Raw genomic sequence first — 57671 nt, forward strand, 5'->3', positions numbered from 1 at the left:
CGACGTTCATCATGCGGGAATAGCTGAGAGTTGATATTGTTCAAGAATCAAGGTTTGATCCCGATTTTCCTACAAAACAAGTCATTATCAAGCGAGTGACTGAGGCATTTAAATAACGCTTCTTTTCCCAAGATACCCCACCACCTTCCGGGCACACTCATTTAATGATAGTTCGGAAGTATTAATCACCAATTCAGGGGCTTCCGGCTTTTCGTATGCGGAATCAATGCCAGTAAAGTGTTTAATGTCACCTTTTCTGGCTTTTTCATATAACCCCTTTGGATCACGCTGTTCACAGACATCCAGAGGTGCATCAATGAAAATCTCAATAAACCTGCCATCAGGCAACATATCCCGCACCATTCGCCGCTCTGAAGAAAAGGGAGAAATAAAAGCACTCAACACAATCAAACCTGCATCCACAAACAGGCTGGAAACCTCACCTATACGGCGAATATTCTCCACCCTGTCTTTATCACTGAAGCCAAGATCTTTATTCAACCGATGGCGAATATTATCCCCATCCAGAACATAAGTGTGATAACCGCTTTCAAATAACAACTCATCCACCGCATTAGCCACAGTAGACTTCCCTGAACCGCTCAATCCGGTAAACCATAACAGGCAGGGCTTCTGTTTCTTTTGGGAGGAACGCATTTCCTGCGTCACTTTATGTTGATGCCACACGATATTCATTAACAAAGCTCCGCTTTGTTGAATAGCTGTAAGTTATTAGCTGTAAGCTGTAAGTTAAGAGCAATCAATACTTACAGCTTAAAGCTTACGGCTTAAAGCTTTATTAAAAAGGAAAAAACAAAGGTATCAGCGCCAAAACAACAACACTGTAAACAACCGAAAGCGGCAATCCCACCCGTATAAAATCCTGCACACGGTAATTACCGGCACTGAAGACCATCAGGTTAGTCTGATAGCCAAACGGGGAAATAAAGCTGGCACTGGCACCAAAAATCAAGGCAATAATAAACGGTAATGGCTCTGCCTCCCAACGGTTAGCCATCTCCATGGCAATGGGAAAAACCAGTGCAGCTGCTGCATTATTATTAATCACCTCGGTAAATAACAGGGCCAAAAAATATACGCCAACCAGGGCACCATAAACTCCCCACTGACCAAAGACAGCGTTGACCCCACTGGCAGCAGACCCAGCCACACCCGTGGTAAGAAGCACCTGGGCAATACCAAGCGTAGCAGCCACAATAACAAGCATTTCAAAGGGAAACCGGCGGCGAATCTCAGCCAGTGTAAGAACCTTGGTAATAACCAGGCCACCTAATAAAAATGCCAAGCCTTCCATCAGTGGCAGCAGGCCAATAACCGACAGGCCAAGGGTTAGCAGGAAACTCGCCAGTACTAACACACTATGGATGGGAGACAAGGCAGGTTCCGCCTCTATCCCGTTAATAAGGTAAAAGTTTCGCTCCAGGTTAGTATGTCGGCTAAAGTCCTCACCCACCGCCAGCACCAGGCTGTCACCCGTGCGCAGGATAATATTGCTTAATGGTCCCTCCAACCGTTCACTGCCTCGACGAATGGCCACCACTGCCGCACCAAACTGGCTACGAAAATTAATATCCCGTACAGTCTTACCCACCAGTACTGACTGCTGGCTGATATAGGCTTCCGCCAGATTATTAAGCAGAGGACTACTTTCTGCATCATGGGTACCACGGAACAGCTTCAAACCGGGGAACTTCTGCAAAAGGGAAACCGCACTTGCATCACCAGAGAACAGCAGTGCATCACCGGCCAGAAGTTTCTCACCAGGAGCCACCGGACTGATCAGCTTACCATTACGAACAACCTCAACAAGAAACAACCTCCCCAGGTGGCGCAGGCCATTTTCCTCAATGCTTTTGCCAATCAGGGGAGAGTCCTCCCCTACCCGGGCTTCAACAAAATAGTTTTGCTGAACCCTGGTCTCTATCTGTCTTTTTGGTAAGAACCGATAGCCCAGCAGCACAGTCATTAAACAACCCACACCAGCCATCACCAACCCCAATGGCGTAATGGTAAAAAAGCCCAGCGCCCCATAACCTCCCTGAATAGCCAGGGAATTGACAATCATATTGGTACTGGAGCCGATCAGGGTTAGGCCACCACCAAAAATAGAAGCATAGGAAAGCGGCAGCAACACCCGCGAGGCCAAAAACTGACGGTTACGGCTTACAGTACTGATCAACGAAGCAACCACCGCCGTATTGTTCACCACCGCCGAAGCCGTACAGACCACCCCAAACAGCTGACACACCCCTCGACTATAACCACCTCGCAACAGGCGATTCCCAAGCCCTGAAACCAGGGGTGTTTTCTGCAAAGCCAGAGAAACCAGAATCAATAACACCAACGTCACCAGCGAGGGATTAACCACATTAGCCAGCGCACTTTCCAGTTCAATCAAATCAAGGGCAACAAACACCCCCAGCGCCCCCGTAAATGCCAGCACCGGCCGCACTCGCCCGGACACCAGCGCCCCGATTAACAGAGCGAGCGTAGCGAAAACGATAATTTTCATTCTTTGAAAAAAACTATAAGTTAAAAGCTGTAAGCTTTAAGTTATAAGTTTTTTACTTACAGCTTAAAGCTTACAACTTACAGCTCCTTAACCCCCCAATGGGGAAAGTATTCCCTGATCAAGGCATTCATCTTCAGCTCAAATTCCTGCATCCGCTCCGGCGTCATCTCGCTTCCAGCTTCCAGCTTCCAACTTCCAGCTTCAGCTTTACCCACCACCATCCCGGCACCCACGGTAATATTGGTCATCCGGTCGATGACAATAAAACTGCCACAGGCTGGTATCTTGTCATAAGGCTCAAAAACAATAGGCTGACTGGTACAGAGTTGGCAGACACCAATTTCATTCAGAGCCAGCTGGTGTGCCTCTTCTTTTTCCAGTGTATTGACATTGATCCGATGACAGATGTTTTCCACGCGGCCATAGACGTTTTTAGTGGCAAACTTCAAGGCATATTCACGGCCAGGCACCAACGCCTGTTCACCCATCCAGGCCATGTTAACATCCAGCACATCGCCTGTTTCCGGGAGCTGATCACTACGCACCAGCATATCACCACGGGAAATATCAATTTCATCATCCAGTGTCAGGGTGATGGCCTGACCAACAAAGGCTCTACTCTCTTCACCATCGGGAGTATAAATACCTTCTACCGTGCTCTGTTTACCCGCTGGCAATACGGTGACTGCATCACCTTTATATATTTCACCAGAGGCAATGGTTCCGCAAAATCCACGGAAGTCCGGATTAGGCCGGTTGACATACTGTACAGGGAAGCGAAAAAAATCGTAATTTTTGTCATCGGTTACAGTCACGGTTTCCAACAGTTTCATCATTGTGGCGCCGGGATACCAGGACATTTGTTCACTGCCCTCAACCACATTATCCCCACGCAGAGCAGAGATCGGCACAAAGCGGATATCATCAATATTCAATTGATCCGCAAATGCCTTATAATCGGCCTTGATCTCCCGGAACCGCTCCTGAGAATAGTCCACCAGATCCATCTTATTTACCGCCACAATCACATGGCGTATCCCCAACAGGCTGACAATAAAACTGTGACGTTTAGTCTGGGTCTGCACTCCATGACGGGCATCAATCAGAATAATAGCCAGGTCACAGTTAGAAGCCCCGGTTGCCATATTCCGCGTATACTGCTCATGCCCGGGACAGTCGGCAATGATAAACTTGCGCCTGTCGGTGGAAAAATAACGGTAGGCCACATCAATGGTAATACCCTGTTCCCGCTCCGACTGAAGACCATCAACCAGCAATGCCAGGTCAAAGGCTTCATCGGTGGTATTAAACTTTTTCGAATCCTGCTTGATCGCCCCCAGCTGATCTTCAAAAATCATTTTGGAATCATGCAGCAACCGCCCAATCAGGGTGGATTTCCCGTCGTCCACATTACCGCAGGTCAAAAACCGCAGCATATCTTTCGATTCGTGCTGTTTCAGGTAGGTGAGGATGTCTTTTTCAATAAGTTCTGACTGATTCATTTTTTTTCAGCGAAGCTGGAAAAAAGCTGTAAGTTTGAAGCTGTAAGCTGTAAGTTTTTTTTTGCTTTAACTTACAGCCTATGGCTTACCGCTTAAAACTTTCCCCGCTTATCGATTTGGATAAACTGAACAGCATGGAGGATATTTCGCGGGTATCTTGCAGCCAGCTTTTACCTGTCTGGCTTTCGATATAACCAATCTCCATGCCAATGTATATTTGGGTTCGCAGCTCTGCACAGGAACCATTGGCTATTGAAAGGAAGTGAACTTTTTCTTTACTACTGTTGCGTGCCATTCCTTCAGCGATATTACTGGGTACGGATAGCCCAGAACGGGTTATCTGGTCTCGAAACCCATAATCCCGAAGGCGTTTCAATTCTTTATACAATTGGGCTGAGAGCCGTGCAGAACGTTTCCAAACCTCTAACTTCTCAAAATTCATAAGTTGCTCTTTTTTTATCATCAAAAGAGCATAAAGATAGCAGAGGTTTTTAGAGCTATAAGTTCTAAGCTGTAAGCTGTAAGCTGTAAGCTGTAAATCTTTTTCTTACAGCTCAAGGTAATAACTTACAGCTTAAGGCTAATAACTTATAGCTTAAAGCTAATAACTTATAGCTTAAAGCTAATAACTTACAGCTTAAAGCTAATAACTTACAGCTTAAAGCTAATAACTTACAGCTTAAAGCTAATAACTTACAGCTTAAAGCTAATAACTTACAGCTTAAAGCTAATAACTTACAGCTTAAAGCTAATAACTTACAGCTTAAAGCTAATAACTTACAGCTTAAAGCTAATAACTTACAGCTTAAAGCTAATAACTTACAGCTTAAAGCTAATAACTTACAGCTTTCTAAAACGCCTCCGGCGTTTTAGAAATATCCTTCAACTTTCTTTTTCTCCATCGCCCCCGCCGAGTCATGGTCGATCACCCTGCCCTGCCGTTCAGATGTTTTAGTTAACAACATCTCCTGAATAATCTCCGGCAAAGTCGTGGCTTTGGATTCCACCGCACCGGTCAGCGGGTAACAGCCCAGGGTACGGAAACGAACCCATTTCATTTCGGGTGTTTCTCCTTCGTGCAGCGGCATACGGTCGTCGTCTACCATAATCAGGGTGCCATCACGATTCACCACCGGGCGTTCTGCTGCGTAATACAGCGGAACAATCTCGATATTTTCCTGATAGATATATTGCCAGATATCCAGCTCTGTCCAGTTAGAAAGGGGGAATACCCGAATGCTTTCATTTTTTTCTACCTTGCTATTATAAATATTCCACAACTCTGGCCGCTGCTGCTTTGGATCCCAGCGATGATTTTTATCCCGGAAAGAATAAACCCGTTCTTTGGCACGGGATTTTTCCTCATCCCGGCGAGCCCCACCAAAGGCCGCATCAAACTGGTAATTATCCAGCGCCTGTTTTAACGCCGCCGTTTTCATAATATCCGTATACCTGGCACTACCATGGTCAAAGGGGTTAATATTCTCTGCCTTACCTTCCAGATTGGTATGAACGAGTAATTCCATACCGTATTTTTCTGCTGTCCGGTTACGAAACTGAATCATCGCCTGAAATTTCCAGGTGGTATCAACATGTAATAATGGAAAAGGGGGGCGTCCCGGTGCAAATGCCTTAAGGGCCAGATGCAACATCACCGCTGAATCCTTACCAATGGAATAAAGCATTACCGGGTTTCCAAACTCGGCCACCACTTCACGGATAATATGAATACTTTCCGCCTCAAGCTGTTTGAGGTGGGTGAGGTGTTTTTTTTTGTTCATGGGGGGGCTAGGGCTAGTGATTTGTTATTAGAAATATAAACTGGGGCTGTAAGTCGTAAGCTGTAAGCTGTAAGCTGTAAGCTGTAAGTAAGTTTGTTTGCATTCAACTTAAAGCTTACCGCTTATAGCTTATAGCTTATAGCTTATAGCTTATAGCTTATAGCTTACAGCTTATAGCTTACAGCTTAAAGCTTATAGCTCAGTAGGCTTCCGCCAAACCGCCAGTGTATTAAATCCAAGTCGGCGCTTTACCATGGCTACAGCTAGCAGGTTCTGGCTGGCCAGGGCTATAGCAGTGGCTGTTGCTGCACCGGTAACCCCATATAAAGGGGTTAATACCAATGCCAGGATAATGGCCATGGGGCCACTGATAAAGACCACATTACGCAGGTCACGTTCATGGCCGCTCATGGAGAGCAAGTAGCCTACGGAACCGGTCATTACGTTGATGAACTGGCCAACAGCAAGAATACGTAGCAGGTTGGCATCACTTTTGTATTGTTCGCCGAATAGCATCATTAGCCCTTCGGGAAAGATCAGCATAAAGCCCACAATGGGCAGGGCAAACAGCACCATCAGTTTGGTGGCTTTCAGGGCGATGCGCTCCAGTTGTTCGCTTTTGCCCTGTTTATAGAGGGCCGCGAATTTGGGAGCAACCACCAGGTTGACCGCCATTAGTACAAAGCTGGTAAGCATGGCGGTGCGCTGGGCAACGGCCAGAATGGCCAGTTCTTCCGGTGGAACATAGGCAGCGGAAACCAGTTGGCCTGCCCATTGTACGCCCAGGCCCATTAGTGCTACCCACCAAAGGGGCAGGCAGCTTTGCCATAGGGTGACTGCTGGAAACTGCTCAATACCACGCCAGTGAATACCCGGTTTGCGCAGCCACCAAGTCAGGGAAATCATCATGGTGACCAGACAGGCCAAAGAGTAGAAGGCGGCTGTTGTCCGGGCTGTGGAGGCCAACCCCGTTAAAAGGGCGGCAGCCAGTAATAATGGCACCAGAATATTCAAGGTGCTGACGGATTTTATAACATCGCCTATAGCCTGCAAGGCATGAGCATTCAGGGTTAATAGAGCGAACAGGATGACCGATGGAGCCATGGCTTGCAAGGTTGAGGTTGCCCCCGGTTTTTCCAGTATATGCTCTGCCAGCCAGGGGCTGGTGAAGTAGAGCAATACACCCAGGCTACCAGCAAACAGGAAGGTCCAGAGGGTGCCGGTTTTATGGGCGGCGCTGGCTTCCTTCCAGTTTTGTTCGGCTTTGTTGCTGGCGATGAAGCGGAGTAGGCTGGTTTGAAGGCCGAGTAGGCCGGTTGTAGCCAGAACCTGGATTACGGTAAATGCCAGAAAGTAGTAACCTGCCTGTTGGGGGGGCAGGGTTCGGGCGATGATCAGGTTCAGGAGGAAGCCGCTTGCAGCTCCTAAGATCCGAATAGTGAAGGCCAGGGCGGATTGGAATAGCAATCCACCTTTTCTTCTCTGAAAAGCCCCATGGAGTTTTGAAATTACCGGGGTCATAAAGCCCACGGCAAATGTTTATGGTTCAAAGGCATCAAAGTTATGCAGCCCATTCCAATAAGCCGATTACCTTTTCCTCTTCATTAAGGGCGATTAGCCACTTAATGTGTTTATCCTTCATCAGGTTTTCTGCCTTAACCAGCAAGGCATTTTCATTAATACATACCGGATTCTCACTCATCAGGTCTTTGGCAAAAACGCCTTCCAGGGTTTTATGGCTAAGCAAATAACGTCTTAAATCACCGTCGGTAATCACACCCCGCAGCAAACCACCTTCAGTCACCAGAGCCACCCCGGTTCGGCTTTCCGTCATTGCCACAATCACTGAACTCATGGATGACTCAGGTTGAACAAAGGGAAGGTTATCGGAAACCATCATATCCCTGACTTTTGTTAATAAACGCCTACCCAGGCTACCTCCGGGATGATAATTAGCAAACTCTTCTGGCTGGAAATCACGCAGCTTCATCAGGGCTACCGCCAGAGCATCACCAATCACCAGTGCCGCCGTTGTAGAAGTCGTTGGAGCCAGGTTATGAGGACAGATTTCACTGTCCACAGACGCATCCAGCACTATATTGGCATTTCTGGCAAGGGTTGAGTCCAAACCGCCGGTAATAGCGACAATCCTGTTACCAAATCGTTTCAACGGTGGAATAAGTTTCAGCACCTCATCAGTTTCGCCACTGTAAGAGATAAGCACCACCAAGTCAGCCATATCATCATAGCGCACCATTCCCAAGTCGCCGTGATAGGCTTCCGCAGGGTGCATAAAGAAACTGCGTGTGCCTGTAGAGGCCAGGGTAGCAGCAATCTTTTTACCGATCAGGCCGGATTTTCCCATGCCTGAAATAATCACCCTACCCTTGCAGGCGTACATAAGTTCGGCAGCATGGACAAACTCGTCGCTAACCTGCTCGCTAAGGTTAGAGAGAGCATTAGCCTGTTCTGTTATGGCGGCCTTAATGGTGTTATGCAATGTCATGGTTTCCATAAGTAGCTTCTTGCTTAAGCGCTTCTGAAATTAGAGGGGGGTGGTTTGGCTAGTACATCATTTCAATGCGTTAGACTCGTTCCCAGGCTCCAGAGGGTGTCGCGAAAGTCTGAATTTTATCCGTCGTTATCCTATACAATCCCTGTACAGGATAACGGCGCTGGGTATATTTCAGGGTTTCGACACCCTCTGGACGCTGGGAACGAGAGGAAAATCCACTGTATCAGGAAAGAAAGGCTCCATGATTCTCCATTGATCATCAGTTAAGTCTGAGGGGTACATAACTTACCCTCCATGAAGCAGATATCTCTATGGACTATAGAACATTTGGATTTATTACCGATCTTGAGTTAGTACAGCTATTCCCGTGACATCAATTAAATCACTGCAACAGCAAGGCTTACAGTAAATTCCAAATGGAGTGATTTCGCACAAAATAACGTCTACTTTTGATAGGGATACTTTATCAATGGCTGTCTCTCATGGCTTATCCATTCCAAAAAAGTCGTAAGCATCTTTGTGCAAACAGTTTAATTACTACGATTTCTGAAAGTTATGAGCAAATTCCAGATGTCCGACCAAACAAGGATTCCAGAAAAATAACAATACATGATGCCTCCATGTCCGCTTTTGCCATGATGCATCTCAAGTACCCATCGCTCCTCTCGTTTGAGCGTGATAAAACAGAGCAAGAAGTAAGGCATAACCTTGAGCACCTGTATCAGATAAAAAAACGTGCTCCCTGTGATACCAGTATGCGGGAAATCCTGGATCCAATAGATCCCGTAGAGTTCAAAAAGCCTTTTAAGACATTGCTGTCTAACGTCCAAAGGGGCGGATTACTGAAGGCATTCGAATTTCACTGCGGGAACTTGAAAAATCACTACTTGCTCCCGATCGATGGAACTGGGCTATTTTACTCCTGCAATAATAAAAAACCTTGTCAGGAGTGCTGTACTAAAAATAAGGGAAAGGCCAACGAAGCTCACTACCACCAGTTAATGGCAGCATGCATTGCTCACCCGGATCAAAAAACAGTCTTGCCATTGGCACCGGAAGCCATAGTTTGCCAGGACGGTTCGACCAAAAATGACTGTGAAAAAAATGCCATTAAACGGTTGTTTGCCACCATACGAGAGCATCACCCACGTCTAAAGTTCGTTATTCTTCTGGACAGTCTTTATGCTGACAACCCCACTGTCCAACTGATTAAGAGTTATGGCTGGCATTACATCATTGTCGCGAAAGATGGCAACCATGCCTCGCTGGTTGAAGCGATGGATGAGCTGGATAAAGAAGGAAAAGTTCACCGTGCTGAAAAAGTTAATGAAGAGACTGGAATTAAGTGGTGGTTTCGCTATGCCAATGACGTCAGGCTGAACAAGGCAAAATATGCAGAACAGGTTAATGTGCTTGATTTTGTCGAAACCGATAAAAAAGGTAAACAGCATATCTGGTGCTGGGTGACTGATATTCCGCTTAACGAAGAAACCATAGAACCCGTCATGAAAGGAGGGCGCTGCCGATGGCATATTGAGAACCAGACGTTTAACACCCTGAAAAATCAAGGCTACGATCTCGAACATAACTACGGTCACGGTGAGAAGCACTTAGCCACAAATCTGGCCTATCTGACGATGCTTGCTTTTCTCGTAGATCAAATACAGGAACTGTGCTGTCCCCAGTTTCAGGAAGCTTTAAGAACCCGCTCAAAAGGAGTCCGTATAGCATTATGGAAATGGATACAGGGCTATTTTTTGCATTGGCTGATAAAAACGTGGGAGGGGCTTTTTTACACAGTAACTCATGGTATTGAAGAGAAAAGGGTGATTCCATTCGATACATCATAACCGGCCATATCGTAGCTACGTTCAGGGGTGACATTTTTTCTTTAAAGCTCCGCTTTGTTAATTGGCGGCTCAGTTTTGATCGGCTTCATTATTTTTGCTGCCTTATTGTCAATACCAACGATCATCGACGTTCATCATGCGGGAATAGCTGGAGTTAGTAGCCTAACACTTTTAAAACAGCCCCTAAATATTCCTTATTATTTTAGTTTTTTCCTAATAGTTTCTCGTATATCTTTGAAGAATACTTTAAGTATATACAAATCATCAACAAGATACCTTTTAAATAATCTTTTAGGGTTTTGAATGAGCCTATACAACCACTCTAAAGATAATTCCTGAATCCATATTGGCGCTCTTTTTTCTTCTCCAGATAAAAATAGAAGAGATGCTCCAACACAGAAGCAGTAGCCTTTTATATTTAATCTTCTCTTAATAGTAAATGCTAATATCTCTTGTTGAGGTGAGCCAACACAAATAAAAAGATAGTCAGAAATATTTTTTTTAACAAAGTCTAAACACCTATCCACTTCATAATCATCTTTAATAAAACCCATTGGTGGATTATAATGATACAGTTTTCTTATTTGGTATTTCTCTTGAACTTTTTTAATAATCTTTTCATTACATCCCAATACTGTAACTGTATCACTTTGCTTTAAATTACGTATTATTTTTTTCGTCAAATCACTTCCAGAAATCAAGTCAATATCGATTCTGCGTGCTAACCTGATATAAGATCTTAGTATTCTACTATCACAAACAGTAATATCAGCTGTCTTGTAAATTGACAAAAAATGGTGATCTCTGTAGCACCTAACTATATGATCTACATTTGGGGTTACCACTATTTGTAAAGAACAGATATTTCTATTAACGATCTTTTTATATAAATCTTCGAATAAGATTACATCAAAAAACAAATTAAAAATATTAAGCTTTTTCATACTCAAAATCAATTGATCATTTTAAAAACAGACAATAAATTTTTGCAGTATATTTGAAAGTTATTTTTCGCAGATTTACACAAAGCATTTTCGGAATAAAATTTCAAGTCTTTCGCTATTTTATCCACTTTTTCTTCAACCAAGGCATAACTATAATAGGGCAATAACTCGCCATCTTTTCCAGTAGTAATAATTTCTGGTATCCCCTGAATTTCTAATGAGACAATGGGTAAGGCATTACTAAAAGCCTCTCTAAAAACTGTAGGGTAAGCATCCTTGTTAGGAAAGTGTATCAATATATCATTTTCATAGTACAATTTTAATATATCTTCATTTTCCATCCAGCCATGGTATGTCACATTTTTATTTTTAACACATAACAACTGAATTTGATCTCTAAAATCACCATCACCTATAATAGATATGCAATAGTTTTTATTTTTGCTTCTTTTTATAAAATCAATAAGATTTAAAACCCCTTTTTCTTCAGACAACCTGCCAACATACAATAATCTTATTATTGAATTTGATCTAAAAGATGCTTTTCTCAGAGGTAATATATTTATAGCATCAGGATATGGAGTGTTTATAACAAAAGATTTATTACAACTTTTAAATTTTTCTTTTAAGTAATTTGTTTCTGAAATGAAGTATATATTTTTTCTTTGTGAAAGAAACTTATTAATACATACTACCACTACTCCTTTTATTTTATTCTTAAAACCCTTTGGATAGTTATTATCTATAGAGTCAATAATATAAATGATTTTTTTAGCTTGGAATATAGTTGAAACATAAACACACAAACATAAAAAAGCTTGATTAACTATGAATCTATTTCCAGAGAATAAAACAATAGAAATAATTAGCTTTATATAACTGGTCATACTTTTATAATTTTCAAAAATCACTTGATACTTCAAATTGGATAACTCCATGACAGATTTTATGTTATAAAAGTTTTTTCTCCCTCCGTCAGGCTGTTTATCAATCCTAATAAGCAAATAGCTATGAGATAAGTTGTTTTTTGTAACCACCACTTATACTCTCCATAGAAAAAATCAAAATTACAACCAAAAGAACCAAGGATGTTGATTTAAAAAAGTTATCAAAAAAACATGCCGTCAAGTAACACAACAACAATCCTTTTGAAGGAATACTTAGATTTTTAGATACATATAATAAAAAGCAAAGAATAAAGGTCAAACCTAACAACCCACATTCAAATAATACTTTTAACCATTCATTATGAGGAGCCAAAACTGTAAATAATGTATTATGAGCCTGTCTGAAAAATATATCTGAGTAACCCACTCCCTCTCCTATGACATAGTTATTAATGTTTCTTAAATAATAAGACCAATTCAAAAAACGCCATTGCACTGAATTTTCAGCATAGCCTACGTTTGCAACCAAATCAGTTTCTAAAATAAATTCCATTCTATTTCTAAATACGTCACTGATCAGATAGAGTAAATAAATAATAATTAATGAGACTAAAACACCAAAAATCATCTTCAATAGTCTAGACCTCTGATTATCGTACACATAAACAAAACCAAAAAAAACAAAACCTGCAATAATAGAAGAAAAATTTAATATTCTTAAAAATACAACTAACCCCAACAAAAAAAACAATACAAACTTTAGTTTTGATATAGCATTGTATTTATATAATATAAAAAATGCACACAAAGTAAGAATTACATGCATACCATACGGGTTAGGATGTGAATATGTACCATTCAATCTAGGAACACCTTCTATTATCCGATAATTACCAAAAATTATATTAAATAAGCCAATCAGAACAATTATAAAGTTGATCAAATATAAAACATTTGTAGTAGCTTCAAAAAACCCCCTGTTTGCTAGCAACGACAACATACCTACTAACACGATCAAGAATAATATTCTTAATAGCTCTTTTACTTCCAAAGTATTACCTATGCTGATTTGAAAAACCAGCAAGATCGCCATCATTAATAAAAAAACAAACGAAGACTTAATCTCTTTTTTGTATATTGGCTTGTTATATGAGTATACAGCGTATATTGTGATACCAAGTAGAATAAAGTTTACAATAACATTTATTCCTGATACATTAATTGAATCAGTAGTGAACCTTAGAAAAACAATAATGAAAATCAGAAGTGTTAAAACGGGATTTATTTTATTTGCTTGGTGCAAATAAGAATACCTAAGCATAATTATATAAAACATCTCCAATAAGTTTAATCAATCTATCAAGACGTTCTTTTTCGCCTTTCTTAATAATAACAGTAACCTTTTTGCTATTATAAAAAATTTTCTTTACCAGAATGATAGATGATATGCCTGCCATAATTTCTTTATCTTTAATAATAAATTCATATGGAATATCTAGCCTACCGGTTGATTTATGGCTTCTTGGATGAAATATTAAATCCGCATCCATATTGGCTGCTGTATTTTCACCCGATTTTAATGACTGCTCATAAGATAAAAAAAATAACTTTTCTTTGGTTGATGAATAATTCGAGCTTATTTTGTGTATATACTTTTCAGCCTCATCGAAATCAACATACTCCCTTAATCCAACAACTGTAATATTTGGATATTTACATTTATACTTATTCAACAGCGTTATAAATGTTGCATTGATATTTTTTGGGATTTTTAAATTATTACCATGACCAGTATTCAGGCCATATATTCTAAATAAAGAAAGTATACCATTGATAATAGACTTGAGCCAATTTGAAATTTTTTTCTCTTTCTCCGACTGCAAGCCATAGTTAACTAACCCATCATCCATTATATACAGACTTACATACTTATATTTATTATAAATTATTGAGGCTATGGAATGATTTTGATTTCCTATGTAAAGACTAACCTCCTTTTTATTTCTTTTTACTAGCAACAGGTCAATTAAAAATTGATAATATCTATCTCTGAAATTAACAAATAAAAGTTTCCCTTGTAATATTTTTTTAAAATCAATGCTTTTTTTTAAACGAAAATCAATAATAAAAATATTATTGCTACGATTAATCGAAATTAGACTTACTTGAAATGCATGCAATGAAGTTGATATTATATATATGTTATTTTTATTTATCATCAAACTTATATCCAAGTAACTCAACATCACGCCCATACAACTTTGCGATTTTATCTTTAGTTGTTTTTGAATAATAGTCTTTATAAGCTTTGCGTTTACTTTTATTAATATTTTCCAAGCTTCTATACCCCCCCAGTTTCTCTGATAATATCTTAAAGTCGCAATTCAGTGTTTCAAATCTACCTAGAAAATCAACTTTTAGGTTATCATTTGTATCAAAGATGAAGTTAGATTGGGGTACAAAATGATTCCATGTAAGTATATTTTCTTCTGTTAGCCAGCTATTTATAAATGATTCAAATGATGTGTATTTTGCTAGATTTTTTTCAGACCAAGCTTTATCACTCTCATTTCTACCTCCTGATTTTAAATATTCATATGCTGAAACTACTCTATCCCATGGATTTCTTACAAAAGCGAATTTATAATACTTAGAAAATTTTTTTTTATCGTATGCCTCATATTCATCCCATCGCAAATGACCTGTATGAGTGAAATTAAACAATGTTTTTTGCAAGCTTGTTCCTGCTGTTTTTGGTATATGTACAAAAATACACTCCAGTTTATCATTGTAATCATGGAATACAACTTGACCTCTTAGCTTTTCATTTACTCTCACCTTGATAAATGTTGGAACATATGTTCGGTATATCTTTTTTAAAAAAATCATTATAAATTTTCTATAAACATGAGTAATTAACAGAATTAACAGCAGCAAAACTGGGGTCACAAAACTGAAAACTGGGGTCATATATAGTCCGCCCCGCAGCAAAACTGGGGTCAAGTCTTGAAACTTGAATTTATTGAAGACACAAGGCTGCTCTTAAAATGTGTTTTTCTCACCAGCCTTTTCCATAGCTTTATCAATCAAGGCAGGGTGATACCAGTACCCGTGTTGCTTTAATATTTTCAAAGAGGGCCGGTATCCATACTTTTTGTGCCATCGCTACCAGTTCTGGTATGAGTTCCACTAACGCAAGCGCAATTAATGGGCTGCTGTCTGCAATGATAATGGGTTCCCTAAATCTGCCCATTTCACTCACCAAGATTATCCAGCTCCTGATCCAAATCTTCTGGTTGGTAATCGACTAACGGTATACCGAGATGACCCAGTTTTTCTATGAAGGTTTCCAGGGGCAACTGGGCAAGCCTTGCAGCCTTACCAGACGTTATGATTCCCTGGCTGAAAAGATGTACAGCCATGCAAAGGTTTATGTTTTCGTTAATCAGAGTCTCATTGAAAGGCACTCCAACCATGAGCGGGCGATCCCGCTTGGTCAGCAAAGCCAATTGCCCCGCTTCTGCAAGGCGGGTGAGTTCTCCGGAACGTTCACGCAAGTCACGTATGCCAAATGTTTCCATATTATGCCTCCTGCCATTGATTTAAAAAACGTGTATACAGAAGATAGCACATAAAAGAGATTCGAGGGCAAGTCTTGAATCTTGACAACCAACCCCACCTTTAACTCACATTTTACGCAATCTGATTAACTGACTTGTTTCAACTGTTCTGATAATTGAGGCACTTTACGAGTAATAACATCCCATAAAATATCAGGGTCAACCTTGAAGTAGGCGTGAAGACCGGGGTCGCGTGAAGACCGGGGTCGGGTCTTGAATTTTGACAACAAACCCCTCCTTGGAAAAACGGGGCAAGCTTCTCATCGTTCATCATTGCCTAGTCGCCATCAAGCAAACACCCCATCACCAAGATTAATAATGGCATCAAAGTAGCCTTCTTCCATAACGCTGTCAGCGACGGTGTTTGCATGTATTAGTACAGGGTGGAAAGAAACGCCTTTTGCCTTGGGTAGCCGGGCTATTCTAGTGTCAACTTCCTCAATGACTGATCTGCCAATCTCACCGGCATGTAGCTTGCATTCACACACATAAACCCTGTTTCTGACGTGTATCAACAGGTCAACCTGACATCCCTTTCGCCTTGTTGTTTGTGTCTGGATATAGGGGCCAGCAAAAGCCACATCTCTTGTTTCAATGTTTAACCTGGCCAGTATGAAGGCAAGATTGTTGTGAACCAGGTTTTCAAACTGCAAGCCCAGCACAGATGTCAGATTCCGCGCAGGATGCGGGGTCAAGTCTTGAATCTTGACAACCAACCCCACCTTTAACTCACATTTTACCCAATCTGATTAACTGACTTGTTTCAACTGTTCTGATAATTGAGGCACTTTACGGGTAATAACATCCCATAAAATATCAGGGTCAACCTTGAAGTAGGCATGGGTGACAAAATTACGAAACTCCCTTATGCCTCTCCAATCAATGTCCGGGTGCTTGTTTTTTACATCAACAGGGAGGTGCTTCACCGCTTCCCCAAGGATTTCAAGGTTGCGAAGCGTAGCATCATATCTCAGTCGATTGCACAGAAATGTTTTCTGATCAAGCCCTGCTGTATACTCCATAACCCTCTGCGCACTTTCTTGCATATCTTCCAGATACAGCTTCCAGTTACGCAACATGAATCAGATCCTCTTCGATATATGACCGAATTCTATCATCCAAGGCGGCTTCTGTTACCAGATCAATTTTTGTTTGAAACACATCCTCAAGGTAAAACTTCAAATTCATATAGCTATCATAGGTGGGCTTACCGGTAAAGCTAACGAGTATATCAATATCGCTTCCGGTAGCCGCTTCATTTCTAGCTACCGATCCAAAAACCCCCAACGCTTGAACCTGATACTCTTGCTTTAATTCAGAGAGAATGCTCCGGAGTTTGCAAATAACCTCATCTCGCATCATTAGGCTTACCCGGCATACTTTTTTAGTGTTGAGTCACCCTAGCACAGGTGAGAAGCAAAGCGAAGCAAGGCCAGAACCAAGTCTTTCATCGTGCATAAAATTGCCAGAAAACCAGAGGCTTATTTTTCATTTAAATTCATCATTATCGTTACAATTGCACCGACCCAAACATTAGTTACACCATTTGAACAGACGGGTAGTGCATAATAAATTCTTCAGGTGTTACCACAGGGAGTTCAGCCTTGGTAAAATCCTTCGTATTTCGGGTAATGATGACTTCAGCGTTTACAGAACGGGCGGCTGTATATTGGACACTGTCCTCATAGTCACGAAAACCCATAGTCTGTGCCTGCATCAGTACAGTCTGGTTGACAGCTGCTATCTCGTACAGTTGCAATAATGTTTTGATAACTTCTTCCCCAGCTTGCTTTCCACAGGCTTTGCTAATCAGATAATGGATGGTGGTAATAGATGTGGCACATAAAACCCCCGTTATTTTGCTGAGTTCAACTTGCGCCATGATAACGGCAGATGCCTCTGAAAGCCTGGGCCGATCGAGCAATACATCCATAACCACATTGATATCCAGAAGCGCTTTCACAGGTATTTATCCTCAAGATGCTGCTTATAATCCTGTTCGCAGTCAGAGGCGTCCTTGAGTAACCCCCTCAGTTTTCTGGTCAAAGGAGGCAGGCTCCCGGAATGATAGGCTTCCTTCGTTAATGCCTCAAAGTAATCGGCTACCAGTTGCGATAGTGATTTGCCATGGTGGGCTGCGTACTGCTTGGCATGGTCAATCAGCTCAGGCTGCATTCTTAAGGTCAATTTTTGCATGGAACGATACCGTGACGTACTTTATTAACTAAATATACGTCATGCTTATCTGACGTCAAGAGAGAAACATAAAGAAGACCGTAAAGAAGACCGGGGTCGGGTCTTGAATTTTGACAACAAACCCCTCCTTGGAAAAACGGGGCAAGCTTCTCATCGTTCATCATTGCCTGGTCGCCATCAAGCAAACACCCCATCACCAAGATTAATAATGGCATCAAAGTAGTCTTCTTCCATAACGCTGTCAGCGACGGTGTTTGCATGTATTAGTACAGGGTGGAAAGAAACGCCTTTTGCCTTGGGTAGCCGGGCTATTCTAGTGTCAACTTCCTCAATGACTGATCTGCCAATCTCACCGGCATGTAGCTTGCATTCACACACATAAACCCTGTTTCTGACGTGTATCAACAGGTCAACCTGACATCCCTTTCGCCTTGTTGTTTGTGTCTGGATATAGGGGCCAGCAAAAGCCACATCTCTTGTTTCAATGTTTAACCTGGCCAGTATGAAGGCAAGATTGTTGTGAACCAGGTTTTCAAACTGCAAGCCCAGCACAGATGTCAGATTCCGGGGAGGGGCAGGCTGGACAAGGCCTTTGCCTCTGGTTTTTGCGATGGCCCTGAAATAGAAAGCCGTGTAGTTGTCGCTAAGCCTGAGAACATATTTCTTTCCCACCTTTCGCGACGAGATATCCCAGGTATGCTGTCGCCTGAGGAAGCCTACCTCTTCAAGCACCTCTATCGCTTGAGTGTAACGGCCTGAATAGGTCAGACCCATCTTTGCCGACAGGTCTTTTGCCGTTAACAGTTCTCTTGAGTCACCGATGGCTTCCAGAATGTTTCGATAGAACTTGTTCTCTCTGGAGAATAGGTCGTAAAACATTTTTTCGAACTCATCGTGCAGAAAACCGCTTTTATCAAAAGCCAGCCTGGAAAGATTGGCTTCTGCTGTCTGGGTAAGATCCAGTTCTTCAAGATACCGTGGAACAGCACCGACGGCACTGAGCATTTTAATAAGATCAATGGTGGGTGTTTTCCTGATCCTTGCACCAAAAAACACTGGTAAGTCATTCAGTGCCAACTCCTTCAGGGTGATGGCGACGGAAATTCGACCCACAAAGCCTTTGTTCATCAGGATATTGTCTTCTATCCATGATGATAGTGAACCCGACAGAATCACCATAAACGCTTTCTTCCGGGTGAACTGGTTTTCCCAAAGCTCAAAGAACATGGACATGAATGCCGCGGACTTTGTCGCCAGCCAATTCACTTCATCAATCGCTAAAATGGTGTTTTTTTCAATGCACAGGTCACCCATAAATGAAAAAAGTTCCCGCCACGATGCATGGGGTGGCATGTAGGGCAGACCAAACTCCGATTTGACTTGTTCGGCATATTGACGGCGCTCATCGACATCACTCATTTTTTCTGCCGGGGGCGTCGAAGTGAGGTACCGCAAGACGATATTCTTGCCAAAATTTGGTAGTTCTTTAATCAGCCGGGTTTTGCCAATTCGCCTGCGTCCCCGAATAACATTGAGAGTACCTTTTGTTCGGCTAAAGCTCTCAATCACCTGTTTTATCTCTTTTTTTCTTCCTGCAAACATAGCATGCCAGCTTCTTTTTACTATACATACTTTCAATATTAGCAGGTTTTATGTATAGCAGGTAACAAGCTTCATACTATACATATTTTTGATTATGGTAGATTTTATGTATAGGTGAAAATCGGAAAACTGGGGTCATATATAGTCCGCCCCGCGATGCAAGGAAAAGTTTTCACAATGACAGTTAAAGAGTAATGCTTCCATATATCCGGCCTTGGGGTGAGGTCACAATCGCCTCTGGCCCTGATGGAATCCGCTCACTCCCACCTCATCAAGTCTTCGGCCTCTATGGGCCCTGACCCCGAACAGGTTCAAGGGAGTGCAGGTCTTACCTTTTATGCCATCATTTGAACTTTATCCACGCAACTCGTTGCAGATTTACATCATCAATCGTTTTGGCTTTCTTACCTAACGATAAATGGTTACTTGTTTGCTCTCAGCATTTTTCATGCTGCGGCCTTGTACGGCTCTTTTTTGCTTAACACAGCCCAGGCTATACGGGCATTTTTATTGGCAACAGCGACCGCTGATATATTTTTACCCCGACGCTTATCCAGGGCGCTTATCCACTGATTGCGGCGGTCATCATGTTTGTCAGCAACCCAAAAACCGGGGGCAGGTCTTTCATCGTGCACTTCAGGCCTAATGACCTACTTTTCTAATTTCTGAATAAATATAAAAGTGGCACCAATGAATAAGAAACAACGTGAAAGAATGGCTATGCTTAGCTGCGATCTTGTGAAGCTTCCTTTGGGTGGGGCTGCTTTATACCCAGTTTTTCAGGAAAACATGATTGCTGCTATTGTCTTCTTTGGTCTGGCCACCTCATTGGCCCTTGTCTATCTAGCTTTGCTTCTGGAGTCTGACCATGATTGAGATGAACGCTTTCGCCTGGACTCTGGCTATTTTCTTTACCACTGTCTGTGCATTGGTGATCTGGGTTAAGTACCTGAACCATAAGGATCATAAAAAATAGCCGGTAGTGTCAGGCCTTTCATAGTGCTGCCGATGGTTTTATGGGTTGCCCTGAATAGTCGTCGTTTAACACTCGTTAACATATCTTTGGCTATTGTCTCCTTTGGGCAGGCCATTAAAAGTCGGAGGAAACGAGGAACCTTTCAACACCTGGCTGAACTGTCAGCTCCAGTCAGTACGGCTCAATGCCATGCTCGTTTTGCACCATGAGTTTCAGCAATTTGGGGTGAACAAAGAGTTTTTCCTTTCCGGCTGGCTGCTCTTCAAGAACGCCGATACTGCACAATTGTTTTAAATAGAGCGAAGCAGTTTGTCGTTTAACAATACCCCGCTGAACGAGGCTGTCTATACGACAGTAAGGCTGGGCAAACAGGGTTTGCAGCAGCTCATAGCTGTATATTTTCGGTAATTGTGTCTGGATGTGCCGTTGTGTATCCTCCATAAGCAGACGAATGCCTTCTATTTTTTGTGTCGTCCAGTGGGCAGTATCTTCAATCCCCTTGAGCATGTAGAGCAGCCAGTTTTCCCAATTCTGTTCCTGAGTGACCTCGGATAGCAAACGGTAATAGTCCGGCTTGTTACGGATGATATGCCGGCTCAGGTATAAAATGGGCAAGCTGAGAAGCTTTTGCTCAATCAGGTACAGGATGTTAATGATACGCCCCGTTCGGCCATTTCCATCTATAAATGGATGAATGGCCTCAAATTGATAGTGGGCAATGGCCATCTTTACCAGTGGATCGGTTTGATCGTCTGCGTGCAGATATGCTTCCCAGTTGCCAAGCAGGTCTCGAATTACGTTTTCCCCAACCGGAGGGGTGTAAACAACCTCTCCCGTTATTGGGTTGCTAAGCACTGTTCCGGGAATTTTACGAATCAGCATGTCCTGATTTTTTTAACTCCGCAAGGGCCGCTCTCGCAGTAATACAGGCTTTGAGCACCGGACGGCTTTCCACATCCTCTTCAGGGGGTAACGGGGGAAGCCGGTTATAAGGCTGATCCGATTGCCAGGACATGTTTAGAAAACCCCAATTTATCGACATAAGCTCAGTATATGTCGATCCCATCAACATATCCTGCTTTCATATCGATAAAATTATCTTTTATCGACATTAGCCGCTATGTAGGTCGATGCCATCAGCCTACCCATGCCTTCATGTCGACGAAACTTGATTTTATCACCATGAATCAATGTATGGCCCGAAGAGTCCTCGGCAACTGCTCCTGCGTTTTCTGTATTCGAACCATCCGTAGTCTTCGACGCTGGGAACGAGGTACTTTCTTGTATGAATGGCAGCCATTAGTTAAGGGCAATTGACACTATTCTTTCAATACCCTTGTGCTTTCTGAATTAATGCTCAATCCAGTTTTCAACAATCAAGCCAGGCACTCTCTGAAACTCTCTTACATTATCCGTGACAATGATCAGTCCCTTACTACGTGCATGTCCAGCAATCAGGTTATCAAAAGGCCCTATTTGTTGTCCTTTATGGAGCCTGTTGCGAATATCAGCACTATGGTGGGCGGCAGGCTCGTCAAAATCCAATATTTTCAAGCCCGACAAAAGGCAATCAACCTGGTACTGTTTATCGAGCCTTCTGCTCTGTTCTCCTTTTTCAATACCGTATTGGAGTTCTTCTATCGTGATCATCGATACCGCCATTTCACCGGCATGTATGATGAACTTCTGGTGAACTGAAGGTTGTTTTTTCTTGAGTACAGCGATGCATATATTCGTATCAAGCAGGTATTTGAGCATCAGAACCCCTTTCTTTCCTGGTGCTCGGGCTGTTCCCTATCCGGGAAGTCATCCCCCAGAGGTGGAAGCGCGAAAAAGTAATCCCAGTGATGTTGAGCCGGTGTCAGTATGATCGCCTCCCCCTGTCGGCGGGCAATAACACGCTTTACGTCCTCAGGGAATGCTAACTCCTTGGGGATGCGCACTGCCTGAGTTTTATTATTCATGAATACGGTTGTTTCCATTGGGGCAAACCTGTATATATATACTGTATATACAGGTTAGCCCCAATATCTACTGGAATCAAGAGAAAAGCAGGGTTAAGCTCGCAAAAGGCCGAAAAATACTGTGCCAAAAACCAGGGTAAGACCTTGAAAAACCGGGAAGTTATTTCGGGACTATTCCTATGGCTATACGACAACTCAATGATGTTTATAGATGACTGAACTCATCGAGCTTTGATGCTTTTCGGTCAAAGGTCCAAGTGGTCTTGCATTGCTTTAGGGCGTTGTGATGACCAATCATTGCGTCGGCAAAGTCATAACCTCTGGCGTAATCATCAATGGCGTTTAAGACAGCCTGTCGATCATCCGTCATAATACAATGCAGGCATAGAAGATCCCGAAGCTTCTTACATTGCTGGTCGGCTTTGACTTTGTAGAAGTGGCTGAGCACCCAAACGGTTTCAACCAGTACGATTGGGCTGAGATAAATTTTTGGCAATGCTTTCAACAAGGCTAACGCTTGCTGATATTGTTCAAGATCGTCTCTAACGAGATAACGAACAAGCACATTAGTATCAATTCCGTCCATTATCATCTGTCTCATCATCTTGCCAAGAGACGGCCGAACCTGTTTTGATGGCTTCTTCCATATCGTCTAATGTTGCTTGTTGACCATTCGTGTTGTTGGCAAGGCACCCTGCCAGGGCTTCAATGTCATTGTTCATGGGGACAAGAGTAATGACGCCCTCTTTTTCTTCGAATAAGACTTTGTCACCCGGATGTATTTGGAATTTCTGTCTCAGGGCGTTGGGTATGGTTACCTGCCCTTTGCTGGTCACTGAGCTGGTAGACATGGCTGATTTCTCGTAAAAAGAAAGTAGTATTACTTAAGGTAATACCCCTTATCCGCTCTGTCAAAAAAACCGAAAAACCGGGGTCAAAAACCGCAATTTTTGCATGGAACCATACCGTGTGATCTGATCCACCTCTAAAAGTGATTTTACTCACTTAGCGAGGTGTCAAAAAGTAGTGCCTCAGATCAGTGGTTTACCAAGATTTAATTATAATCGCTTTGTACTGACAATACTCAATAGGCCAATAAATGAAAGTATTTTTTTGCAGTTTATTCATAACCATTTTCTGTAATATATGTGAAGCTACAATCCAAAAAATAGATAATTATAATTTTCGATATGAGTCGTTTTCACTATTTGGTCATTTGACAATAAAACAGGATATAAATTTATCCAGATTTATCAATCTGGAAATACTAACAAAAAGAATTACGTGTCTAGAAAAAACAGGTGAAAAACTAGGTATAGAAGAAGGTGGAGTATTTTCCATGACTCACAACATTGTAAAAATTGAAGTACTCCATGTTACTACAAATAAGAATATTGAAAAAATAGCTTTTATAGCAACCACTAATGCAGGTGATCATTTTATCTCATATGATTTAGAATACGATTGTTATGAAGTAAAATTAAATTATGATAGCACATTCAACTCGGTATATAGAAATGGTAATAAAGCATCAGTTAGAGTTAACTTAAAGGTTCAACCTGACATGATCAATAATCAAGAAATCTCTTGTCCATATTTCAAGGGCAGGTTTTCAGTGACCGAAATACATCACTTTTAACTTCCCTAGATGAGTTATTATGCGGGTCGAGAAATTCACTTCCTGTGATATGGAACCTGTACTCTCCTTGTATAGGATGACAATAGATAAGGTTCAGGCTTTCACAAATATCTCCCGACATTTTTTTAAATTCAGGCACGCTACCGCCCTTCAACTTTGGTGCTTGTTGAATAACCTTTTTAAAGTCGTAATGGTTTTAAATCTATTTTTTATTCACCACAGAGACACGGAAATTAATTTTTTATTTTATATTCAAAAACTCCGTGCCTTTGTGCCTCCGTGGTTACTCCAAAGGCTTTAAACTTCTTCCGTCACTTGTGCTTTTATTTTTCTGGCGCCCGCCTTTCTTTTTTCAGGCTGCTCTTCACTGTATCCGTGATAATCGTAATAGCCGTAATAGCCTTCTTCCGGTTTCCGTTTATTGGTATTGACCTTATTAAGCACCACACCGGAAAGCGGTGCCCCGTTTTGTAATAATCGCCCAGTGGCGTGACTGATGGCAGATTGTGTTGCCCGTCCTGATTCCACCACATAAACAACGGCGTCACAGTGCCGGGTAATCATTAAGGTGTCACTAATCCCTGTCATGGGTGGGCAGTCAATAACCACCACATCGAATTTTTCAGCCAGGCTATCTAACAGTTTTTCAAAACGGCCCTCTGAAAAGAGTTGAGTGGGATCAGGTGGAATCAGGCCTGCGGGAATAACTTTGATACCATCGCGGGTTTGCAGGCTTTCGCTTAACTGGGCATGTCCAGAAAGAATATTGGCAAGACCGGCACTTCCTCCCTTAATGTCGAAGTTCCTGGCCACCGTTGGACGACGCAGGTCTCCGTCAACAATGACAGTACTGGAGAGCTGCCCCAGTGCCAGGGCAATATTGGCGGCCGTGGATGACTTCCCCTCCCCCGGAACAGTGGAAGTCACCGCAATAATTTTCTTTTTATGGGCGATGGTGGTCAGGCTTAAACTGGTTCGAATGGTTCTGACAGATTCCACAAAAGCCCTTTGCTCTTTATCCAGAAACAACCGCCCCAAGCCTTTTTTATAGACTTTCACAGGCAGTGCCGGCAGCAAACCAAGAACCGGAAGATTTAATTTATCTTCAACATCCTTTGCCGTTCTGATGGTGTTATTCAGCATTTCAAGCAGATAAGCCATGCCACAGGCCATCAGCAAGCTTAATAAAGCAGCAATGCCGGTAATCAGGGATTTTTTAGGTTTCACCGGATCTTCAGCGGGATAGGCAAAATCAACAATACGGGCATTGGCCGCCTGTAAATCCGAGGTGGCACTGGTCTCCTGAATACGCTTGAAAAAAGCGTCGTACAAATCCTTATTGGTTCTCACTTCCCGCTCCAGTGCCTGTAGCCGGAACTGCTTGCTGTTAATGGACTGAACCCGGCTGCGGGCATCGCCAACGGCATTTTGCAGGGACTGCTCGTTGGCTTTGGCCACCTCATATTCTTTTTCTACCCCACTGACGATTTGCTGCACCCGTAAGCCGATATTGCTTTCAATGCTGTCCAGCTCGGTGTTGGCGGCAATCATTTTCGGGTGCAAGGTTCCATACCGACGCCCTAATTCACGCACTTTCTGCTCTGCCTCGGCCTGGTTCTCTTTTAATTTTTGAATCAGGGGGTGTGCCAACACTGCGGGCAATGACTGGTAATCATCAATATCTTGCGCTTTGCTATTTTGAATCTGCCGGTAAATATTTTCTGTCAGTGCCAACTTACGACGCACTTCTACCAGGGATTCAGTGAGGGCTTTCAGCTCATTGTTTGAAAGCGTCAGGACACCAGCAATATCCACCAGGTCTTCCTCTAACCGGAAATCATGGAGCAGGCCTTCGGCCATTTTCAGTTTTTCAGATAACCCTGCAAGGCGCTCCTGCATCCAGCTGGTTGCATTGGTGGTTAGTGACAGCTTGGCCTCCAGCCAGGACTCAATATAAGCCTCACCCATGGCATTGGCGGCTTTGGCAGCTAAAACCGGATTTTCCGAAATAACATGAATCTTAACAATTTGAGTTTTTCTTACCGGTTCAATACTGACACTTTCCTGGAAGCGATCAACAGTACGACTGAGAATCTGCGCCTCTGTCACCGCCTGTTCCGGCAGTTCAAAGCCCAGTAATGAGCGCCAGTTCAAAAATACCGAATACCAGCCTTTTTCTTTTAGCTCACTATTAAATTCCGGTTCATTGACTAAATTCAGGTTATTAACCACTTTTTCAAGCAGCGCCCTGGACTTCAAAACTTCATGCTGGGTATTGAGATAACTGTCTCCGGTATTGTCGATTCCATAGACTTCTTCAATAGAAACCACTTTTGCCTGTTCTTTTTCAATTAACAGTACAGCTGTTGCCTGGTATTTGGGTGTCAGGCTAAAGACAACCAGTACCGTTAACAAGGTGGCCGCCAGAGTAAACCCGAAAATAGCCCATTTATGATGCCATAAGGTCTGGAACAGTTCCCGAAGGTCAATAATATCTTCATCCATTGAAGCCTTAGGCTCGGCGGATGGTATTACATTGTTGTTAACAGGCTGATTCATTGTTTTTATTTCACTGCCAGAAAACTGAATATCCCATTAGAAAAAACTTTCTTTTACGTTGATGATATCCCCAGGGAGGATTGAACCATCCAACGTGATTGATCGTTCTTCGGATCTTCCGCTTTTTCCCTGCCGGGTTACCAAAACATCCTTTTTATTGGCTCGTTTACTGAACCCGCCAGAAAGGGCAATGGCTTTTTCAAGGGTAAGACCTGGTTCAAATGAAAACCCCCCGGGTTTATTCACTTCTCCCCGAACAAAGAATTTCCGATACTCTTTAATGGTGACATTAACTCTGGGGTTAATCAGGTATCCTCCCTTAAGCCCCTGTTTGATAAGTTTTTCCAACTCTCCAACAGTTCGTCCCCTGACCTGAATTTCACCAAGAAAAGGATAGGATATGGTACCGGCATCGGTAAGACGTGCTTCAATACTCAGATCTTCCTCATCAAAAACATTAATACTGATCATGTCCCCGGCATTCAATAAATACCGGGATGAGGTCAGACCCGTTTGCCCTTGCGTGATTGCAGGGAGAAATAGAAGAATGAGACTCAATACATGAGTCATTATAAAATGATTGCCCAAATACGGCCTGTGCATATCCCTACACCTTTAAACCGCTATTCCAGAGATTACGGCAGCGTACTTCCAGGCCACTGCTTTCCTTTTTTGATTAACCTTTTTTAGTTAAAGCGCCAGTTCCGCTGATAGCATATAAGCATTACGAGTGTAATCATCCTCATCAGCAGTGTTTACTTTAGCCTTTTCATCCCGCTTGGTGTTTTCCCAGTCAAGGGAAACCGTCAGGTTACGCATGACCTTCCAGCTTAAACCCGCATTAAAGGTTTTCACCTTTCTCTCTTTTTGAACAACGCTTGCTGCATTTTGAACATCATCATCCGTGTAGCTAAAACCCAGGTTACTGGTGATTTTGGATGTCCAGTCATGCTGCCAGTTTACTACTGCATTGAAACCTTTGGTGAAGCTCGCACTAGCAGGATTTTCAGATTCCAGTCCATAATCACGACCAGAGCTTATCTGAATCAGTGAGTATTCGACAGGCAGATAACTGATACCTATTTCCCAGCCACTGTAGTTTTCTTTATCGACTGTTTTTACATCACTTTTGCGTTCACGATGGGCAGCCTTGATATAGCCGGTGCTTTTAGCTGTTGCTTCCCAGTTCAACCCCACCAGATAGCTGGTAATGTCATAGCCCGCATTATCCTGATTATCGTAAGACAGTTCTCGTTTTTTTGCTTCCACCAGCACTTCGGTTTTAGGCATTACCTTATAAAAGAAGGTGGCTCCATACCCCTTGTTTTTTCGATCTTCACCGCTGTCACGGCCCAGTTTGCCAATTTTCTCATAATCTTTGGCATTATAATCGCCGAATACGTCAACTCTCGCTGTAGCCTCTTTCGCACCAAAGCCATAATTAACCGCAGCATCCGTCTGCTGGTATTGTGGCGCTGACTTATCCTTTGCCTCATCAACCGTTGAACCCTGATCATGCTTGATACCATAACCACTGGTTACCGTCAGGCGATGACGGCTGTTAAATTCATGATGGATATCAAGGGCGGCACCGTAGTCGGTAAAATCATGGTCGGATTCACCGGAAAACGATTTATGAACACCATCAACGGTCAGGGCATAGTAACTCATGCCCTGTTCGGCTTTTAATTCAATGCTGGGTGCTACCGTATAAACGGTGGCACTTTTTTCTTTAAGGTCATTACCCTCTGTTCCTTCCCGATAAACATTATCATCGTAACCGACACCTGCCTTTAACAGGGGCGTTACATTGATACCCCCCATTTCAAATGAACCCGGATCCTCAACAGTAGCAATACTCCAAGAACTATAAAGAACCGCATAAACTGCAAATGACAGCTTACTTATAATTTTCATTGAACTACACATTCCCTGCTGTTTAGTTACTTATTTATTTTTATCGAATTATTATGAACAAATTATTACGCGACAGGCAACCATAATTTTTAAATTATTTTGATTTTTTTTATATGTTTTGTTATCAGTAAAGTAGGGTGTTGTTTCGCCGATTAAGGACTAACAAACACAATAACAGGAATGGTTATGAAACTAACACGGCTTGCTGCGGCTTTGGTGGCCGCATCTTTAAGCATGAATATTAGTGCAGATTTACTTCAGGATGTTAAAAGCAAAGGCGCTAAAACAGTTATATCTGAAGCCTTACAGCAGGGTCAGAGCATTGAGGGCATTATGGTCAGCCTGTCTTCTGCCTTGCAGAATAACCCTCAACTGCTGGCTCAGGCTGTCCAACAGGCGGTTAAGGCTTTTCCCAGACAGGCTGCCCAGATTGTCATGGTAACCGTTAAGTCAGTTGCGCAACAAGCCCCCCAGATTGTGTCTGCGGCCGTCTCAGCACAACCTGAACAGGCTACGCAAATTGTTTCTGCAGCTATTTCCGCTGTACCTGCACAGGCCCGGCAAATCACCCAAAGCGCCGTTTCCGTCGTTAAATCACCCGCTGCCAGAGCCGCGATTGAAAGGGCAGCACAGCAGGTTCAACTGCAACTTTCCCAGAGTCCTGTAGCCCAGGGACAGCCAGAAGTTGAAGCGGAGAACCAGGAACTCCCGGCTCAGCAAACGCCACCTCCGTCAGCACAACCTCCGGCTGCCATAGCGCCTCCTCCCCCTCCGGCATTCACACAACCTCCTGCGGATAAGCCTACACCGGTCAGCCCGAATTAAGCGGATTGATAATATTTAGGGGCTGTCGGACTCGTTCCCGGGACACCGGGAACGAGAGGAAGGTATCAACCCTGATCAGGGAATAGCAATCAAGCCGGTATAGCCGGCTGCATGGAACCTGCCATTAACTGAAGAATACGGTTTACCTGACAGCTATAACCAAATTCATTGTCGTACCAGACATAAAGAATACAGCGGTCTTTATCCACAATGGTGGCCTGGCTATCAACAATTCCCGCATTACGACTGCCAACAAAGTCACTGGATACCACTTCAGAAGAGTTCACAAAATCAATTTGTTTTTGCAGATCGGAATACAGCGCCACTTCCCGAAGGTAGCTGTTAAGCTCATCCCTGGAAGTTTCCTTGTTCAGATTAAGATTCAATATGGCCAGGGAAACATTGGGCGTGGGTACCCGGATAGCACTGCCGGTCAGCTTTCCTTTTAACTCGGGCAACGCCTTGCCAACAGCGCTGGCTGCACCGGTCTCGGTAATCACCATATTCAGGGCAGCACTTCGACCGCGTCGCTCACCTTTGTGATAGTTATCAATCAGGTTCTGGTCGTTGGTATAGGAATGCACCGTTTCCACATGGCCATTCACAATACCAAAGTGATCATTGATTGCTTTTAGTACAGGGGTAATGGCATTGGTGGTACAGGAAGCCGCTGACAGTATGGCATCTTCTTTAATCAGCTCATGATTAACGCCGTAGACAATATTCTTGACACTGCCCTTGCCCGGTGCCGTTAACAGAACTCTTGAGGCACCGGGAGATTTCAGGTGCAACCCCAGTGCCTCCTCATCACGCCACTTACCGGTATTGTCAACAATAATGGCATTACTGATACCGTAACGGGTGTAATCCACCTCTGCGGGAGAGTTAGAGTAGATAACCTGAATTTTTACCCCATTGGCATAAATCAGGTTACTGGCCTCATCAATATCAATGGTGCCCCTGAATGATCCATGGACAGAGTCACGCCTTAGCAGGCTGGCCCGTTTCTGCAAGTCATTGGCTGCCGCGCCAGGACGCACTACGATAGCCCTGAGGTTAAGCCCGGCACCCCCACCCGCACGCTCAATTAACAGCCGGGCCATTAACCGCCCGATTCGGCCAAAACCATAAAGCACCACATCCTGCCCGGTAGGCCTGGCCTCTTTGGTGTTAATAATATGGGAAACCTGGCTGCGAACGTAATCTTCCAAAGATCCTGCACTTTCAGAGGACTGATAGCCTGCCACCAGTTTACCCAGGTCAATTCTGGCGGGAGACAAATTCAGCGTTGAAAGCACCTCAAGCACAGGGTAGGTTTCTCTCACAGAAAGCCCTGTACCCAAAACCTGGCGCACAAACTTATGGGCTTTAATAATATCGATCACGGAGCGATTGATAATGGAACGGCCATACACTGAAGTAACAACATTATGATCCCGGTACAACCGACCAATTAATGGGATCATGGATTCTGCAATCGCTTCCCGTTCTTTCCAATCCTGGAATTGTTCTTTAGCCACTGAATGCCCCCACCTTATTTTAAGTGTTTCAGTTTTCCGCTTGTTTCGCGCATTATCCCCATCAACCGCCAACAAATCAACAAAGAACAACAAAAAACAACACAAACTATCAACTCCTGTTTTTATGAAACTGTTTTGTTATTCATCATTCACCCAAAGACCCCGGTACTTCAGGCCAAAAATCAAAAATATTCAGATCAACACTGTCTACAGTGCGCCATAAGACATAAAATTCCCCCAAGTTTGGTAAGAGGTCAACCGGAGCAAACATGGTGCAGGCTACTATTCGTCTCCCCCAACAGGCAGGCGAAAAATTTCACTGGGGCAACCATTCCCGGACAAGCACGGCATATTCCATCGCCCTGGCAGCCAGGGAGCATAAAGGTTTGCTGTTGGTCATTACATCGGACACAACGGCAGCGGCAGAGCTCCAGGAAGAGGTCCGTTTTTTTCTGGCAGGCAATAAAGCCATTGAAGTCCACCAGCTATCTGACTGGGAAACCCTGCCCTATGATAATTTTTCCCCACACCAGGATATTATTTCAGAACGTCTCGCCACCCTGTACCAGCTGCCACGGTCACAGCAGTCCATTCTGATCATTCCTGTAACCACGCTGTTGCACAGGCTGTGTCCCCGATCATTCCTGGAATCCAGCAGCCTGATACTAAAAAAGGGCGAAACATTTTCAATAGACCAACGGCGCAAACAGCTTGAGCAGGCAGGTTATTATTGTACCGATACGGTTTATGAGCACGGTGAGTTTGCCATCCGGGGATCACTGGTGGATATATTTCCCATGGGATCAAAAGCCCCCTTCAGAATTGACTTGTTTGACGATGAAATTGACTCCATCAGAACCTTTGACCCTGACAACCAACGCTCATTAACAGAAATTGACCATATCAAATTGCTCCCGGGACATGAGTTTCCCATGGACCAAACGGGACGGAGTCAATTTAAAGGCCGTTTTCGAGACGCCTTTGATGTAGACCACCGGGACTGTCCGCTTTATCAGGATATTAACTCCGGCATCGCCAGCCCGGGTATTGAGTATTACCTGCCATTATTCTTTGAAAGCCCCGCCACATTATTTGACTATCTGCCCGAAAATACCTGTATTTTTCTGGAGGATAGTGTTCAGTCAGCGGTGTCCACCTTTCTTACGGATGTGAATGAGCGCTATCAAAGCAGGAAAGTGGATCCCTTAAGGCCAATTTTACCGCCAGAACAGCTTTTTATTCGTAATGAAGAACTGTTTTCACAGCTCAAGCAGTTCCCCCGAATCACGCTGACCCCTACCCCCATCAAGGAAAAGCCGGGAAGCTGGAATTTCGGGCAACACTCAATTCCCGATCTCACATTAAATGCCAGGCTGGCGGATCCCCTGACCCCATTGAATAACTACCTGGAAACAGCCAGCCGGGTGTTATTTGTGGCAGAGAGTGCCGGACGCCGGGAAGCCCTGCTGGATATATTAAATGACAGCCAGATCAACCCTACAACCAGGGAGAGCTGGGCAGCCTTTATCAATAGCCAGGAAAAGCTGGCAATTACCACCGGCAGTCTGAGTGATGCACTCTATATAGAAGCGGTTGATACAACCCTGATACCCGAATCCCGATTGCTGGGAAAACGGGTGATGCAACAACGCCGCCGAAGGGGCGACAACGGACAGCATGCAGACCAGATCATCCGCAACCTGACAGAACTTCGTCCCGGAGCCCCCGTGGTCCATATCGACCATGGCGTTGGCCGTTATCGCGGCTTGCAAACGCTGGGAATAGACGATCAACAGGAAGAGTTTTTAACACTGGAATATGCCAATGAAGCCAAACTCTATGTTCCGGTAAGCGCCCTGCACCTCATCGCCCGGTACAGCGGTGCCGATGATGAACAGGCCCCCCTGCACCGGCTTGGTAGTGAACAGTGGACCAAGGCGCGAAAAAAAGCCGCAGAAAAAGCCAATGATGCCGCCGTAGAGCTACTGGATATTTACGCAAGGCGAGGGGCACGAAAGGGATTTGCCTTTGACGAGCCAGATCAACACTACCTGACTTTTGCCGCAGGCTTTCCTTTTGAAGAGACCCCTGACCAAAAACAGGCCATTGAGGCGGTTATCAATGACATGTCATCTGCGCAACCCATGGATAGGCTGGTCTGTGGCGACGTGGGCTTTGGCAAGACGGAAGTGGCTATGCGTGCTGCCTTTATGGCCGTGCAAAGCAGTAAGCAGGTGGCCATTCTGGTTCCCACCACCCTGCTGGCCCAACAGCACTATGAAAGCTTCAGGGACCGTTTTGCTGACTGGCCAGTGGAAATTGATGTTATTTCCCGGTTCCGTACCCAGAAAGCCATCAATGAACTGAAGGCAAAGCTGGCTGATGGCAAGATCGATATTATTATTGGTACCCATAAGATCCTGCAGGACACTCTCAACTTTAAGGATTTAGGCTTGCTCATCATTGATGAAGAGCACCGCTTTGGCGTCAAGCATAAGGAAAAACTTAAATCCCTGCGCTCCCAGGTGGATATTCTCACCCTGACAGCCACTCCCATCCCCAGAACACTGAATATGGCCATGTCCGGCATCAGGGATCTTTCCATCATCGCAACCCCTCCGGCACGGAGGCTTTCCGTCAAAACCTTTATCAGGGAGCAGAACAGCCATCTGGTAAAAGAGGCGGTTATGCGGGAATTATTAAGGGGTGGGCAAATCTATTATGTTCACAATGAAGTGCAAACCATCGACAAAATAGCACAGGACTTGCAAGAACTTATCCCCGAGGCCCGAATAGCGGTGGGCCACGGCCAGATGCGTGAGCGTGAGCTTGAGCAGGTCATGTCCGACTTTTATCACAAGCGTTTTAATATCCTGGTGTGCACCACCATTATCGAAACAGGCATTGATGTGCCCAGTGCCAATACTATTATTATCAACCGGGCGGATCGATTCGGGCTTGCCCAGCTTCACCAGCTACGGGGACGGGTGGGACGATCCCATCACCAGGCTTACGCTTATTTATTAACACCTTCCACCAAGGCCATGACCGCAGATGCCATCAAACGGCTGGATGCCATTAGCGAAGCCCAGGACCTGGGTGCCGGATTTATGCTGGCTTCCAATGACCTGGAAATCCGGGGTGCCGGAGAACTGCTTGGGGAAGAGCAAAGCGGGCAGATCCAGAGTATTGGCTTCTCCCTGTACACCGATATGCTGGAAAAAGCCATCAATGCCATTAAAAAAGGAGAAACACCGGACCCTGAAAAACCCCTGTTCCATGGCACTGAAATCAAACTCCGGTTACCGGCCCTATTGCCCGAAGATTACATTCATGATGTGCATAGCAGGCTGGTTCTGTATAAACGGATTGCCGCGGCCGAAAGCGATGAAGACCTCAAGTCGTTACAAGTGGAGCTTATTGACCGCTTTGGATTACTGCCTGACCCCGCGAAAAACCTGTTCCGGCAAACCCGGATTAAATTAAGGGCCCAGGCTATGGGGATACTGAAACTGGATGCGGGCACCTCGGAAGGACGCATTGAGTTCGACCATCAGCCTAAAATAGACCCGGTTATCATTATCCAGCTGATCCAGTCTCAACCGGCAAACTATAAACTGGAAGGCAGCAACATCTTGAAGTACAGTGGCTCCATGGAAACCCATGAAAAACGGTTTAAGGCCGTAGAGAGCCTGCTTCAAAAATTGGCCGATTAACCCATACTTGCCACGGTGGCAATACGGCTTTGCCACCGGCCTGTATTTTTATTTAAAAGAGTGGAAACATCAATGAAACGAGCCCTGCCAGCACTCCTGGCACTGCTTTATACGACATCCCTGCTGGCATCCAGTAGCACTCCCGAGACTGCCACGGCAAAAATCCAGTGGTACCAGGCGGACTTGCTCGTCTTTTTACACCAGCCCACCGGGCAGACCAGTGAACAATGGCCCGATATCAAGCCCCAGTCAGCTCCGGCAAATGCCATTAAACTGGTAGACCCTGTCCATCAAAAACCAGCCAATAATGTACCCTTTGATTTTGCCTCAACCAATGCAAAAGGGGTTCCCGGGAATAACCTGTCTTTTGATATCGAGCGGGATCCATTCCTGGTCTTGCCGGATACTGAATACCTTCTTGACAGCCAGGCACGTATTCTGAATAACGCTTCAGGCTATAAAATTTTAACCCGGGCAGCCTGGCGCCTTCCCATAGAAGAAAACAGCAAAGAGCAACCGGTTATTATTAAATCAAAGCTGATGCCAGATTCAACGTACCTGCTCAACGGCTCTGTCACCCTCAGTGCCAGAAGATACCTTCATGCCGATATTGACTTCTGGTACAACGAACTCAAGCCTGAAGCCTTATCCTCATTACTTATGAGTAACCACACCCCTATTCTTGAGGAACACAGCAACGATGGAGAAAACCAACACTCTGCTAAGGCACCCTTAAAAATAGCCAGAAACTTCCATTTAAAAGAGAGGCGGCGTATACAAAGAACCAGTGAGGTTCAGTATCTGGATAGTCCTGTCATTGGTGTTTTATTCAAATTGACGCCTTATGAGTACCCTGAAAAGCCATTGCTTCCAGAAGTAGAAGTAGAAATGGAAGAATAGGAGGGTTATAAAATTAAAACGATGAAAAGCTTAAGGTAAGCCATTGAAATGGGAAGGCTCGTGGACTACAGCCATAATCAGGCTCCACGGGCCTCCATAGTCATGACAAAGCTATTTTTCCCGTCACGGGAATAATACTGAACATCATCCATCAGGTTTTTTACGATATAAATCCCCCGCCCACTGCTCTGAAGGGAATCAGGGTTTTGAATATCCTCGCGAACCAAAGAGCTTATATCCAGTTTTTCTTCCGGTATGGAATGCCCCCAATCACTCACCGTAATGGAGACTGACTGTCTGGTTAACTCTACCTGTGTCTCCACTTTTTGGCCCGGCTTATTCTCATAGGCATGCTCTATGGCATTATTAACTATTTCCACCAGGCACAACTCAATACGATTGACTTCCACGGGAGACAGTTCCGTCATTTCACAAAGCCCCCTGACGGCCATAGCAACCAGCACCGTGTTGGGGAGACAGGAATCAATACCTATGGTTAATGACTGTGTAGGCTGTGATATCACAATCAGTCTCCTTCCAGTGCATCACTGACAGTCTCTGAAATGGGAAAAAGCTTCTCCATTGAAGTCAGGTCAAATAAATCCCTGACGGCAGGCTGGGCACCCGCCAACCGGATTTTACCATTGCCCGCCATTTTCTTTAAGGCCGCTACCAAAGACCCCAGACCACTACTATCCATAAATTTCACATTGGTCAGGTCAACGATTAATGACTCGGCACCTTTTTCGATCTCATCGAACAGGTAGTTTTTAAAGGGTTCTGCCAAAGCAGCATCCAGTCTGACTTCATCCACAGTCACTACAGTAGAATCCTCTTCCACCCTTGACTCAAATGGCATAGCTTTTCCTCTTCCTAGATTGAGATAGTAAAAAACAAAAACCTGTTACGGCTTCCATTCCATTACCAGATAAGTTACATCATCCTCAAAAACATCTTGCTGATTCCAGTCCTTTATTTTTTCCCCCACTCGATCAATCATCTCCGGGATATCCTCGTCAAATGATTCAGCCAGGGTATTACTGAGACGATCCTCTCCAAACTGCTCACCACTGCCATCATCACATTCAGTCAGGCCATCAGAATAGAGAAATAACCGGTCACCGGGACTTAACTGAAAAGTAACGGATGAATAATCCAGACCCGGCATCATACCAATGGGTACACCATTCCCTTCAACAGGCTCCACTATACGGCTGGCCTGCTTAACCCACAGCGGCCTGGGGTGGCCCGCCTGGGAAAGCACCACATCACCGGTTTTATTATTTAGAATGCCATAAGCAATAGTAAAATAAAGCATATTTTCGGCAGTTGTCTGAAACCGGTCATTCAAGCTCGCCAGCACCTGACCTGGCGTTGCCAGCTGATACCCGGAGGAACCCTCAATCTTTCTTCGGTGCAGTGAGCCATTCCCTGTTTCCGACAGAATATTGTTCAGTGTGAATGAAAACAGGGCGGAAGGAATACCATGACCGGCAACATCCAGCTGATAAAAATAAATATGTTCATCATCAAGGGCCTGGTAACCAAACATATCACCGCCCAGATGTTTACTTGGCTTGAAAAACCAGTCAAATGCAGCGTCTTTTATTTTAGCCGGTTGGGTTAATAGCCCCTCCTGCGTTTTGGCCGCAGACTCAAGGTCTTTCTCTATAGTGGTAATAGCGCCGGACAACTCTTTATTTTTTTCTTCCAGCGCACGCTCCAGTTCAATAATGCGAATACCGGCCTTTAAACGGGCATCGAGTTCATCAAAATTGACCGGCTTGCTTAAGAAGTCATCAGCACCCTTATTAATACCCTCTACAACTGCTTTACTTTCAGTTTTCCCGGTTAGCAAAATAAAATAAAGATAACGCCCAAAATCATTTTCACGGATAGACTGGCATAGCTGAATACCATCCATTTCCGGCATCATCCAGTCACTGATCACAATTCGCACTTCAGGGTGAGCTTTTAACACTTCCAAAGCTTGAACACCATCTTCAGCTTCGAGAACCTGGTGCCCTTTCTTTTTTAGAATCACCGATAGCATCAAGCGTTGATCTCTGGCGTCTTCAACGATAAGTATGTTCATAGCGGACTAGATTATTCCATCCATGGGGCAGATTTATTGTTTACCTATAAGATTGAATATAGCTGGTCACACTATTTATGCACCCTTATCTCTACCAGGGTAATCGGGTCAACTATTTCACTCAACCATTCCTGAAGAGTCCTGCCACGGCTTCTTGCTCGTTTAATAATATGAACATCGCGGCCTTACAGAGATAACATAGATTTTGGATATCACCGTCAATAACCACTCCAACCGATTTTTAATTTATATAAATATCCCATTGTAAAATCACAATAAATACTTATTTTCAGCCGGAAACAATATCGATGAGAGTTCCTACAGCTACCTGCTCAAACAAATCAATCACATCCTTATTGCGCATGCGAATGCAGCCCTTTGATTCCGGCCTGCCCATGGGAGAACTATCCGGGGTGCCATGAATATAAATATACCGCCGCATACTGTCCACTGACCCGAGACGATTAACACCCACCTCTTTGCCGCTTAACCATAGGATACGTGTCAATATCCAGTCTTTTCGTTCAGGTTGAAGGATAGCCAGTTCCGGTGAATAAATCTCACCGGTCCACCTGCGACCGACAAACACCGCACACTCCGGTGCACCCCTGCCAATTTTCGCCCTGATAACATGCTTTCCAAGGGGAGTCTGTCCACTGCCTTCCTGCTGACCTACACCATTTAATCCCGTGGATACCGGGTAACTGATCATCCGGCCATCGTCCCCATGCAAGTGCAATTGCTGTTGCGATATATTAACCGAAATAAACACAGGCTCTCCTATGGCACCCTGTTATGCAGGAATCAATCAGGTATGGGCCCTGAGTCCCGCTGCCATAAACGGCACCATTTTTCGAAGAATGGCTTCAAGGTCATCATTCATACCATAATCACTTTGTGCGATAGCCCTGAGGGCATTGGCTCCGGACATGGTAAAAACCGTTGATCCCAAAATAAAATTAACCCGCCAGAACATATCGCCGGCAAGAAGGTGAGGGCACATTCCCACCAACAGTTTGAAATAGCGCTGGAAAACATCACCATAGGCTTCGTTAAGATACCGCTTAAGATGCCCCTGGGCTTCACTGTATGCCAGACCTATTAAACGCATAAAGACCGAAAGGTCATCGCCACTTCGAGGTTCAACAGCCATAATCTGATCCACCAGCAGATGCAATGCCGCTTCCAGGTCAGAATCCCTGCCCGTCCCACCGAAATCATCCAGCGCCTTGGCCATGTTCTCCGCAAAGGGATCCAGATAACGGGAGAATACCGCCTGAATCAACGCTTTTTTTGAGCCAAAATGGTAATTCACTGCAGCAAGGTTAACATTAGCCTTGCTGGTAATTGATCGTAATGATGTTTCCGAAAATCCCTGTTCAGCAAAAAGTAGTTCCGCCGCGTCCAGAATCCGCTCTACTGTTAACGAGTGTGACATGCGTTCAAAATGACCAATGACCCAAACAAATGTTTAAAACATAAGTTTGAAACCTGTCTGTGTCAAGATCGCTTGAATCCCTACAAATACTGGATATAATCACAGTAACTGTATAAAAACACAGAGTATCATGATCAAACTCACTAGACGCCAGTCTGAAATCCTGTCGCTGATAAAAAGCCATATTGAAGATACCGGATTTCCACCAACCCGTGCTGAAATAGCCAAAATCCTGGGCTTCCGCTCCCCCAATGCTGCTGAAGAGCATCTTCGGGCACTGGCCCGTAAAGGTGCCATTGAAATAAGTCCGGGAACATCACGGGGTATCAGAATTCCGTCCTTACCTTCCGGGCTTCCGATTATTGGCCAGGTCGCTGCAGGCAGCCCGGTATTGGCTGAAGAACATATTGAAAGTCACTTATTACTCAATCCGGCTTTTTTTTCTCCAAAAGCGGATTTTCTGCTCCGTGTTAAAGGCATGAGCATGAAAGATGTCGGAATACTTGATGGCGACTTGTTAGCAGTTCATAAAACCCATGAAGCGCGCAATGGCCAAATTGTCGTGGCAAGAATTGATAATGAAGTCACGGTCAAGCGCTTTGAAAAGAGGAAAAACAAAGTCTATCTCCACCCTGAAAACAATGAATTCGAAACACTTGAAATTGATTCCAATGAAAGTCAGTTTGCCATTGAAGGACTGAGCGTCGGAGTCATTCGAAATTAAAACAAGAGGGCTATTGACTTCTATGCTCAGGAAACAGCATTTCCCATAAGCCATTAAGTCCCGGAAAGCCAAATACCCACCAAGGCTTGCCGGACACTTAATTCAGTCCCGCAGAAGAGATAAGGATATTGTCAAGCTCAGTGCAATACCCTTTTTTCAGGAACCTCTGCCACGTTACCCTGAGATTCTCCCTGACGGCTCACCTCATTGATCCCTGCATCAAACATCACTTTAGCCACTTCAAGGTGGGCGCCTTGCAGGAAGGATTTTGCTTCTTCAGAAAACGTTAACGTCAGAAGCGGCTCTTCATCATCACTCCGTCTCAGAACGATTTCACCATCAGATAACTCAACAATCTCCAAAAATGCAGCCGCCATAACAACATAACCTACTGATTTATAACATTGGGTCGCATTGTGCAGGAAGGTTTGCATTCTTTCAAGAAAGCCGTCTATTGCGGAAAATCAGTCAGTGGTTCAAAGATCGGGGCGTGAGAAAAGCAAGAGCGGTTATTCCCTTTGCCCCCCCAACGACTGCCGGGTATTACCATTCAAAACTATAATTTCTGGCATAAGCCACCAGTTCAGACAGAGAATCCATAACATCCCGGGCACTTTCACCAGCAGGTAGCACATCCGGCGTTAAATCCTTCAGGAATATTTCGCTGGTTTTGGCCGTAGAGGGCACCATGGCCTGACGCAGTGCACTATTCTCATCAGCGGAATTAATGAGCTGTAAAAAGCCGGATTGATGCTCAAGCTGCCTGATATAGTCAAGCTCTGACGAATGCTGGCCACTCTCCTGAACCAGTGACACAGCCTCATTCAAATCAAAAGGTAGCACCTTGACATTCACCTGGTAACTTTCAAGCACTTCTGCCAATAAGGACCGGTAAGCCGTAGCCAGACTGATAATACTGGCCTCACGAAAAACCTGAACCTCACCACCCTCACTGGCCTCCCATGCCTTCAGATAGGTTCTGGCATGATACAGCATTTTATTGGTGACCCGTTGCCACTGGCCTGACATAGCTAAATCCCCATAGCCTGACCCGATTCCCGCTTATCTCGGCTACTGACTATCCAGTCAGCAGTGAGATAAGCCAGGAAAAGGGCATTTCGACACATTACCGGTTACGCTTTCTTGGAAGCAGCCTTGCTTTTCTTCTTGGTGTTTTTCTCCAGCCACCGCCCTTCCTCAAAGGTGGCACTCCATCCAGTGGCCTTGCCATCAACCTCACTCATTACATATTGCTGCTTGGTTTTACGGCTAAAACGAATAACGGCAGGATTACCTTCAGGGTCTGCTCTTGGTGCATCCAGGAGATAATTGTATTTACTGTCAATTTCTGCCTGATGGGGGAGTAGTTCAGAAACCAGAGGCGCCCGGGTCTCTCTGTTTTTAGGGAATTGACTGGCCGCCAAAAACAACCCTGAGGCACCATCGCGGAGGATATAGTGGTCTTCAACCTTAACGCACTTCAGCTCAGGCATGGGCACCGGATCCATCTTGGGAGGAGCAGGCTCACCATTTTTAAGCAGCTTACGGGTATTTTTACACTCTGAGTCAGTACAACCAAAGTATTTTCCGAAGCGCCCGGTTTTCAACTGCATTTCAGAGCCACACTTATCACATTCCAGAACCGGCCCGTCATAACCCTTGAGCTTGAACTGCCCTTCCTCCACTTCATAGCCCGGACAGTCAGGGTTATTTCCGCAGATATGCAGCTTACGCTGTTCATCAATCAGATAGCTTTCCATCGCGGTTGAGCATTTCGGACAGCGATGCATAGCCCTGAGTTCATTCACCTCCACAAACTCATCATCACTCTCGATTTCCTCTCCGGGAACCAGGTTAATGGTTGTTTTACAGCGTTCCTTTGGTGGCAAGGCATAACCGGAACAGCCCAGAAATACGCCAGTACTGGCAGTCCTGATCATCATGTCCCTGCCACAGGTCGGGCATTTTATATCCGTAGGCGAAGGTTCATTGGCCCGCATGCCATGGGTGTCAGACTCTGCCTGCTCAAGCCGGGTACTGAAATCAGCATAAAACTCATTCAGTACCGTTTTCCAGTTGGTCCGGCCTTCTGCAATAGCATCCAGTGCCTCTTCCATCTTGGCCGTAAAATTGAAATCCATCAGATCATTAAAGGACTCCACCAGTCTGTCAGTGACAATATCCCCCATCTTTTCGGCATAAAAACGACGGTTCTTCACAGAAACATAGCCACGATCCTGAATGGTAGAAATGATTGAGGCGTAGGTGGAGGGCCTACCAATACCACACTTTTCCAACTCCTTAACCAGGGCTGCCTCACTGAAGCGAGCCGGAGGACGGGTAAACAACTGCCTGGGATCAAGCGCGTTCAAAGATAGGCTATCACCCATAGACAAATCAGGCAGAATGGTGTCATCGCCTTTTCTTGAAATAGGCGTCATCACCCGGGTATAACCATCAAACTTAAGGGTTCTGCCTTTTGCTCTCAACTGATAATCATCAACATTGATGGTCAGGGTAGTGCTCAGGTATTCTGCCGGCGTCATCTGACAGGCGACAAATTGACGCCAAATCAGATCATAAAGTCGTTCAGTATCCCGCTCCACAGCCGAGATATCTGCGGGCAGCAGTTTAACATTGGAGGGTCGTATAGCCTCATGCGCCTCCTGAGCCCCCTCTTTACTGGAGTACACTGTGGCAGACTCTGGCAAATAGGCACTCCCATACTCATCAGAGATAAATTCCCGGACACTTTCCAACGCCTCGGCACTGAGGTTAGTGGAGTCTGTACGCATGTAAGTAATATGGCCTGCCTCATACAGACGTTGTGCCATCATCATGGTTTTCTTGACACTGAATCCCAGTCGGGTACTGGCAGCCTGCTGAAGGGTAGAAGTAATAAATGGTGCAGAAGACTTGCTTCTGGTGGGTTTATCTTCCCTGTTGCTGATCTGGTATTCGCTTCCCCGAAGCTTTGACAGTACCACATCAATGGATGCCTGACTGGTGGGACGGAAGGCTTTTCCTGCCTCTTTCACCAGTTGAAAACAGATATCAGCCCCTGCCGGGGTTAGCAGGTTAGCATATAGCTCCCAATACTCCTCAGGCACAAAACGGCGGATTTCCCGTTCACGCTCAACAATAAGCCGCACAGCAACGGACTGAACCCGCCCCGCAGAAAGCCCACGGGCTATTTTAGCCCACAGCAGGGGGGATACCATATAACCAACCACCCGGTCCAGAAAGCGCCGGGCCTGCTGGGCATTAACCCGATCCTGGTTGAGGTTGCCGGGTTTTTCAAAGGCTGCCTGAATGGCATTACGGGTGATTTCATTAAAGACCACCCTGCGAAACCGCCCACTGTCCCCACCAATGGATTCCTGGAGATGCCAGGCAATGGCCTCTCCCTCTCTGTCCAAGTCGGTGGCGAGATAAATAGTATCCGCCGAGGTGGCCAGGCGCCGCAACTCATCTACGACTTTTTCCTTGCCAGGCAAGATCTCATAGTTAGCAGACCAGCCGTTGTCAGGGTTTATACCCATCCTCTCAATCAGCTGTGCCCGGGCTTTCTCTTTTTTCCGCTGGGCACGCACCTCCGGCGGAAGCTTACGAGACTCCGCTGCAGCTTTGGCCCGGGCCTTGGGATCCACTGGTTTCTTTGCCCTACCAGCCGTGGGCAAATCTCTGATATGCCCCACACTGGATTTAACAACAAAGTTACTGCCCAGATACTTGTTGATGGTTTTCGCCTTGGCAGGCGACTCGACGATAACTAGCGATTTACCCATGCTGCCTTACACGTCCTGTAATCTGTTCCATTGCACTGGGCATAGCCAAAAGCCCAGCATTTTTAGGCACTTACCTGTTACTGCACTTCTGACTATCCTGCCAGCACAAGAAAAGCCGGGATAGAAATTGCTTCAATATATAAGGTGAAGAAAATAATCGGTCAAGAAAAACTATTGTTTAATTTTTTCTGGACTCATCACAAATAGTGGATTTTTCCCCGGTAATCCTGCCTATATCCTGACATTTGCAAAAAATCAAGAACAAAGCAGTAGGCTACATACTACAAAAGCCTTACCACCGTTAAACAAGTATTTTGACTCACCGAAATCCTCTCACAGCCTTAACCGGACTTCTTGACAAATTTGGTTAAAATAACAATCTGCTGGCCATTAACCCGCCCTTCAATATGCTCCGAATTATTTGCCACCAGAGAGATCCCTCTAACAGCTGTACCTCGTTTTGCGGTAAAGCCCGCCCCCTTAACATTCAAGTCCTTAGTTAGGGTAACCGTATCTCCAGCTTCCAGTACAGCGCCATTGCTATCAATATGCCTAACTGTATCTTCAGAATCACGGAGCAGACCAGCTTCAGCCCAGGCCAGGGTCTCATCATCCAGATATAACATAGCCAAAAGATTCCGGGACCACTCTTCAGCACTCAATTGTTTCAGCATGCGCCAGACAACCACCTGTACCGCCGGAACCTGACTCCACATACTATCGTTCAAACAACGCCAGTGATTACTGTCCGCTTTTTCAGGTTGCCCTATCTGATCCAGGCAGGTCTTGCATACCAGCACAGCATCATCAGCCTTGCCTGATGAGCGCGGTGGCACCTCATAGACGTCAAGATGATCGGTGGCATTACAAAGCTCACATTTAGAGTCACTGCGATCATGCAAAATAGTTTCAATGGCCATTTAAAATACTCACATCATATCGGTAATAAAACGTCAAACACTAACCCGGATATTTTATACACTACCCCGAGCATTACGCGGGGCAGTGTATAAAATATCCTGACTAAAACCAAAACTTGCATAACGCCCCGAATTATGGATAATTCAAGGCCATCGGAGCGTAGCGCAGCCTGGTAGCGCACCACAATGGGGTTGTGGGGGTCGGAGGTTCAAATCCTCTCGCTCCGACCATTATTAAACGACTATAAAAACCATTTCACACTTCTTTCTTCTTCCCATTTACCGTACAACCACCCAGACTATATATCAGACTAATGCCCTCTGATCACCTCCTATTATTATACTCAAACAACAGAGACACAGAGTTTTTATACCTTAAAAAACCTCTGCGCCCTATGCTAAACAAAACACCTTTTCCGGCGCCCCTCTCGCCGGGAATAAGATAAAACCAAGCCTTTTTAAAGATTTTAAAAAGGCTAGGGGTATACACTCACTTCAAACTTAAGCAACTGACAGAATCTGTTTTAAATCCTGTTCAACCGTTGAGGTCATTTTCAACTGGAATTTCTCAGTGAGAGTATCCAGCAAGTTCTCGGTAAGGAAAGCCGGAGGCGTTGGACCGGTATAAATATTTTTTACGCCCAGAGCCAGCAAGGTTAATAAAATAACTATTGCTTTTTGTTCAAACCATGAAAGTACCAGGGTCAAGGGAAGCTCATTAATATCGCAATCAAACTCGGCCGCCAGAGCCAAAGCCAGCTGAATGGCGGAATATGCATCATTACACTGACCAATATCCAGCAGCCGTGGAATACCACCAATGTCGCCAAAATCCAGTTTATTAAATTTATATTTACCGCAGGCCAGCGTCAGGATCACACTGTCTTTAGGCACAGCTTCGGCCATATCCCTGAAATAAGCACGTTCAGCCTTGTCACCATCACAGCCGCCAATCAGGAAAAAGTGCTTGATATCGCCGGACTTTACTTTTTCTATCACGGCAGGTGCCGCCTGCATCAGGGCATTACGGGCAAAACCCGTGGTGATATAGTGAGGTATGTCATCCTGTTCAAAGCCCGGCAATGCCAGTGCTTTATCGATGACCCGGGTGAAATCATGCCCCTCGATATGTTGAACACCAGGCCATCCCACACTATTGCAGGTAAATATCCGATCCCCATAATTTCCAATGGTGGGATCAATAATGCAGTTTGAGGTCATCACAATAGCACCGGGAAACTGTGCAAACTCACGCTGCTGGTTTTGCCAGGCACTACCGTAATTACCTACCAGATGAGGGTATTTTTTTAGTTGAGGGTAAGCATGGGCAGGCAACATCTCCCCGTTAGTGTATACATTAATTCCCTTCCCTTCGGTCTGTTTGAGAATAGATTCCAGGTCAATCAAATCATGGCCTGAAACCAAAATCGCTTTTCCGGCTACCGAACGGGTATTAACCCGGGTTGGCTCCGGATCACCAAAGGTTTCTGTTTCCCCTTTATCCAGCATTTCCATAATGCGGTAATTGAACAATCCAATGGACATGGCATTATCAAGCAGAGCCTGAATCTCTTGTGGATCTGAACCCAACCAGGCCATATGCCTGTGAAACTCGGCATAAATCACATCATCACGCTCTCCAAGCACCCTGGCATGCTCCATATAAGCCGCTGCCCCTTTGAGGGCATAGAGATTGAGCAGGCGCAAACCGATAACATCCTCACCCACGGTATCTTTTCCCCGGTTGGGCAGTAACTCCGGTGCCTGAAACAGTAAACCCGCCTTATCTTTAGCCAGTGAAAACGAAGCGGGACCCATTAAAACTTCAGGCTGACGACCATTGGCAGCACACTTGTTTTCATACGCTGCCCGAAGCCAGTCCCTGGCTTGCTCTGCCTCCCGGGCAAGTTGAACAATCCGGTGATCATCAAAGTTAACATTGGTTAATGTGGCAAAAAACGCCTGGGGTACAAACGCATCAAGATCCGGGTTAATGATCCCTTCTTCTCTGGCAACCAGGGCGTAGGCAGAGACTCCCTGAAGCATGTAGATCAGCACATCCTGCAAATCAGATGTCACTGCATTTTTCCCACACAGGCCACGAACATATGCACAGCCATTACCGGCAGGGGTTCGAATAGTTTGCTCACACTGGATGCAGAACATAATTCATCACTCATATTAAGATGCATAAAATATGCATCTTAATATAAAGAGAAATAGTTCCTTTACCCAGGATTCCACTGGCTAAAGCCATAAACTATTGACTCAGATCAACTTGCAAAAGCAATCTATTTACCAGGACAATCAAAGCAACCACCTAACACCCTGATAACCAGCCCATGTCCCTACCAAACAAATAATGACGCTTATTACAATATAAACGACAGCCTCTGGTAAATGGTTGGACTGAATAAGCCGGAAACTATCCAGGGAAAAAGTCGAAAAGGTAGTTAAGGCACCAAGAAAACCGGTAATAGCCAGATTTTTCCATACAGGTGGTAACATGGCCTTTTCAACCAGGCAGTACCAGCCAATTCCTATAAGCACAGATCCCAGAACATTGACGGTTAAAGTGGGTAAGGGATAGAGGTGACTGTTCCCGGATACCGCAAAACGGCCATAAATAAAAGAACGCAACAGTGCACCCAGTGCACCACCCATAGCAACAGCAAGATAATTTATCATAAGTAACTCGGGGAGCCGTCCCCAACACCTGACAGAAAGCATCAAGAACGCTGAAACGGCAACACAATAAATCAGGAGACATATCAATGTCCCATGCAAACCACTGTTTATCAGTTTAAAAAAAGGATAAAAACATAATTATACCTGATCCAGCTCCAGACTTAACCCGACAGATCATTGAAAGAGTTTTGAAGGCAATGACCGGGATCGTTATCCCAAGCCTTAAAAAATAATATTGATAATCATTATCATTTGATTATAATTCAATCATTGATTGTTCAGTCAAACCACGCCCTACTATCAAACGGCAGTGGTCATATTTATTCATAAGCAGTCCACAAAAGTCTGCTACTTAATACTATGAGACCCCGTATGGAACGCAAAGAAGAAGCTGCCTTTGACGCCCGATCACTAATGCTCAAAGAATACAGCGGCATTCTTTCAACACACTCTCATGATGTGCCCGGCTACCCTTTTGGCTCCGTAATGCCTTATTGCCTTGATAAGGAAGGATGCCCCTTAATACTAATCAGCCGAATTGCCCAGCACACCAAAAACATCCAGGAAAACCCGAGGGTTTCATTAATCATCACAGAAAGCCATGTTGATGATGCCCACCTGGGCGCTCGACTGACCTGGATTGGAGATGCCGAGCTGATCGAAGACCACAGCGAGATAGCAAAGCGTTATTACTCTTTCTTTCCCCAATCACAGGATTACCATAAAACCCACCGCTTTGATTTCTATCGGATCAACCTGGTTAGGGCGCGCTATATTGGCGGTTTTGGTAAAATTTTCTGGATCAAGAATGAGCTTTTAACCAAAGTTAATCCATTTGTTGGTGAAACTGAAACCAATATGATTAAGCATATGAATGAAGATCATATTGATGCCATGGTCAAATATTGCAAGGCTGCCAATATTGAATTACCGGAAGGTATTGAACCTCGTATGGCCGGTATCAATAGTGAAGGCATACATCTATTGATTGACAGGAAACTTGTTTTTATCCGATTTTCCAATGAAGTCCAACAGCCAGTAGAAGTCCGACAGCAATTGGTGGCAATGGCAAAAATAGCCTGACTCGTCGACCCAGAAATCTCCCGCTTTCAAACGGCCCCTAGCAGTTCACAACCAGGGGGCATTTCTGTGAAGGATGCTCAGTTATACTCACCTGAATATTAAAAACCTTTTCGATGATACCCGGTGTTAGCACCTCGAAAGGCTTGCCTTCTGCAACCAGTTGTCCCTGCTGGAGAATAATAATCCTGTCCGCATACCGGGCAGCCAGATTCAGGTCATGGAGAATTACAAGCACCCCCAAACCTGCATCCGCCTGCGCCCGGGCCACCCTCAAAGTCTGCTGTTGATGGGCGGGGTCCAGGGTCGATGTGGGTTCATCCAGCAATAGATATCTCGGACCCAGAGGACACTCATCCCATATCTGGCACAGCACCCTGGCCATATGAACCCGCTGTCTTTCACCCCCTGACAGGGTGGTATACAGCCGGTTTCTTAGCTCCAGGCAATCCACTTTCTCCAGTGCTTGCCGGGCAATGATACGGTTGCTTTGATGATCTGTTGCACAGGGAATTCGTCCTAATAACACCACCTCTTCAACGGTAAATGGAAAACTGAGAGAAGAGGATTGAGGCAATACTCCCATCATCAGCGCCTTTTCCGCCTGAGACCATTGTTTGCGGCCATTTAGAATGACTTCACCGGCAACTATTTTACGGTCTCCGGTAATCGCCTTCATTAATGTGCTTTTTCCTGCACCATTAGGCCCAAGGATAGCAACAACTTCTCCCGTAGAGATAGTGAGACTGACAGAGTCCAGCAGCGTTTTATTACCCGCCTGAACACTGACGTTTATTAAGCTGAGTTTATTATCCATATCAGGCTATCCGCTGGCGTTGCTGCCAAAGCATCGACATAAAGAAAGGGGCTCCCATTAACGCAGTAACGATACCAATAGGCAGTTCTGCCGGAGCCACAATGACCCTTGCAACCATATCAGCCATCACCAGCAAAATACCGCCCAGCATCGCTGATGCTGGCAATAGCACCCGGTGATCCGGCCCTGCCAGCAACCGGATAAGGTGGGGAACAACGAGTCCTACAAAACCGATCATGCCACTAACAGAAACAGAAACGCCCACAGCAATAGCAGAGAGAGTAATAAGCTCAAGTTTAACCCGCTGGACATTAATACCCAGATGGCGGGCTTCCGACTCACCCAATAGCAAGGCATTAATGGTCTGCCCATAACCACACAACAACAGGATAACAGGCAACAGAATAACAACACAGGTAAGAACCAGACTCCAGGTGGCTCCACCAATACTTCCCATTTGCCAGTAGGTTAAACTACGCAAACTGATATCATCGGTAATATACGTCAATACTCCTATACTCGCCCCAACCAAGGCATTAATCGCAACACCGGCCAGTAACATGGTGGCAACAGATGTACCATTACCTGTTGTTCCGGTTTGGTAGACCAGCCAGGTAGCGGCAATACCGCCAATAAAAGCAAACAGGGAAATGCTAACACTTTGCAAAAAACCATCGGTGGCACCCGCAAATAAAGTAGAACCCAGTACAATTGCGACACTGGCCCCTAACGCCGAACCACTGGCAACACCAATAATACTGGGATCCGCCAGGGGATTGCGAAACAACCCCTGCATGGAGGCTCCAGCGATAGCCAAAGAGCCACCCACTATAAGGCCAGTCAATGTACGGGGTAACCGAATGGATTCAATAATAAGGGCAAGCGATTCATTACCAGGGCCATGTATAAACCCCAGGTGCTCAAAAAGTACCCCCAGAATATCACAGGGAGAAATGGAAACCGGTCCAGTACCCACTGAGACCACCACCACAGCCGACAATACAATGGCTAGTCCAATTAATAATAACATCGAACGACGACTACGACTCATTAATCACTCCGGCTAATAGAGGTTGCAATAAGAATCAACCTTATAACAACAGAACTTAAAAGCCTGTTTCAAAAATTGACCGTAAGGTTACTTAAGCAAAAGTATATATTCAACAAGATAAATATAAATTGTTTGTATTTTTATCATTATCACTCGAAAGGTGTATTGGCCTCACTTCTTACAGCAATTTATAATGGGTATTAAAAAACTCAAGTCCCTGGAAAGTTGCTAATAAACCACACTCATCTATATTTCCACAGCAATTCCCGCAAACCAGATTCCGGCTGGCACATTTTCAGTTAATTAAAAATGATTTTATCGCGGATGAACAGAGCCAGACTGCTGCTATATCGGCAGTCGGTTTTAATGACAGGTAACACAGGTCACAGGGCTAACATCAACGCTCTATGTCGTATCGACAGTCAGCAACTTCAAGCTCACACTTCGCCCTTCAATGATAGCTGTAAATACGTCTGTCCAGTTATCAATGCAGAACCAGTCAAACAGCCCTCGTATGGCATGCCAGAATGCCTTTTTAGACTTTTTTATCTTGAGCGCTTCCTGGAAGAGCTTGCAAGACAGTTGTTCTATCTGGTTGATGAGGAAGGCCGTAAAAGTCAGGCATGCCAGATTGCTGGCCAGATGCTGCTTTCCGTGCCCGTAATTGTGTTCGAGATGGTAGCCCTGTGTTTTCAGTGTATTGAACGTTTCGTTTTCAATTTTCCATTTAGCGCGTGCTCCTCGCATGAATTTATTCACGTTCTCGGCTGAAAGCTCAATGTCCGTGACCCAGGTGTTGACGTACTTCTTGTTGCCCTCTGGATCAATTTCTATATATTCGAGAAAGTTAACCAGCACATCCGGGTGTGACTTGTTAATGGGGGCACCATTCACAAACCGGAACCAGTGCGTAAACCCTTTATCATCGGTATATTCATAGCGCACCACTTTGTCTGCACAATCCAGCTCATCGACGGCCTGGTATAACGACTCATGGGTTGAATCCTTTGCCACCATAATGAAGCTATAGCCAAAGGACTTTACCAACTTGATGGTCGGTCCATCTGAGTACAGGTCATCAAAAGTCAGAACCAGTGGCAGGTGCGGATGCTCTCTGGATAAATTCGCCAATAGCCGCTTGAGCGCTACCTTCTCACAATCATTCTTTGACGCATCAACTTGTTTGATGATGGGTTCAGGCATTAAAGGTAATACTTCTTTCTTGCCCGGCTTTACCAGACAGCAGGCCAGTAACTGATGGTAGTATTGCGGATTTTTGCTGCCTGGCTTTTTTACACAACACTCAGGACAACTAATCTTCCCTGAGCAAAAGTGCCCCGTACCATCGATAGGCGCAAGATACCCTTCCTCAAAATAAGTGAACTGCTTAAGCCGCCCAGATCGTTGCACAAAGGCAAACAGGCGGGTAAAGAACTTCCTTAAATAGCGTGTTTCGATAGGGTCAATCAGATCCCTCAGATAGGTATCACTGGGGACACAGCTGACATTGTACATCGACTTTAAGTTCTTGAGCCTATCTGGGTTATTGACACAATCCTGATCAAAAGCCAGTAATGAAGGGTATTTCAGGTGCATGACTGCCAGGCCACTCATGACCGCATCATGAAGGACAATTTTGTCATGTTGGCTTTTCTTGCGAAAGTCTGGAATTTGACCCGCTTCATCAGAGACTATTTTGAGCAGTTTTTCAGCAATGGTTCTTGGTTTCGTTAGCGGCACAACATGAGCATCGTTATTATTATTGTGGTGAAATTCTACCGGATAGTCTGCGATTTTAGCAAGAGGCTACCAAGCTACAGCCCTTGTTATTAAGGGCTTTAATCAAGTCTGCGGGAATTGCTGATATTTCCACCTAGTAACACCCTTACTTACAAAACCCTGTTAACCTAACAGCAAGAAATTATATAAGTGTTTTTTCTGAGAGACATCATCATGAACAGGTCAAAATATGAAATAAGCAATTATATATCCCTTATTATATTTATTGCTTTTACCTTATCACTTCAAAACTCATGGGCGGGCAAAAATAAACCTCAAGCAACCCGATACGAAAAGGAAACAAAAACAACAATGAGTAAAAGTAGAAGTTTTATAAACTGGGTTACTGATAGAGTCCGAAAAAAACAACGTTCAACAGTTAGAGCTCAGACCTTATCAGATCTTTCGGCCAGTGATGGTTTCTCAGCTGGAAATGCGCCAACCCATCCAGATCAAAACATTTACCACGAACTAATATTTAGGGTAAACACAAGTCCAGATATTCGGGCCAGTTGGGATGCCTTAAATAGTAATTCATCATACGAGTCATATCGAGATAACAGAAATAGTTACACAAGCACAACATTCAGAGCAGGCACCAGTAAAAGCAAATCCCTGGATGATTTGGATTCAGAACAACAACCTGACATAAGTGTTATTGACTGGAGCAGTCGCTATGATAGTACTATGACACTTCAGGATTCTAGTTCTGTTATGCTAGAAGAGACCAACCTCATGGATTCTGTTATAGACGTTATACCACCTCCCACCCCCCGTTTTGCGCAGCAAGAAATCTATTTAAGAACTCATCTTATGCAATTGGGAAAAATAAAAGAAATGCAACAGGAGTTAATCAGTAATATAGTTAATACTTCAGAACATAAAGGATATAGATCACCTATTCTGTTAAATAAAACAGAATGCATGAAACATGAAGAAGAAAACTTACTGGCATTTCAAAAATTATTTTTCGATGAATATGATAAGTTTTCAGCTAATGACAAACTCTTGACCATAAGTGATGAAGAGCGAACCTGTCATTATTCATTTGTTATTGTCATACTGGTATTATGGATTGATAGTTTTAATAAAATTTTTCAACCAGTTAATTTAGTAGAAGGTAGATTCCATATTGTCTCTGATTTTTTATGTCAACTAAATACACTTTGGAGGCATTCCTTTAAAAGAATTACCACACAGATTGCCATTCTTTGTAATCTCGAACCCGGGCTGGCTATAGATTTCAGTATGGTATTAACAAAAGCCGGTCCCCTGTCACCCGATAAAAAACTTATTAACGTTGCACGTTATACTGATACACGAAAAATAATGCTTCAAGCATTATTTGACCATATAGCCAAATGCGATCAGGATGTTTATGTATTGACTACTGAGGGCATTCACTTCACAGTCGCAGTGGGCGTATAGGGCCTGGTAAAGAAGAAAGCCATTTTACTGCTTTCTTCTCTGTCTTCCGCTGGCCTGATCCCATACAGACAGTGTTGTCAGTTTCTCCCGAATTTTTATCTCAAGTCCCCGGTCATTGGGCTGATAATAACGACGAGGCTCCATGCCATCGGGGAAATAACACTCCCCAGCTGCATAAGCATTGGGTTCATCATGGGCATAACGATACTCTTTGCCATACCCCATACTGCCCATCATTTTGGTGGGTGCATTGCGCAGGTGTAGCGGCACTTCGTAGGACGGATTATTTTTTACATCCGTCAAGGCGGCTTTCCAGGCTTTATAAACCGCATTACTTTTGGGAGCACAGGCACAGTAAACGGTGGCATGGGCCAGTGCCAGCAACCCTTCCGGACTTCCTAGCCGCTCATAGGCCTGCCAGGCATTCATGGCAATTTCAAGAGCCCTGGGATCAGCATTACCAATATCTTCACTGGCAATGGCCACCAGCCGACGAATCACATAGAGCGGATCCGCGCCACCATTAACAATACGAGCCGCCCAATAAAGCGCTCCATCCGGATTAGAACCCCGCACTGACTTGTGAAAAGCAGAAATCTGATCATAAAACGCCTCGCCACCTTTATCAAAACGGCGACCACTGTCTGATAAAATAGCGGTTACCGTCTCAGCCGTAATCATGCTCCCTTCACAAAGGTCCGCCGCTATTTCCAGAGTATTAAGTAACCGTCGTGCATCACCATCCGCATACCGGATCAGTACCTGCTCCGCTTCAGTATCCAGCTGAATTAGCTGATCACCCAACCCTCTGCCCACATCTGTCAAAGCCTGCTGCAATACATTTTTCAGCGCCATTTCATCAAGGGGTTTGAGCACATATACCCGGGCCCGGGATAACAACGCATTATTCAATTCAAAAGAGGGGTTTTCAGTGGTAGCGCCAATAAATATTACCGTGCCATCTTCAATATGGGGTAAAAAGGCATCCTGCTGGGATTTATTGAAGCGATGAACTTCATCCACAAACAATAAGGTCTTTCTGTTACTGGTAACACGAATATCCCTGGCCCGGCTAACGGCGACCCTGATATCTTTAACCCCGGATAACACTGCAGACAGTGTCTCGAAATGGGCATCACAGACAGAGGCAATCAGTCGAGCCAGTGTGGTCTTACCCACACCGGGCGGCCCCCAGAATACCATGGAATGAGCCGCACCCCGCTCCAATGCCTCTCTTAGCGGCTTACCCCGAGCCAGAATATGCTCCTGCCCCAGGTACTCATCCAAAGTTGCAGGCCGCATACGTGCGGCCAGGGGTTGATAAGGTTCCGTATCAACCGTGCCATCAAACAGCGAACTCATTCTTCGGGTGCCCTGCTCCGAGTTTCCTTAATCACATCATAGCCTTTGGTTTCGTCAATCACATCATAGCCTTTGGGAATCCTGGCCTTAAAACGGCTACTGCTGATCATGCCATTGGTATTAACCTGCTTAAGCTCAATGCGTCGTTTGCCGCCAAGGGAGTCCTTGATAAAGAGGGCACTTAGCTGATTTTGCTTAAAGTGGATCTCCAATAATTCAAACAGGTCATTACCAGCTGTCGGCCTCAGGCTATAGGTTTCATCCCCTTTTGCAGAGACCCGAGTGACATTGTAATCTTTCAGAAAATCCCGGGCATTACCACTTAACAACTGTACCGGGGTATTCTGTGAGCTCAGGTCCTGCTCCTGAATCACCGCCTGCATCAGGTCATTATCAATATTCCAGACCCTGCCATCCCGGGAGATAATCTCCTGGCTGTATGGCTCCCTGGTCAACCAGCGGTACATATTCGGACGCTTCAACTGGATTTCACCGGACTGGGATTGACTGCGGCCATTTTCCTGGAGAGATTCCTGATTAAATCGTGCACTCAGGGTGCGGATGGCTTCCAGTTTACCTACCAGCGCATCAACCGCTGCCTTATCATTTTTTACCAGCGCTTCCGTGGTCTTTCCTTTACCCTGCTCAGTGGTCACAGTGACTTCAGGAACGTCTACCGGTTTGGGTGCAGAGGCCAGAACCGACAGGGACAAGGCACACAGGGAAAGAGACAGAGTCAATTGTTTGAGCATATACCATTACTTACCTAGTTTTTCGGCGGTGCCGGTGCCATCACCTCCCGGTTACCATTGGTTCCCATGGGACTGACCACACCCGCCATTTCCATGGATTCTATCATCCTGGCAGCCCGGTTATAGCCTATTTTTAACTTTCTTTGTACTGAAGAGATAGAGGCTTTACGGGTTTCTGTCACAAAAGCCACCGCCTCATCATAAAGCGGATCCCTTTCACTGTCCCCATCCAGTCCCCCACTTAAGGCACTGCCTTCCGCCGCCGATTCACTCATACCGTTCAGGACTTCCTCCACATAATCCGGCTGTCCTCGCTGTTTCCAGTCAGCCACCACCCTGTGCACCTCATCATCACTGACAAAGGCACCATGGACCCGAATGGGAACACTGGTACCCGGCGGCAGATAAAGCATATCCCCGTGCCCCAACAGCTGCTCTGCCCCACCCTGGTCAATAATCGTCCTGGAATCTATTTTACCGGACACCTGAAAACTGATCCGGGTTGGCACATTGGCCTTGATCAATCCGGTAATCACATCCACTGACGGGCGCTGGGTAGCAAGAATGAGATGTATCCCGGCAGCCCGGGCCTTTTGGGCAATACGGGCAATCAGCTCCTCTACCTTTTTGCCAACAATCATCATCATGTCAGCAAATTCATCAATAACCACGACGATAAAGGGCAAGGTGTTCAGCGAGGGGGGAATATCCTCAGCTGATACCGGCTGATAGAGCGGATCAGGTAAAGGCTCTCCTGCCTCAAGCGCTTTTACCACCTTATCATTAAACCCGGTAATATTGCGGACACCCAGGGCAGCCATCAACTTATACCGCCGCTCCATTTCAGCCACACACCAGCGCAGGGCATTGGCCGCCTCTTTCATATCGGTTACCACCGGAGCCAGCAAATGGGGAATACCGTCATAGATAGACAGTTCCAGCATTTTCGGATCGATCATAATCAGTCGTACCGATTCGGGGCCAGACTTGAACAACATGGATAACAACATGGCATTGACCCCAACTGACTTGCCGGAACCGGTGGTGCCCGCCACCAGCAAATGAGGCATTTTGGCAAGATCCACCACCACCGGTTGTCCGCTGATATCATGTCCCAGGGCAAGGCTTAAGGCCGAGGCGGCTTTTTTATAGGTAGAAGAAGCGATCAATTCACTGAAAAAAACCGTCTCCCGGTTATCATTGGGAATCTCAACCCCCATGACCGATTTACCGGGAATCACTTCCACCACCCGAACACTGACCACCGCCAGAGATCGTGCCAGGTCACTGGCAAGGTTGGTAATTCGACTGGCCTTAACCCCCGGTGCCGGCTGAATTTCATAACGGGTTATCACCGGCCCGGGATGGGCGGCCACCACCTGGACTTCAACACCAAAGTCCTTAAGTTTCAGTTCCACCTGGCGGGAAACGGCATCCAGATAAGCCTGATTAATAGCCCCCTCATGTCCCCTGGCTTTATCCAGCAACCCCACTTCCGGCAGTTCCCCCACCTCTTGCGGTGGCGTTTTGTTAATGACCGGCACAAACATATCCCTGGTTTCAGGAACCGATGGTTGAACCGGTGGGTGCTCCGGAATCACCACAGGCAGCACCTGAACCGGCTCACGCTGTACAGGCTCAAGACTGGCTAATGACTCCTTTTTTTTCCTGACCTGTTGTTGCTTGAAAGCCACCCAGCGTTCCCGACACTGAGTCACCAGTACAGAAAAATAATGAAGCGCTTCTTTAGACAACAATCGTCCTCTTTTAATGAGTACCAGACCAACCCGCCCCATTAAATCCATTAAACGAAACCAGGAAAAATCAATATACAGTGTAATACCCACCACCAGAGAGGCCATCAGCAATAACGTACTGCCAATCAAACTGAATACTGGCAGGCTTTTTTCAACCACCAGCGTGCCCATAATCCCACCGATCCCTGAGGAAAAATCAGTACCCAGATAATGATAGTGAAGGGAGGCCAGGGCAGCCGCTGCTATCAGCAACAGGAAAAAACCACTGCTTCGAACCAGAATCAGGGCGGGCAGCCACTCCCAGGGCTGATAGCGATAGAGATAGACCCGAATAGCTTTTATCACCGCAGCGAAGGGAAAAAGCCAGGCCATGGCACCAAACAGTGAGAAAAACACATCTGCCAGCCAGGCCCCCGCCCTGCCCCCATAATTACTTATGATGTCAGTGGTACCAACAAATGACCAGCCAGGATCAGTGCTACTGTAACTGTATAATGACAAGGTCAAATATCCTGCTACCACTAGTAGCAGCAACATCATTCCCTC

Annotated in this window: 52 protein-coding genes, 1 tRNA gene and 4 pseudogenes (1 of these 57 only partly in view); 10 read left to right on the plus strand and 47 right to left on the minus strand. The window is 45.0% G+C overall.

Annotated elements, in window-relative coordinates:
- Nucleotides 1-108: 108 nt before the first annotated feature.
- From cysC to MJ595_RS17655, 7 genes and pseudogenes are all read right to left on the minus strand, one after another.
- Nucleotides 109-693 (minus strand): annotated as a pseudogene (gene cysC / locus MJ595_RS17625) (adenylyl-sulfate kinase); the annotation flags it as partial.
- A 106-nt stretch (nt 694-799) separates the two neighbouring features.
- A complete protein-coding gene (locus MJ595_RS17630; RefSeq protein ID WP_263079357.1) occupies nt 800-2533 on the minus strand; it encodes an SLC13 family permease in 1734 nt (577 codons plus the stop codon).
- Nucleotides 2534-2610: 77 nt separating this feature from the next.
- Nucleotides 2611-4035 carry a sulfate adenylyltransferase subunit CysN gene (gene cysN / locus MJ595_RS17635; RefSeq protein ID WP_263079358.1) on the minus strand — a complete coding sequence of 475 codons (1425 nt, stop codon included), beginning with the start codon at nt 4033-4035 and terminating at the stop codon, nt 2611-2613.
- Nucleotides 4036-4120: 85 nt separating this feature from the next.
- A complete protein-coding gene (locus MJ595_RS17640) occupies nt 4121-4477 on the minus strand; it encodes a four helix bundle protein (protein WP_263079359.1) in 357 nt (118 codons plus the stop codon).
- Nucleotides 4478-4904: 427 nt separating this feature from the next.
- Nucleotides 4905-5816 (minus strand): sulfate adenylyltransferase subunit CysD, encoded by a 912-nt coding sequence (gene cysD, locus MJ595_RS17645; RefSeq protein ID WP_263079360.1) that lies wholly within the window; start codon nt 5814-5816, stop codon nt 4905-4907.
- Between the two features lie 192 nt (nt 5817-6008).
- Complete coding sequence (locus tag MJ595_RS17650; protein ID WP_263079361.1) at nt 6009-7337, minus strand: MATE family efflux transporter; 1329 nt, start codon at nt 7335-7337, stop codon at nt 6009-6011.
- Nucleotides 7338-7377: 40 nt separating this feature from the next.
- On the minus strand, nt 7378-8331 hold the full coding sequence (locus MJ595_RS17655; protein ID WP_263079362.1) for a KpsF/GutQ family sugar-phosphate isomerase: 954 nt from the start codon (nt 8329-8331) through the stop codon (nt 7378-7380).
- Nucleotides 8332-8813: 482 nt separating this feature from the next.
- Here MJ595_RS17655 and MJ595_RS17660 point away from each other — a divergent pair, with 482 nt between their 5' ends.
- Nucleotides 8814-10181, plus strand: coding sequence for a transposase (locus MJ595_RS17660; protein WP_263078002.1), 1368 nt, complete (start codon nt 8814-8816; stop codon nt 10179-10181).
- Nucleotides 10182-10378: 197 nt separating this feature from the next.
- Here the strand turns inward: MJ595_RS17660 and MJ595_RS17665 are convergent, their stop codons facing one another.
- The 14 genes and pseudogenes from MJ595_RS17665 to MJ595_RS17730 form a co-directional block, all read right to left on the minus strand.
- Nucleotides 10379-11125 carry a WecB/TagA/CpsF family glycosyltransferase gene (locus tag MJ595_RS17665; protein WP_263079363.1) on the minus strand — a complete coding sequence of 249 codons (747 nt, stop codon included), beginning with the start codon at nt 11123-11125 and terminating at the stop codon, nt 10379-10381.
- A gap of 8 nt (nt 11126-11133) precedes the next feature.
- Nucleotides 11134-12165, minus strand: coding sequence for a glycosyltransferase family 4 protein (locus MJ595_RS17670; RefSeq protein WP_263079364.1), 1032 nt, complete (start codon nt 12163-12165; stop codon nt 11134-11136).
- Entirely contained in the window at nt 12134-13108 is a 975-nt protein-coding gene (locus tag MJ595_RS17675) for an O-antigen ligase family protein (protein WP_263079365.1), read from the minus strand. The genes MJ595_RS17670 and MJ595_RS17675 overlap by 32 nt, the downstream gene beginning before the upstream one ends.
- Before the next feature lie 217 nt (nt 13109-13325).
- Nucleotides 13326-14192: a hypothetical protein gene (locus tag MJ595_RS17680; RefSeq protein ID WP_263079366.1), complete on the minus strand. Its 867-nt coding sequence runs from the start codon at nt 14190-14192 to the stop codon at nt 13326-13328.
- A 28-nt stretch (nt 14193-14220) separates the two neighbouring features.
- The gene (locus MJ595_RS17685; RefSeq protein WP_263079367.1) at nt 14221-14850 is read right to left on the minus strand and encodes a sulfotransferase family protein; all 630 of its coding nucleotides are present in this window, start codon (nt 14848-14850) and stop codon (nt 14221-14223) included.
- Nucleotides 14851-15094: 244 nt separating this feature from the next.
- On the minus strand, nt 15095-15265 hold the full coding sequence (locus MJ595_RS17690) for a hypothetical protein (protein ID WP_263079368.1): 171 nt from the start codon (nt 15263-15265) through the stop codon (nt 15095-15097).
- Nucleotide 15266: 1 nt separating this feature from the next.
- A complete protein-coding gene (locus MJ595_RS17695; RefSeq protein WP_263079369.1) occupies nt 15267-15593 on the minus strand; it encodes a UPF0175 family protein in 327 nt (108 codons plus the stop codon).
- Nucleotides 15594-15919: 326 nt separating this feature from the next.
- Nucleotides 15920-16348, minus strand: a complete 429-nt coding sequence (locus MJ595_RS17700) for a hypothetical protein (RefSeq protein ID WP_263079370.1) — start codon at nt 16346-16348, stop codon at nt 15920-15922.
- A 33-nt stretch (nt 16349-16381) separates the two neighbouring features.
- Nucleotides 16382-16711, minus strand: a complete 330-nt coding sequence (locus MJ595_RS17705; RefSeq protein ID WP_263079371.1) for a DUF86 domain-containing protein — start codon at nt 16709-16711, stop codon at nt 16382-16384.
- On the minus strand, nt 16701-16994 hold the full coding sequence (locus tag MJ595_RS17710) for a nucleotidyltransferase family protein (protein WP_263079372.1): 294 nt from the start codon (nt 16992-16994) through the stop codon (nt 16701-16703). The genes MJ595_RS17705 and MJ595_RS17710 overlap by 11 nt, the downstream gene beginning before the upstream one ends.
- A 175-nt stretch (nt 16995-17169) precedes the next feature.
- Nucleotides 17170-17595, minus strand: a complete 426-nt coding sequence (locus MJ595_RS17715) for a PIN domain-containing protein (RefSeq protein ID WP_263079373.1) — start codon at nt 17593-17595, stop codon at nt 17170-17172.
- Nucleotides 17592-17828: a DUF6364 family protein gene (locus MJ595_RS17720; protein WP_263079374.1), complete on the minus strand. Its 237-nt coding sequence runs from the start codon at nt 17826-17828 to the stop codon at nt 17592-17594. Before MJ595_RS17720 ends, MJ595_RS17715 begins: the two co-directional genes overlap by 4 nt.
- A gap of 177 nt (nt 17829-18005) precedes the next feature.
- Nucleotides 18006-19430 carry an ATP-binding protein gene (locus MJ595_RS17725; RefSeq protein WP_263079375.1) on the minus strand — a complete coding sequence of 475 codons (1425 nt, stop codon included), beginning with the start codon at nt 19428-19430 and terminating at the stop codon, nt 18006-18008.
- Nucleotides 19431-19876: 446 nt separating this feature from the next.
- Nucleotides 19877-20005: pseudogene (locus tag MJ595_RS17730) on the minus strand (IS110 family transposase); the annotation flags it as partial.
- 115 nt (nt 20006-20120) lie between these two features.
- On the opposite strand from MJ595_RS17730, the gene MJ595_RS17735 reads away from it, so the two are divergent.
- Nucleotides 20121-20306: a hypothetical protein gene (locus MJ595_RS17735; protein ID WP_263079376.1), complete on the plus strand. Its 186-nt coding sequence runs from the start codon at nt 20121-20123 to the stop codon at nt 20304-20306.
- Between the two features lie 271 nt (nt 20307-20577).
- On the opposite strand, the pseudogene MJ595_RS17740 reads toward MJ595_RS17735, so the two are convergent.
- The 5 genes and pseudogenes from MJ595_RS17740 to MJ595_RS17760 all read right to left on the minus strand — a co-directional run bounded on the left by MJ595_RS17740 (nt 20578) and on the right by MJ595_RS17760 (nt 23221).
- Nucleotides 20578-21421 (minus strand): annotated as a pseudogene (locus tag MJ595_RS17740) (Fic family protein).
- A gap of 335 nt (nt 21422-21756) precedes the next feature.
- Nucleotides 21757-22164 carry a type II toxin-antitoxin system VapC family toxin gene (locus MJ595_RS17745; protein WP_263079377.1) on the minus strand — a complete coding sequence of 136 codons (408 nt, stop codon included), beginning with the start codon at nt 22162-22164 and terminating at the stop codon, nt 21757-21759.
- A complete protein-coding gene (gene vapB, locus MJ595_RS17750; RefSeq protein ID WP_263079378.1) occupies nt 22164-22370 on the minus strand; it encodes a type II toxin-antitoxin system VapB family antitoxin in 207 nt (68 codons plus the stop codon). Before vapB ends, MJ595_RS17745 begins: the two co-directional genes overlap by 1 nt.
- Nucleotides 22371-22575: 205 nt before the next feature.
- Nucleotides 22576-22956, minus strand: a complete 381-nt coding sequence (locus MJ595_RS17755) for a type II toxin-antitoxin system VapC family toxin (protein WP_263079379.1) — start codon at nt 22954-22956, stop codon at nt 22576-22578.
- Nucleotides 22943-23221, minus strand: a complete 279-nt coding sequence (locus MJ595_RS17760; RefSeq protein ID WP_263079380.1) for an AbrB/MazE/SpoVT family DNA-binding domain-containing protein — start codon at nt 23219-23221, stop codon at nt 22943-22945. The genes MJ595_RS17755 and MJ595_RS17760 overlap by 14 nt, the downstream gene beginning before the upstream one ends.
- A 365-nt stretch (nt 23222-23586) precedes the next feature.
- Between MJ595_RS17760 and MJ595_RS17765 the strand changes: the two genes are divergently transcribed.
- Complete coding sequence (locus tag MJ595_RS17765; RefSeq protein WP_263079382.1) at nt 23587-24009, plus strand: hypothetical protein; 423 nt, start codon at nt 23587-23589, stop codon at nt 24007-24009.
- A gap of 297 nt (nt 24010-24306) precedes the next feature.
- Here MJ595_RS17765 and MJ595_RS17770 read toward each other — a convergent pair whose 3' ends face one another.
- From MJ595_RS17770 to MJ595_RS17780, 3 genes are all read right to left on the minus strand, one after another.
- Nucleotides 24307-26568, minus strand: a complete 2262-nt coding sequence (locus MJ595_RS17770; RefSeq protein ID WP_263079383.1) for a polysaccharide biosynthesis tyrosine autokinase — start codon at nt 26566-26568, stop codon at nt 24307-24309.
- A 36-nt stretch (nt 26569-26604) separates the two neighbouring features.
- The gene (locus tag MJ595_RS17775; RefSeq protein WP_263079386.1) at nt 26605-27171 is read right to left on the minus strand and encodes a polysaccharide export protein; all 567 of its coding nucleotides are present in this window, start codon (nt 27169-27171) and stop codon (nt 26605-26607) included.
- An 87-nt stretch (nt 27172-27258) separates the two neighbouring features.
- On the minus strand, nt 27259-28485 hold the full coding sequence (locus tag MJ595_RS17780) for an outer membrane beta-barrel protein (protein WP_263079387.1): 1227 nt from the start codon (nt 28483-28485) through the stop codon (nt 27259-27261).
- Nucleotides 28486-28671: 186 nt separating this feature from the next.
- On the opposite strand from MJ595_RS17780, the gene MJ595_RS17785 reads away from it, so the two are divergent.
- Nucleotides 28672-29310, plus strand: coding sequence for a hypothetical protein (locus tag MJ595_RS17785; protein ID WP_263079388.1), 639 nt, complete (start codon nt 28672-28674; stop codon nt 29308-29310).
- Between the two features lie 89 nt (nt 29311-29399).
- Here MJ595_RS17785 and MJ595_RS17790 read toward each other — a convergent pair whose 3' ends face one another.
- Nucleotides 29400-30830, minus strand: a complete 1431-nt coding sequence (locus MJ595_RS17790) for a glyceraldehyde-3-phosphate dehydrogenase (protein WP_263322535.1) — start codon at nt 30828-30830, stop codon at nt 29400-29402.
- A 269-nt stretch (nt 30831-31099) separates the two neighbouring features.
- Between MJ595_RS17790 and mfd the strand changes: the two genes are divergently transcribed.
- Complete coding sequence (mfd, locus tag MJ595_RS17795; protein ID WP_263079389.1) at nt 31100-34546, plus strand: transcription-repair coupling factor; 3447 nt, start codon at nt 31100-31102, stop codon at nt 34544-34546.
- 72 nt (nt 34547-34618) lie between these two features.
- Nucleotides 34619-35446 (plus strand): peptidoglycan binding protein CsiV, encoded by an 828-nt coding sequence (locus tag MJ595_RS17800; protein WP_263079390.1) that lies wholly within the window; start codon nt 34619-34621, stop codon nt 35444-35446.
- Between the two features lie 77 nt (nt 35447-35523).
- Here MJ595_RS17800 and MJ595_RS17805 read toward each other — a convergent pair whose 3' ends face one another.
- From MJ595_RS17805 to MJ595_RS17825, 5 genes and pseudogenes are all read right to left on the minus strand, one after another.
- Entirely contained in the window at nt 35524-35970 is a 447-nt protein-coding gene (locus MJ595_RS17805) for an ATP-binding protein (protein WP_263079391.1), read from the minus strand.
- Between the two features lie 2 nt (nt 35971-35972).
- Nucleotides 35973-36305 (minus strand): STAS domain-containing protein, encoded by a 333-nt coding sequence (locus tag MJ595_RS17810; protein ID WP_263079392.1) that lies wholly within the window; start codon nt 36303-36305, stop codon nt 35973-35975.
- Nucleotides 36306-36350: 45 nt separating this feature from the next.
- A complete protein-coding gene (locus MJ595_RS17815; protein ID WP_263079394.1) occupies nt 36351-37541 on the minus strand; it encodes a SpoIIE family protein phosphatase in 1191 nt (396 codons plus the stop codon).
- Nucleotides 37542-37830: 289 nt separating this feature from the next.
- Nucleotides 37831-38313, minus strand: coding sequence for a L,D-transpeptidase (locus MJ595_RS17820; protein ID WP_263079395.1), 483 nt, complete (start codon nt 38311-38313; stop codon nt 37831-37833).
- A 45-nt stretch (nt 38314-38358) separates the two neighbouring features.
- A pseudogene (locus MJ595_RS17825) lies at nt 38359-38979 on the minus strand (TetR family transcriptional regulator); the annotation flags it as partial.
- Nucleotides 38980-39112: 133 nt separating this feature from the next.
- Here MJ595_RS17825 and lexA point away from each other — a divergent pair.
- Entirely contained in the window at nt 39113-39703 is a 591-nt protein-coding gene (gene lexA, locus MJ595_RS17830; RefSeq protein ID WP_263322536.1) for a transcriptional repressor LexA, read from the plus strand.
- Between the two features lie 137 nt (nt 39704-39840).
- On the opposite strand, the gene MJ595_RS17835 is transcribed toward lexA, so the two are convergent.
- From MJ595_RS17835 to MJ595_RS17850, 4 genes are all read right to left on the minus strand, one after another.
- Nucleotides 39841-40080, minus strand: a complete 240-nt coding sequence (locus MJ595_RS17835) for a hypothetical protein (protein ID WP_263079396.1) — start codon at nt 40078-40080, stop codon at nt 39841-39843.
- A gap of 166 nt (nt 40081-40246) precedes the next feature.
- Nucleotides 40247-40732, minus strand: a complete 486-nt coding sequence (locus MJ595_RS17840; RefSeq protein ID WP_263079397.1) for a hypothetical protein — start codon at nt 40730-40732, stop codon at nt 40247-40249.
- A 104-nt stretch (nt 40733-40836) separates the two neighbouring features.
- On the minus strand, nt 40837-43491 hold the full coding sequence (topA, locus tag MJ595_RS17845) for a type I DNA topoisomerase (RefSeq protein ID WP_263079398.1): 2655 nt from the start codon (nt 43489-43491) through the stop codon (nt 40837-40839).
- 341 nt (nt 43492-43832) lie between these two features.
- Nucleotides 43833-44411, minus strand: coding sequence for a PhnA domain-containing protein (locus MJ595_RS17850; protein WP_263079399.1), 579 nt, complete (start codon nt 44409-44411; stop codon nt 43833-43835).
- A gap of 154 nt (nt 44412-44565) precedes the next feature.
- Here MJ595_RS17850 and MJ595_RS17855 point away from each other — a divergent pair.
- A tRNA-Pro gene (locus MJ595_RS17855) sits at nt 44566-44642 on the plus strand.
- Between the two features lie 270 nt (nt 44643-44912).
- Here MJ595_RS17855 and hcp read toward each other — a convergent pair.
- Nucleotides 44913-46577 (minus strand): hydroxylamine reductase, encoded by a 1665-nt coding sequence (gene hcp, locus MJ595_RS17860; RefSeq protein WP_263079400.1) that lies wholly within the window; start codon nt 46575-46577, stop codon nt 44913-44915.
- A 141-nt stretch (nt 46578-46718) separates the two neighbouring features.
- A complete protein-coding gene (gene crcB / locus MJ595_RS17865; RefSeq protein WP_263079401.1) occupies nt 46719-47099 on the minus strand; it encodes a fluoride efflux transporter CrcB in 381 nt (126 codons plus the stop codon).
- 372 nt (nt 47100-47471) lie between these two features.
- Here crcB and MJ595_RS17870 point away from each other — a divergent pair, with 372 nt between their 5' ends.
- Nucleotides 47472-48182 (plus strand): DUF2470 domain-containing protein, encoded by a 711-nt coding sequence (locus tag MJ595_RS17870; RefSeq protein ID WP_263079402.1) that lies wholly within the window; start codon nt 47472-47474, stop codon nt 48180-48182.
- A 37-nt stretch (nt 48183-48219) separates the two neighbouring features.
- Here the strand turns inward: MJ595_RS17870 and MJ595_RS17875 are convergent, their stop codons facing one another.
- The 3 genes from MJ595_RS17875 to MJ595_RS17885 all read right to left on the minus strand — a co-directional run bounded on the left by MJ595_RS17875 (nt 48220) and on the right by MJ595_RS17885 (nt 51787).
- Nucleotides 48220-48996, minus strand: coding sequence for a heme ABC transporter ATP-binding protein (locus MJ595_RS17875; RefSeq protein WP_263079403.1), 777 nt, complete (start codon nt 48994-48996; stop codon nt 48220-48222).
- 1 nt (nt 48997) lies between these two features.
- Nucleotides 48998-50047: an iron ABC transporter permease gene (locus tag MJ595_RS17880; RefSeq protein WP_263079404.1), complete on the minus strand. Its 1050-nt coding sequence runs from the start codon at nt 50045-50047 to the stop codon at nt 48998-49000.
- Nucleotides 50048-50452: 405 nt separating this feature from the next.
- Nucleotides 50453-51787, minus strand: coding sequence for a transposase (locus tag MJ595_RS17885; protein ID WP_263078000.1), 1335 nt, complete (start codon nt 51785-51787; stop codon nt 50453-50455).
- Nucleotides 51788-52000: 213 nt separating this feature from the next.
- Here MJ595_RS17885 and MJ595_RS17890 point away from each other — a divergent pair, with 213 nt between their 5' ends.
- Nucleotides 52001-53254: a hypothetical protein gene (locus MJ595_RS17890; RefSeq protein WP_263079405.1), complete on the plus strand. Its 1254-nt coding sequence runs from the start codon at nt 52001-52003 to the stop codon at nt 53252-53254.
- 24 nt (nt 53255-53278) lie between these two features.
- Here MJ595_RS17890 and MJ595_RS17895 read toward each other — a convergent pair whose 3' ends face one another.
- The 3 genes in view from MJ595_RS17895 to MJ595_RS17905 are tightly spaced (at most 14 nt apart) and all read right to left on the minus strand, a layout consistent with a single transcriptional unit that may run on beyond the window.
- Entirely contained in the window at nt 53279-54616 is a 1338-nt protein-coding gene (locus tag MJ595_RS17895; RefSeq protein ID WP_263079407.1) for a replication-associated recombination protein A, read from the minus strand.
- On the minus strand, nt 54613-55368 hold the full coding sequence (lolA, locus tag MJ595_RS17900; RefSeq protein WP_263079408.1) for an outer membrane lipoprotein chaperone LolA: 756 nt from the start codon (nt 55366-55368) through the stop codon (nt 54613-54615). The genes MJ595_RS17895 and lolA overlap by 4 nt, the downstream gene beginning before the upstream one ends.
- 14 nt (nt 55369-55382) lie before the next feature.
- Nucleotides 55383-57671, minus strand: the 3' portion of a protein-coding gene (locus tag MJ595_RS17905) for a DNA translocase FtsK 4TM domain-containing protein (protein WP_263079410.1). It continues 120 nt past the right edge of the window; the window shows 2289 of its 2409 coding nt (coding positions 121-2409); its start codon lies off the right edge, out of view — the gene reads right to left on this strand; its stop codon occupies nt 55383-55385.

This window comes from Endozoicomonas sp. Mp262 (assembly GCF_025643335.1).
Taxonomy (GTDB): domain Bacteria; phylum Pseudomonadota; class Gammaproteobacteria; order Pseudomonadales; family Endozoicomonadaceae; genus Endonucleibacter.

What these genes read in the sequence shown, in the direction of transcription:
- MJ595_RS17630 (WP_263079357.1), bottom strand. Translation starts at nt 2,533, where the DNA reads ATGAAAATTATCGTTTTCGCTACGCTCGCTCTGTTAATCGGGGCGCTG.
- cysN (WP_263079358.1), bottom strand. Translation starts at nt 4,035, where the DNA reads ATGAATCAGTCAGAACTTATTGAAAAAGACATCCTCACCTACCTGAAA.
- MJ595_RS17640 (WP_263079359.1), bottom strand. Translation starts at nt 4,477, where the DNA reads ATGAATTTTGAGAAGTTAGAGGTTTGGAAACGTTCTGCACGGCTCTCA.
- cysD (WP_263079360.1), bottom strand. Translation starts at nt 5,816, where the DNA reads ATGAACAAAAAAAAACACCTCACCCACCTCAAACAGCTTGAGGCGGAA.
- MJ595_RS17650 (WP_263079361.1), bottom strand. Translation starts at nt 7,337, where the DNA reads ATGACCCCGGTAATTTCAAAACTCCATGGGGCTTTTCAGAGAAGAAAA.
- MJ595_RS17655 (WP_263079362.1), bottom strand. Translation starts at nt 8,331, where the DNA reads ATGGAAACCATGACATTGCATAACACCATTAAGGCCGCCATAACAGAA.
- MJ595_RS17660 (WP_263078002.1), top strand. Translation starts at nt 8,814, where the DNA reads ATGGCTTATCCATTCCAAAAAAGTCGTAAGCATCTTTGTGCAAACAGT.
- MJ595_RS17665 (WP_263079363.1), bottom strand. Translation starts at nt 11,125, where the DNA reads ATGAAAAAGCTTAATATTTTTAATTTGTTTTTTGATGTAATCTTATTC.
- MJ595_RS17675 (WP_263079365.1), bottom strand. Translation starts at nt 13,108, where the DNA reads ATGATGGCGATCTTGCTGGTTTTTCAAATCAGCATAGGTAATACTTTG.
- MJ595_RS17690 (WP_263079368.1), bottom strand. Translation starts at nt 15,265, where the DNA reads ATGGGCAGATTTAGGGAACCCATTATCATTGCAGACAGCAGCCCATTA.
- MJ595_RS17695 (WP_263079369.1), bottom strand. Translation starts at nt 15,593, where the DNA reads ATGGAAACATTTGGCATACGTGACTTGCGTGAACGTTCCGGAGAACTC.
- MJ595_RS17705 (WP_263079371.1), bottom strand. Translation starts at nt 16,711, where the DNA reads ATGTTGCGTAACTGGAAGCTGTATCTGGAAGATATGCAAGAAAGTGCG.
- MJ595_RS17710 (WP_263079372.1), bottom strand. Translation starts at nt 16,994, where the DNA reads ATGATGCGAGATGAGGTTATTTGCAAACTCCGGAGCATTCTCTCTGAA.
- MJ595_RS17720 (WP_263079374.1), bottom strand. Translation starts at nt 17,828, where the DNA reads ATGCAAAAATTGACCTTAAGAATGCAGCCTGAGCTGATTGACCATGCC.
- MJ595_RS17725 (WP_263079375.1), bottom strand. Translation starts at nt 19,430, where the DNA reads ATGTTTGCAGGAAGAAAAAAAGAGATAAAACAGGTGATTGAGAGCTTT.
- MJ595_RS17735 (WP_263079376.1), top strand. Translation starts at nt 20,121, where the DNA reads ATGAATAAGAAACAACGTGAAAGAATGGCTATGCTTAGCTGCGATCTT.
- MJ595_RS17745 (WP_263079377.1), bottom strand. Translation starts at nt 22,164, where the DNA reads ATGCTCAAATACCTGCTTGATACGAATATATGCATCGCTGTACTCAAG.
- vapB (WP_263079378.1), bottom strand. Translation starts at nt 22,370, where the DNA reads ATGAATAATAAAACTCAGGCAGTGCGCATCCCCAAGGAGTTAGCATTC.
- MJ595_RS17755 (WP_263079379.1), bottom strand. Translation starts at nt 22,956, where the DNA reads ATGGACGGAATTGATACTAATGTGCTTGTTCGTTATCTCGTTAGAGAC.
- MJ595_RS17760 (WP_263079380.1), bottom strand. Translation starts at nt 23,221, where the DNA reads ATGTCTACCAGCTCAGTGACCAGCAAAGGGCAGGTAACCATACCCAAC.
- MJ595_RS17770 (WP_263079383.1), bottom strand. Translation starts at nt 26,568, where the DNA reads ATGAATCAGCCTGTTAACAACAATGTAATACCATCCGCCGAGCCTAAG.
- MJ595_RS17775 (WP_263079386.1), bottom strand. Translation starts at nt 27,171, where the DNA reads ATGCACAGGCCGTATTTGGGCAATCATTTTATAATGACTCATGTATTG.
- MJ595_RS17780 (WP_263079387.1), bottom strand. Translation starts at nt 28,485, where the DNA reads ATGAAAATTATAAGTAAGCTGTCATTTGCAGTTTATGCGGTTCTTTAT.
- MJ595_RS17785 (WP_263079388.1), top strand. Translation starts at nt 28,672, where the DNA reads ATGAAACTAACACGGCTTGCTGCGGCTTTGGTGGCCGCATCTTTAAGC.
- mfd (WP_263079389.1), top strand. Translation starts at nt 31,100, where the DNA reads ATGGTGCAGGCTACTATTCGTCTCCCCCAACAGGCAGGCGAAAAATTT.
- MJ595_RS17800 (WP_263079390.1), top strand. Translation starts at nt 34,619, where the DNA reads ATGAAACGAGCCCTGCCAGCACTCCTGGCACTGCTTTATACGACATCC.
- MJ595_RS17810 (WP_263079392.1), bottom strand. Translation starts at nt 36,305, where the DNA reads ATGCCATTTGAGTCAAGGGTGGAAGAGGATTCTACTGTAGTGACTGTG.
- MJ595_RS17815 (WP_263079394.1), bottom strand. Translation starts at nt 37,541, where the DNA reads ATGAACATACTTATCGTTGAAGACGCCAGAGATCAACGCTTGATGCTA.
- MJ595_RS17835 (WP_263079396.1), bottom strand. Translation starts at nt 40,080, where the DNA reads ATGGCGGCTGCATTTTTGGAGATTGTTGAGTTATCTGATGGTGAAATC.
- MJ595_RS17840 (WP_263079397.1), bottom strand. Translation starts at nt 40,732, where the DNA reads ATGTCAGGCCAGTGGCAACGGGTCACCAATAAAATGCTGTATCATGCC.
- topA (WP_263079398.1), bottom strand. Translation starts at nt 43,491, where the DNA reads ATGGGTAAATCGCTAGTTATCGTCGAGTCGCCTGCCAAGGCGAAAACC.
- MJ595_RS17850 (WP_263079399.1), bottom strand. Translation starts at nt 44,411, where the DNA reads ATGGCCATTGAAACTATTTTGCATGATCGCAGTGACTCTAAATGTGAG.
- hcp (WP_263079400.1), bottom strand. Translation starts at nt 46,577, where the DNA reads ATGTTCTGCATCCAGTGTGAGCAAACTATTCGAACCCCTGCCGGTAAT.
- crcB (WP_263079401.1), bottom strand. Translation starts at nt 47,099, where the DNA reads ATGATAAATTATCTTGCTGTTGCTATGGGTGGTGCACTGGGTGCACTG.
- MJ595_RS17870 (WP_263079402.1), top strand. Translation starts at nt 47,472, where the DNA reads ATGGAACGCAAAGAAGAAGCTGCCTTTGACGCCCGATCACTAATGCTC.
- MJ595_RS17875 (WP_263079403.1), bottom strand. Translation starts at nt 48,996, where the DNA reads ATGGATAATAAACTCAGCTTAATAAACGTCAGTGTTCAGGCGGGTAAT.
- MJ595_RS17880 (WP_263079404.1), bottom strand. Translation starts at nt 50,047, where the DNA reads ATGAGTCGTAGTCGTCGTTCGATGTTATTATTAATTGGACTAGCCATT.
- MJ595_RS17890 (WP_263079405.1), top strand. Translation starts at nt 52,001, where the DNA reads ATGAACAGGTCAAAATATGAAATAAGCAATTATATATCCCTTATTATA.
- MJ595_RS17895 (WP_263079407.1), bottom strand. Translation starts at nt 54,616, where the DNA reads ATGAGTTCGCTGTTTGATGGCACGGTTGATACGGAACCTTATCAACCC.
- lolA (WP_263079408.1), bottom strand. Translation starts at nt 55,368, where the DNA reads ATGCTCAAACAATTGACTCTGTCTCTTTCCCTGTGTGCCTTGTCCCTG.